The sequence below is a fragment of the Leifsonia lichenia genome (assembly GCF_054780215.1).
Window position 1 is genome coordinate 167326 of record NZ_BAAGWT010000009.1, and the last position, 57671, is coordinate 224996.

At 67.8% G+C, this 57671-nt stretch carries 48 protein-coding genes, 2 tRNA genes and 1 other RNA gene (2 of these 51 only partly in view); 35 read left to right on the top strand and 16 right to left on the bottom strand.

Going from position 1 to position 57671, the window contains the following annotated elements; genetic code table 11:
- The 3 genes from ACYVGI_RS15880 to ACYVGI_RS15890 all read right to left on the bottom strand — a co-directional run.
- Window positions 1-442, bottom strand: the 5' portion of a protein-coding gene (locus ACYVGI_RS15880; protein WP_460633567.1) for a TetR/AcrR family transcriptional regulator. Its footprint begins 146 nt before the window's first position; 442 of the gene's 588 nt are visible here — the first part of the coding sequence; the start codon lies at window positions 440-442; its stop codon lies beyond the left edge, outside the window.
- 61 nt (window positions 443-503) lie between these two features.
- Window positions 504-1403: an SDR family NAD(P)-dependent oxidoreductase gene (locus ACYVGI_RS15885; RefSeq protein ID WP_460633568.1), complete on the bottom strand. Its 900-nt coding sequence runs from the start codon at window positions 1401-1403 to the stop codon at window positions 504-506.
- A gap of 220 nt (window positions 1404-1623) precedes the next feature.
- Window positions 1624-2955, bottom strand: a complete 1332-nt coding sequence (locus ACYVGI_RS15890) for an MFS transporter (protein ID WP_460633569.1) — start codon at window positions 2953-2955, stop codon at window positions 1624-1626.
- A gap of 160 nt (window positions 2956-3115) precedes the next feature.
- Here ACYVGI_RS15890 and ACYVGI_RS15895 point away from each other — a divergent pair, with 160 nt between their 5' ends.
- A complete protein-coding gene (locus ACYVGI_RS15895; protein ID WP_460633570.1) occupies window positions 3116-3589 on the top strand; it encodes a transposase in 474 nt (157 codons plus the stop codon).
- Between the two features lie 130 nt (window positions 3590-3719).
- Here ACYVGI_RS15895 and ACYVGI_RS15900 read toward each other — a convergent pair whose 3' ends face one another.
- Window positions 3720-4319, bottom strand: coding sequence for a cation transporter (locus ACYVGI_RS15900; RefSeq protein ID WP_460633571.1), 600 nt, complete (start codon window positions 4317-4319; stop codon window positions 3720-3722).
- A gap of 50 nt (window positions 4320-4369) precedes the next feature.
- On the opposite strand from ACYVGI_RS15900, the gene ACYVGI_RS15905 reads away from it, so the two are divergent.
- Complete coding sequence (locus ACYVGI_RS15905; RefSeq protein ID WP_460633572.1) at window positions 4370-5047, top strand: cation diffusion facilitator family transporter; 678 nt, start codon at window positions 4370-4372, stop codon at window positions 5045-5047.
- A 447-nt stretch (window positions 5048-5494) separates the two neighbouring features.
- Here the strand turns inward: ACYVGI_RS15905 and ACYVGI_RS15910 are convergent, their stop codons facing one another.
- Both ACYVGI_RS15910 and ACYVGI_RS15915 read right to left on the bottom strand, forming a co-directional pair.
- Window positions 5495-7060, bottom strand: coding sequence for a hypothetical protein (locus ACYVGI_RS15910; protein ID WP_460633573.1), 1566 nt, complete (start codon window positions 7058-7060; stop codon window positions 5495-5497).
- Window positions 7029-7655 (bottom strand): hypothetical protein, encoded by a 627-nt coding sequence (locus tag ACYVGI_RS15915; protein WP_460633574.1) that lies wholly within the window; start codon window positions 7653-7655, stop codon window positions 7029-7031. Before ACYVGI_RS15915 ends, ACYVGI_RS15910 begins: the two co-directional genes overlap by 32 nt.
- 171 nt (window positions 7656-7826) lie before the next feature.
- On the opposite strand from ACYVGI_RS15915, the gene ACYVGI_RS15920 reads away from it, so the two are divergent.
- Window positions 7827-9014 (top strand): site-specific integrase, encoded by a 1188-nt coding sequence (locus ACYVGI_RS15920; RefSeq protein WP_460633575.1) that lies wholly within the window; start codon window positions 7827-7829, stop codon window positions 9012-9014.
- A 68-nt stretch (window positions 9015-9082) separates the two neighbouring features.
- Here ACYVGI_RS15920 and ACYVGI_RS15925 read toward each other — a convergent pair.
- A tRNA-Ser gene (locus ACYVGI_RS15925) sits at window positions 9083-9170 on the bottom strand.
- Between the two features lie 104 nt (window positions 9171-9274).
- Between ACYVGI_RS15925 and ffs the strand changes: the two genes are divergently transcribed.
- The 29 genes from ffs (at window position 9275) to msuE (ending at window position 45751) form a co-directional block, all read left to right on the top strand.
- An RNA gene (gene ffs / locus ACYVGI_RS15930) (signal recognition particle sRNA small type) lies at window positions 9275-9371 on the top strand.
- Window positions 9372-9477: 106 nt separating this feature from the next.
- Entirely contained in the window at window positions 9478-10812 is a 1335-nt protein-coding gene (locus ACYVGI_RS15935) for a DUF1254 domain-containing protein (RefSeq protein WP_460633576.1), read from the top strand.
- A 3-nt stretch (window positions 10813-10815) separates the two neighbouring features.
- Window positions 10816-12939, top strand: coding sequence for a phosphate acetyltransferase (gene pta / locus ACYVGI_RS15940; protein WP_460633577.1), 2124 nt, complete (start codon window positions 10816-10818; stop codon window positions 12937-12939).
- On the top strand, window positions 12936-14150 hold the full coding sequence (locus ACYVGI_RS15945) for an acetate/propionate family kinase (RefSeq protein WP_460633578.1): 1215 nt from the start codon (window positions 12936-12938) through the stop codon (window positions 14148-14150). Before pta ends, ACYVGI_RS15945 begins: the two co-directional genes overlap by 4 nt.
- Window positions 14151-14174: 24 nt before the next feature.
- Window positions 14175-15557, top strand: a complete 1383-nt coding sequence (locus ACYVGI_RS15950; RefSeq protein ID WP_460633579.1) for an acyl-CoA thioesterase/bile acid-CoA:amino acid N-acyltransferase family protein — start codon at window positions 14175-14177, stop codon at window positions 15555-15557.
- On the top strand, window positions 15557-16858 hold the full coding sequence (locus tag ACYVGI_RS15955; protein ID WP_460633580.1) for an acyl-CoA thioesterase/bile acid-CoA:amino acid N-acyltransferase family protein: 1302 nt from the start codon (window positions 15557-15559) through the stop codon (window positions 16856-16858). The genes ACYVGI_RS15950 and ACYVGI_RS15955 overlap by 1 nt, the downstream gene beginning before the upstream one ends.
- A complete protein-coding gene (locus ACYVGI_RS15960; RefSeq protein ID WP_460633809.1) occupies window positions 16858-18111 on the top strand; it encodes an acyl-CoA thioesterase/bile acid-CoA:amino acid N-acyltransferase family protein in 1254 nt (417 codons plus the stop codon). Before ACYVGI_RS15955 ends, ACYVGI_RS15960 begins: the two co-directional genes overlap by 1 nt.
- A gap of 70 nt (window positions 18112-18181) precedes the next feature.
- Window positions 18182-20824, top strand: a complete 2643-nt coding sequence (locus ACYVGI_RS15965; protein ID WP_460633581.1) for a DNA polymerase III subunit gamma and tau — start codon at window positions 18182-18184, stop codon at window positions 20822-20824.
- 3 nt (window positions 20825-20827) lie between these two features.
- Entirely contained in the window at window positions 20828-21424 is a 597-nt protein-coding gene (recR, locus tag ACYVGI_RS15970; protein ID WP_055890505.1) for a recombination mediator RecR, read from the top strand.
- 85 nt (window positions 21425-21509) lie between these two features.
- On the top strand, window positions 21510-22796 hold the full coding sequence (locus ACYVGI_RS15975) for an aspartate kinase (protein ID WP_055890507.1): 1287 nt from the start codon (window positions 21510-21512) through the stop codon (window positions 22794-22796).
- Window positions 22797-22890: 94 nt separating this feature from the next.
- Window positions 22891-23961 carry an aspartate-semialdehyde dehydrogenase gene (locus ACYVGI_RS15980; RefSeq protein ID WP_460633582.1) on the top strand — a complete coding sequence of 357 codons (1071 nt, stop codon included), beginning with the start codon at window positions 22891-22893 and terminating at the stop codon, window positions 23959-23961.
- A gap of 4 nt (window positions 23962-23965) precedes the next feature.
- Window positions 23966-24409: a DUF1801 domain-containing protein gene (locus tag ACYVGI_RS15985; RefSeq protein ID WP_460633583.1), complete on the top strand. Its 444-nt coding sequence runs from the start codon at window positions 23966-23968 to the stop codon at window positions 24407-24409.
- Between the two features lie 76 nt (window positions 24410-24485).
- The gene (locus ACYVGI_RS15990; protein ID WP_460633584.1) at window positions 24486-25961 is read left to right on the top strand and encodes a malate:quinone oxidoreductase; all 1476 of its coding nucleotides are present in this window, start codon (window positions 24486-24488) and stop codon (window positions 25959-25961) included.
- Window positions 25962-26252: 291 nt separating this feature from the next.
- Entirely contained in the window at window positions 26253-27956 is a 1704-nt protein-coding gene (locus tag ACYVGI_RS15995; RefSeq protein ID WP_460633585.1) for an ABC-F family ATP-binding cassette domain-containing protein, read from the top strand.
- Window positions 27957-28019: 63 nt separating this feature from the next.
- Window positions 28020-29156, top strand: coding sequence for an Rv2578c family radical SAM protein (locus ACYVGI_RS16000; protein ID WP_460633586.1), 1137 nt, complete (start codon window positions 28020-28022; stop codon window positions 29154-29156).
- A gap of 133 nt (window positions 29157-29289) precedes the next feature.
- Window positions 29290-30684 carry a sensor histidine kinase gene (locus tag ACYVGI_RS16005; protein WP_460633587.1) on the top strand — a complete coding sequence of 465 codons (1395 nt, stop codon included), beginning with the start codon at window positions 29290-29292 and terminating at the stop codon, window positions 30682-30684.
- On the top strand, window positions 30681-31895 hold the full coding sequence (locus ACYVGI_RS16010) for a hypothetical protein (RefSeq protein WP_460633588.1): 1215 nt from the start codon (window positions 30681-30683) through the stop codon (window positions 31893-31895). Before ACYVGI_RS16005 ends, ACYVGI_RS16010 begins: the two co-directional genes overlap by 4 nt.
- Complete coding sequence (locus ACYVGI_RS16015) at window positions 31892-32566, top strand: helix-turn-helix transcriptional regulator (protein ID WP_460633589.1); 675 nt, start codon at window positions 31892-31894, stop codon at window positions 32564-32566. The genes ACYVGI_RS16010 and ACYVGI_RS16015 overlap by 4 nt, the downstream gene beginning before the upstream one ends.
- 29 nt (window positions 32567-32595) lie before the next feature.
- Window positions 32596-33267 (top strand): thymidine kinase, encoded by a 672-nt coding sequence (locus ACYVGI_RS16020; RefSeq protein ID WP_055890520.1) that lies wholly within the window; start codon window positions 32596-32598, stop codon window positions 33265-33267.
- 42 nt (window positions 33268-33309) lie between these two features.
- Window positions 33310-34617, top strand: coding sequence for a UDP-glucose dehydrogenase family protein (locus ACYVGI_RS16025; protein ID WP_460633590.1), 1308 nt, complete (start codon window positions 33310-33312; stop codon window positions 34615-34617).
- Between the two features lie 77 nt (window positions 34618-34694).
- A complete protein-coding gene (locus ACYVGI_RS16030) occupies window positions 34695-36551 on the top strand; it encodes a DUF4012 domain-containing protein (protein ID WP_460633591.1) in 1857 nt (618 codons plus the stop codon).
- Window positions 36552-36607: 56 nt separating this feature from the next.
- Window positions 36608-37144 (top strand): hypothetical protein, encoded by a 537-nt coding sequence (locus tag ACYVGI_RS16035; RefSeq protein WP_460633592.1) that lies wholly within the window; start codon window positions 36608-36610, stop codon window positions 37142-37144.
- Window positions 37145-37259: 115 nt separating this feature from the next.
- Window positions 37260-38285, top strand: coding sequence for an LLM class flavin-dependent oxidoreductase (locus ACYVGI_RS16040; protein WP_460633593.1), 1026 nt, complete (start codon window positions 37260-37262; stop codon window positions 38283-38285).
- Window positions 38286-38426: 141 nt separating this feature from the next.
- Window positions 38427-40064, top strand: a complete 1638-nt coding sequence (locus ACYVGI_RS16045) for an ABC transporter substrate-binding protein (RefSeq protein ID WP_460633594.1) — start codon at window positions 38427-38429, stop codon at window positions 40062-40064.
- Window positions 40042-41082 carry an ABC transporter permease gene (locus ACYVGI_RS16050; RefSeq protein ID WP_460633595.1) on the top strand — a complete coding sequence of 347 codons (1041 nt, stop codon included), beginning with the start codon at window positions 40042-40044 and terminating at the stop codon, window positions 41080-41082. The genes ACYVGI_RS16045 and ACYVGI_RS16050 overlap by 23 nt, the downstream gene beginning before the upstream one ends.
- The gene (locus tag ACYVGI_RS16055) at window positions 41079-41960 is read left to right on the top strand and encodes an ABC transporter permease (RefSeq protein ID WP_460633596.1); all 882 of its coding nucleotides are present in this window, start codon (window positions 41079-41081) and stop codon (window positions 41958-41960) included. The genes ACYVGI_RS16050 and ACYVGI_RS16055 overlap by 4 nt, the downstream gene beginning before the upstream one ends.
- Entirely contained in the window at window positions 41960-43723 is a 1764-nt protein-coding gene (locus ACYVGI_RS16060) for a dipeptide ABC transporter ATP-binding protein (protein ID WP_460633597.1), read from the top strand. Before ACYVGI_RS16055 ends, ACYVGI_RS16060 begins: the two co-directional genes overlap by 1 nt.
- Window positions 43724-43727: 4 nt before the next feature.
- A complete protein-coding gene (locus tag ACYVGI_RS16065; protein WP_460633598.1) occupies window positions 43728-45152 on the top strand; it encodes an LLM class flavin-dependent oxidoreductase in 1425 nt (474 codons plus the stop codon).
- The gene (gene msuE, locus ACYVGI_RS16070) at window positions 45152-45751 is read left to right on the top strand and encodes an FMN reductase (protein WP_460633599.1); all 600 of its coding nucleotides are present in this window, start codon (window positions 45152-45154) and stop codon (window positions 45749-45751) included. Before ACYVGI_RS16065 ends, msuE begins: the two co-directional genes overlap by 1 nt.
- A 446-nt stretch (window positions 45752-46197) precedes the next feature.
- Here the strand turns inward: msuE and ACYVGI_RS16075 are convergent, their stop codons facing one another.
- From ACYVGI_RS16075 to ACYVGI_RS16095, 5 genes are all read right to left on the bottom strand, one after another.
- Window positions 46198-46872, bottom strand: coding sequence for a hypothetical protein (locus ACYVGI_RS16075; RefSeq protein WP_460633600.1), 675 nt, complete (start codon window positions 46870-46872; stop codon window positions 46198-46200).
- The gene (locus tag ACYVGI_RS16080) at window positions 46869-48533 is read right to left on the bottom strand and encodes a hypothetical protein (protein ID WP_460633810.1); all 1665 of its coding nucleotides are present in this window, start codon (window positions 48531-48533) and stop codon (window positions 46869-46871) included. The genes ACYVGI_RS16075 and ACYVGI_RS16080 overlap by 4 nt, the downstream gene beginning before the upstream one ends.
- The gene (locus ACYVGI_RS16085; RefSeq protein WP_460633601.1) at window positions 48533-48859 is read right to left on the bottom strand and encodes a hypothetical protein; all 327 of its coding nucleotides are present in this window, start codon (window positions 48857-48859) and stop codon (window positions 48533-48535) included. The genes ACYVGI_RS16080 and ACYVGI_RS16085 overlap by 1 nt, the downstream gene beginning before the upstream one ends.
- Entirely contained in the window at window positions 48856-49125 is a 270-nt protein-coding gene (locus ACYVGI_RS16090; RefSeq protein WP_460633602.1) for a hypothetical protein, read from the bottom strand. The genes ACYVGI_RS16085 and ACYVGI_RS16090 overlap by 4 nt, the downstream gene beginning before the upstream one ends.
- A gap of 364 nt (window positions 49126-49489) precedes the next feature.
- The gene (locus ACYVGI_RS16095; protein ID WP_460633603.1) at window positions 49490-50182 is read right to left on the bottom strand and encodes a helix-turn-helix domain-containing protein; all 693 of its coding nucleotides are present in this window, start codon (window positions 50180-50182) and stop codon (window positions 49490-49492) included.
- Window positions 50183-50323: 141 nt separating this feature from the next.
- Here ACYVGI_RS16095 and ACYVGI_RS16100 point away from each other — a divergent pair, with 141 nt between their 5' ends.
- Complete coding sequence (locus ACYVGI_RS16100) at window positions 50324-52222, top strand: FAD-dependent monooxygenase (RefSeq protein ID WP_460633604.1); 1899 nt, start codon at window positions 50324-50326, stop codon at window positions 52220-52222.
- Between the two features lie 67 nt (window positions 52223-52289).
- Here the strand turns inward: ACYVGI_RS16100 and ACYVGI_RS16105 are convergent.
- The 3 genes from ACYVGI_RS16105 to ACYVGI_RS16115 form a co-directional block, all read right to left on the bottom strand.
- Window positions 52290-52363, bottom strand: a tRNA-Pro gene (locus ACYVGI_RS16105).
- A gap of 55 nt (window positions 52364-52418) precedes the next feature.
- Window positions 52419-53402, bottom strand: a complete 984-nt coding sequence (locus ACYVGI_RS16110) for a metallophosphoesterase (protein WP_460633605.1) — start codon at window positions 53400-53402, stop codon at window positions 52419-52421.
- Window positions 53402-55948 carry a transglycosylase domain-containing protein gene (locus tag ACYVGI_RS16115; RefSeq protein WP_460633606.1) on the bottom strand — a complete coding sequence of 849 codons (2547 nt, stop codon included), beginning with the start codon at window positions 55946-55948 and terminating at the stop codon, window positions 53402-53404. Before ACYVGI_RS16115 ends, ACYVGI_RS16110 begins: the two co-directional genes overlap by 1 nt.
- Before the next feature lie 52 nt (window positions 55949-56000).
- Here ACYVGI_RS16115 and ACYVGI_RS16120 point away from each other — a divergent pair, with 52 nt between their 5' ends.
- Entirely contained in the window at window positions 56001-56168 is a 168-nt protein-coding gene (locus tag ACYVGI_RS16120) for a DUF4177 domain-containing protein (RefSeq protein ID WP_200949540.1), read from the top strand.
- On the top strand, window positions 56168-56638 hold the full coding sequence (locus tag ACYVGI_RS16125; protein ID WP_460633607.1) for a RidA family protein: 471 nt from the start codon (window positions 56168-56170) through the stop codon (window positions 56636-56638). The genes ACYVGI_RS16120 and ACYVGI_RS16125 overlap by 1 nt, the downstream gene beginning before the upstream one ends.
- Before the next feature lie 85 nt (window positions 56639-56723).
- Here the strand turns inward: ACYVGI_RS16125 and acs are convergent, their stop codons facing one another.
- Window positions 56724-57671: the final stretch of an acetate--CoA ligase gene (gene acs, locus ACYVGI_RS16130; RefSeq protein WP_460633608.1), read on the bottom strand. The gene runs 1002 nt beyond the window's last position; only the last 948 of its 1950 coding nucleotides appear in the window; the start codon falls outside the window, past its right edge; its stop codon occupies window positions 56724-56726.

The window sequence follows — 57671 nt, forward strand, 5'->3', positions numbered from 1 at the left end:
CTCGCACCTGCCCCGCATCTTCGGCTCGATTCAGGCGCTCGGCGAGAGCCTCTCGCGCGAGCGTGTTGAGCTGCTGCTGGAAGCCGCGGGCGATATCGCGGTCTTCGGAGGCAGCTGCTCCCGCCGCACGGATCAAGGCGACGGCCTGGGGATCCTTGGTGATCGTCACGAACTTTTGCACCCATGTGGTGAGGTCGTCGCGGATGTCGCCACTGTCATTCACTTCGAGGGCGGGCGTGAGCACGTATCCCTCAAGAAGGCAGTGGGCGACGAGGGCGCTCTTGGAGGCGTACCTGCGGTAGATGGTCGGTTTCGATACGCCGGCGGATGCGGCGATGCGGTCGATCGAGAGCTTGTCGTAGCCGTGCTGCGTCAACTCGGCGCGGGTCGCGTCGAGGATCGCGCGCTGCGCGGCTTCGCTGCGGGGGCGTCCTGCGGGCATGGTGTGAGTATGTCGGCGGGAGGCGTCGACCGGAAATCGGCGCGCCTCCCGCCAGCCGTTTCTACTTGAGGACCGTTCCCGGAACGAGCACGTCGAGCTCGTCGAGCGTGTACGGGTCGTTCTCGTAGGGGTCGCCCTTGCTGATCGTGTTGAGGTCTTGGTACTCGGACCAGACGCTGACCTTGCCGCCACCGGAGTGGAAGACCTTTCCGGAGACGTTCGCGGCCGCGTCCGTGGTGAGCCACGTGACGATCGGCGGGACATGCTCGACCGGCCCCGGACCGCGCTTTGCGGCAGCGAACATCTCTTCGGAGAGCCGGCCCTCGGCGTGCGCCTTCTCCAGCTCGGGGAGCATCAGTTCGTAGGTGCGAGTGGACGCCCCGGGGGCGAAGGTGTTCGCGGTGACACCCGTGCCGGCGAGCTCGGTAGCAAGGCCCTTCATCATGGAGACCGTGCCACCCATCGCTGCGGCGAACACCGGGTTCCCGACGCCGCCACGCGCGCCCTCTGATGCGACCGAGATGAAGCGGCCGTAGCCGCGCTCGACCATGCCGGGAACGGTGGCGCGCGCCAACCAGAACTTCTGGCCGAGGAACAGGTCGAGCAGCTTGTAGTACTGCTCATCGCTGATGTCGATCTGTCCGTTCATGACGGCGCCCGCGATGGCCAGAACGATGTCCGCCGGCCCGAACGCGTCTTCAGCGGTCTTCACCAGGTTCGCGACGCCCTTCGGGTCGGCCACCGAGTCGTAGTTCGCGACCGCTTCGCCGCCTGCTGCGATGATCTCGGCGACGGTCGCGTCGGCCGCAGCCGAGCTCATGCCTGTGCCCGCAGCACTCGTGCCGAGGTCATTGACGACGACGCGCGCACCTTCCGCGGCCAGGGACAACGCGCACGCCTTGCCGACGCCGTTTCCGGCACCGGTCACGATCGCGACCTTGCCCTTCAGTCGGTCACCCATTTTCGGATCTCCTTCGTGTTGGCCGACTTCGTCCGTGCGACATGATGCGTTGGCGGGGAATCGGCGATTCCAATTACGTAACAAACAGTGTCGTAATTAAGCGGGCTGCGCAAGTGTTTCTTTCCCGAACGGGAAACATTCAAGGAAATGCTCAGGAACGGGACGGGGCCGGCTAGGCGCACTGCGCCCCGCCGACCCCGCGAGCCGATTTATGTGCAGCTCAGCGGACGCTCCGGATGAAGATGACACACCCGCTCGCCAGCGCGCCGGCGACGATCACGAGCAGGAACACCAGGCCGTACCCAGTTGATGCGACCAGGGCGCCGGCGAGTACGGGTGCGGCGATGCTGCCCACCGACCCCGAGACATTGAGGAGTCCGAGGTCACGACCTGCATTGGTCTTGTTCGGGATGACGCGGGTCATCAGCACGCCATCAACCGAAATGTACGAGCCGAAGGCGAGGCCGACGATCGTGAAGCCGATGAAGGCGCCCGGAAGCGTCGGGACCAGGGCGAGGATGAGTGCCCCGGGGATGAAGAGCAGCGATGATCCGATCACGAACGGCTTGATTCGTCCGAACTTGTCGACGAGGAACCCGCCGGCAAGGGCTGCGATGGCAAGGGCGAGCGTGCTGAAGATCGTGATCTGCGGGAGGACCAGGCTGGCCGCAGCTGTCGTGTGGTCGCCGACCTTGAAGTAGTCGCGTAGGGCGTAGAGCTGGAGCCCCGTTGCGAGCCCGAATGCCATGAACGCCAGGCCGCGCGCGACGAACGTCAGCCAGTAGTCGGGGTGGCTCTTCGGCGTCGGGAACTTCGGCTTCACCATGCCGGCGGCCTGCTCCTTGGTCATCAGCTCCGACACCGGCACGTCGCGCGTGAAGAAGGCGAAGATCGCGCAAAAGACCACGAGCTGTACGGCGAGGATCACGAAACCGATGAAGATCGTGGGAGCAAGAGCGGCCGCAGCAATTCCCAGCCCGGAGCCGATGAGCCCCATCATGCCGTTCAGGCTCGAGATGCGACCACGTGAGCGAAGTGGGACGCGCTCAGGAACGACGGCGCCGGACGCAGCAAGGATCACACTGATCGGGATCGTGGCCACCGACGCAAGCACGATCAGCATCGGGACCGTATTCGACGTGCCGAGTGCGACCAGCGAGATCGCTCCGGCAATGGCACCGATAAGCACCCACAGGTTGCGCCGCCCGAGGAAGCGGGTGCGGGTCTTGTCGGAGAGGATGCCGCCGATGGGACCGGCCAGGAGATAGGTGAGGCCCGAGAGTGAGAGGGCGAGGCCGAGCGTGGCCGCAGCCCCAACCTCTTCGCCACCAGGGAAGCTCGCGATGAGCTTGGCGAGCAGCGCACTGTTCACACCGCCCGAGACCGCAGAAGCGCCGAGCGCGACCAGCGGGAACAGGAACCAGAGGCGACGCTGCATCGTCTCGGGCTCAGTTGAAAGAGAGAACGATCCTGTCGGATCGGCCACAGTCACGGACTGGGCAACGCCGATCAGCGTTGGTTCGTTGATGGGCAGGTTCTTTTCCTGGGGCATCGGAGGTCCTTCGTCGTTGAGAGGCGGTTTCCCGACGGGGAAACGAGTTTCCCGTGCGGGAAACACTAGGACACTGTCCGTTCAGAGTCAAGCGGACTCTATCGAGGGCGCCAGTCGTCAGCGGACATGTCACACTGCGGAGCGGAACGCGCTGACCGCATTGCTGCGCAGCTTCGACCTCGGCATCGACGTCCGCAAGCCGCTCACCGACACTCAGGTGAAGGAGATCACGGGCTGGCGGCAGCGCGCGAACGACGACGCCGCAACGGCAACGATCCGGCAGGAGGCCCGCCGGCTGGCGGTCTCGGTTCAGGCCCTCTCCGCGCAGCTTGTTGAGAACCAGGCAGCCCTCGCCGCTCATGTTCACGAACTCGCGCCCGGGCTGCAACAATTGCTCGGAGTCGGTGCTGTCCCTGGGGCGATCCTTATGGCGGGCTACTCGCATCAAGGACGGCTTCGTAGCGAGGCCGCGTTCGCGGCCCTGGCCAGACCGTCACCGCTGGAAGCGTCGAGCGGGAACACGGCCAGGCATCGGCTGAACCGGCATGGCGACCGGCAGCTGAACGGGGCCTTGGACGCGATCACCCGCGTCCGATTGAGCTGCGATCCGCCCACCCGCGAGCATCTGTCTTGACGGCTGGCGGAGGGCAAGAGCAAACGCGAGGTTCGGCGCAGCTTGAAGCGCAATATCGCCCGGCAACTGTTCCGGCACCTGAGCACGATGATGGCCTGAGGGCTCACCGCGAATGTGAGCGGCAGGTTGGTCAAGCTTCGGGCGTGGGTTCTTCGCGGAAGATGTGGATGGCTTCGCGGGCGGCGTAGAAGACGATGACGAGGCCGGCGACGGGGTCGGCCCACCACCAGCCGAGTGTGTAGTCGAGCACGATCCCGAGCAGGACGCTCGTGGCGAGGATTCCGTCGATGAGGGTGACGCGTCCCTCGGTGAGCAGGACCGGAGTGTCCAAGCGTTTCCCGACGACCCATTTGCCCCAGGCGAGGGCGAACATGACCAACGCGGTGAGGGCGGTCCAGCCGATCCCGCCGATCAGTGGGGTGGCGTGGTGGCGCAGGATCAGCGCGACGGCGGCTTGGATGAGGAGGTAGGCGGCGATGAGGATGAATGCCCACCCGATTAGGCGCAGCGCGACGTGTTGCCGCGCCTGGTTGGTGTCGGTGAGTTCCCAGATCACGACGATGCTGGCGCCAATCTCGATCAGGCTATCCAACCCGAAGCCGAGCAAGGCGACGGACGCGGATTGGTAGGCGAGGATCGCCAGGACCACGACGCCGACGACGTTCCAGGCGAGGGTGATGACTTCCAGTCCAATTCCGGATCGGCGCAGTCTCGGGGAGAGGTCGGTCACCTGATGACGGTACTCGATGACCCGTCAGGACGGGATGAAACAATGCTCGGGTGTCCGACGAGACGAATCCTTCCCTGCCCAACTCGACGGTGGGTGCACCGAGGTGGAGTCAGCATCGTCGGATACTGATCGTCCTCGGGCTGAACCTTGCGCTGATCATCGGGCTGGTCATCGCGGGCCTGCTCGCGCATTCAGTCAGTGTGCTCGCCGCTGCCGGCGATACCGTCGCCGACTGTTTCGCCCTTGTACTCGGTCTGATCGCGATCACGCTGCGCGACCGGGATCCCGACCATCCGCACGCGCAACGACCGATTGCGATCGCCGCGTTGGTGAACGCGACCCTGCTGCTGGCTATCACGGTGATCGTGGCGATCGAGGCCATCTCCCGGCTGCGGGAGGGATCGCCATCGGTCGAGGGGCTGCCGATGGTGATCGTCAGCCTGATCACGATGATCGTGATGCTCGCCGGGGCGTTCGTCCTCGGCCGTTCCGCAGCGGGGGAAGACCTGCACATGCGGTCGGTCCTCATCGACGCACTCGCCGATGCGGCAGCGGCCGCGGCGATCGCGGTCGCCGGAGCGATCATCCTGGTCACCGACGGGCTCTATTGGCTCGACCCGGTCCTCGCGTTGGGAGTCTCCGCCCTCATCGCCATCGCCGCGATCCAGCTCATCGTCAAAGCGATCGCAGCTGTGCGCGGCAAGGACGTCGACTTCGACGACGACTGATCCCTTCGGAGTCGGCCCTCCGATACGCGCGTCAAGACGCATGAGGCCGGTGGCGCTGGCGCGGGCAAGCGACACGCGGATGCTTAGTGGAGCCCACGGAGGCGGCGCTGCTTCTGTTGCATGGAGCGCCTTCGGCGTGTGTCCCGTCGGGCGGTCGGCGTGACAACACTTTGACAACACTTGGGCGAAGCCAGAGAGTGTCGAGCGAGGTCAAGGAGCGTCAAGGACCAGCCAGATTCTGCGGTTTTGCTCGTAGCCCCTGACGTCACAAGACCCTTGGCTAGAGTTCGAATCCCACGCCCTCCCAGGTGCTGATGAGCCGCAATACATGGCAAGCATGTCTTCGACAGCAGGCGACTCTGCGGTGTAGGGACCGAAGTGCAAGGGGCCGCTCGGACGGGTTCCGAGGCGATGACACGGTAAGCGTGGTTGCGACAGAGCAGCCGATTAGGCGCTCGTGGTGGCGCCGAGAACCGGTGGTGGGTTGGCTAGCCAGGCCCGAAGTATTGATGGGTAGTGCCGGCTCCGACAGGAGGCGGTTAGGAGCATAGCGTCGCAAGCCGTCGCGTCGACGGTCCATTGATGATGGGGCGGAAGCGGTGAGCCCCAAGCCTGGTAAGTCACCACAGGATGTGGGTGCACCCCGTCTCCGCCTCGCCGCCAATGAGCCTTGTTCTCATTAGCGGCTTCCATCTCAGGAGTAATTCGAAGGGCAGTCAAGTTGTCGAGCATCACGTCATAAAGGTCTCTTGCACCCAGGAGAATGCAGAGATCCATGACCACACTCACCAGGTAGCTCGAAGGCCGCCGAGTGGTTTCCGTGACGTCAAAAGCACCGCCGAGTAGTCGTTCCACTGCGACTAGCTCTGGTTCGCCAATGGAAGCGAGACCTAAACCAGCCTTGTCAGGGTCGTATCGATCAAGCAGCCAGATGGCGATCGATCGAACATATGTGATTGCTGCGGCCGGGTTCTTCGCGCCGAGCACCATCGCGACTGGTAGCAGTGACACTGCGAACTGGTCCGAGACGGGGCGAGCCGCTCCCGGGTGCTTGGCAAGAAGGTGCGCGGCGTTCGCCGCGCGCTCCGCAAGGAGCTCGTCCTCGGTGGATATCGCCAATAGTGCGATCAGCTCCGCCGTCCTGCAGCAGACCACCTGATAGGCGACAATCGCCATTGGTCGAAAGGTTGCTCTGGCAAACGCTGAAGGGTCGGGCAATAGCGGTTCGATTTCGTCGAGCACTTCCGCGGCGATCCCGGCAAAAAGCCTCAGTGCGGCGTAGTAGATGCCCGATCGATTCGGGGTCTCGCTGGTATGAGCGACGGAAGCGCGAACGAGATGTAAAGCGACGAACGCGGCCAGATCGAGTCTCTTGCCGCGACGCAATGAATTAACAACTACCGCAGACTCGATCGCGGCCCGAGTCGAAACGGTTCCGTCGCCTTCGATCCAGGTTCGAGTGAACCGCTCCAGTCTTGGCTCATCCATTTCGCCGGACTCAATCGCAGCAACGAGCGTCATCAGCGCCGTGGATGTCGGGCTCCCGAGCAAACCGGTCGACGGGTCGTCGCTCATCCAATCGGCAAGAGTTTTGCGATCCCAGATTTCAAACTCCGCGACTCCGCGACTCTTGGCGCTGGCCTTGTACTCCTGAGCGTCGACAGCGGCAGCGCCCTTTAGTCGGCCAGTGGTCAGCAGGACTGCAACTCTAGGGAGTGAAGCGTCGTAATTCGGATGTGCGCGTGTGTTGTACTCGGCCTCCTCAAGCTGTGGGCGTATCTCACGCCACGACGACTGGCCAATGTCGCCTGCTTTGGACTGAATCGCGTACTGCTTCTGCCCGCCTGTAACGCTATCGCGGCGCTTGGCGATCACGTCTTTCCCGAACTCGAATGCGCCGTGAATGAAGTGGATATCCGTAAACCCTTGGGCAGACAAGAGGGCGAGAAGGGGAGCGTCGAATTCGCGTTCGGTGAGCGAATCAAGGAAGTTCTCGACGACGCCGCGAAGCATCCCACTCCTTACGCTTACGCGCGATGATGTCATCGATGCGCGCTGATTGTTCCGCCGTAGGCTGACGTCCCTGGAGCTTTTCGGCCGTGTCGGGATGCATCACAAGAGACATGTTGTGATTGCCATTTTCGTCGAAGCTGAATTCGAGCTTCTCCATCATCTCGGCGAGGGCGTCGAAGATGTCCTTATCGGATGCGTCGATCTCCTGTCCTGCCGCTTTCGCGGTGTCGCTTGCAAACGAAATGAAGCCGCTCGAAAGTTGCGATCCAAATGAGTCGGCTAGTCCGTAGACCTCGCTAAGAAAAGTGTCCAGGTCGAAATTGAGGGCGGTATCGACACTGACGATCCACTCGTATGCCACCTTGATCGGTCTGTAATTGCCTGACGTGCGATTCGTATCGGCGTCAGATTCATCGGACGCATCGTGTGGGAGCTCAGCGACGGTGACAGTTGGAACCGACGCCAGCAACGGATGAATTCGGTGGGAGAGTTTCCGGCTCGCCGACGCGAGCCACTCTCGGCCCGCGATGTCGTATTCGTCCGGCGCAATGCGTGGTGCAGCCACCGCCGGAGGTGAACCCTCCCCCTCAGTCATGAACTGATACTGGCACGGAAGTGCTGTCCAGACCGAAGGACGAGCGCGTTGAATGCAGCGATCCCGTCTGCGTCGAGCTTTGCTGCCACCTCCCAAGTGCGCCCGAGTGTTCTGGGATTTGCGCGCCGAATCAACTTCGAATCCGGAACCTGTAAGTGAGAGGGGAGCGATATGGGTACTGTCACGCCGTACGACACCAACGGTGGGCGCCGCTGGCGTGTGCGCTACAGAACGCCCGAACACCGTCAGACAGATAAACGAGGTTTCAAGACCAAGCGCGACGCCGAGCTCTACTTGGCGAACGTCGAAGTGGCCAAGGCGGCAGGTTCATTCGTCGATCCGAAGGCATCACGGATCACTGTGGGTGAACTCGCTCTCGGCTGGCTTGCGAACAAGCGGCACGCAATGAAGCCCTCAAGCTTTCACTCGATTGAGACGTCGTGGCGCGTCTATGTTGAGCCACGTTGGGCAACGACGGCTGTCGGCGCCATACGGCCAAGCGCCGTGGCGCAATGGATCCGGGAGATGGGCGAGGGGTCTGCCACGTCCAGCCCGCGAGCTGCGTGGACATCGGATGTTACGAGACCGCGCTCGGCGACCGTCGTGCTCCGCGCACTCGGCGTGCTCGCCGGCATCCTTGATGTCGCGCTGAAAGACGGTCGGATCGCTAAGAACGTCGCTCGCGGCGCGGACGGAGCCCCACAGAAACACTCGAATAAGGCGCGCAGATACCTCACACACGAAGAGGTCATCCGCTTCGCCGAGGCGGCCGAGACCGACATGCAGGCGACTCTGCTGATGACGCTTGCCTACTGCGGGCTTCGTTGGGCCGAAGCAACGGGCCTCCGGGTTCGTAATGTCGCGATGAAGCGGCGCCGGCTGGAGGTCAATCACACTGCTACGGAAGTCAATGGAAACGTGGTCGAGGGAGTGCCCAAGTCATGGGAGAGGCGTTCGGTCCCGTTCCCCGACTTCCTCACGGAACCACTCGCTCGCCTGTGCGCCGGGAAAGGCCTAGACGACCTGGTCTTCGCCGACCGCTTTGGCGGGTTCCTCCGCCGCCCCAGCGCCAGCAAGAACAAGCGGTCCTGGTTCCTGACTGCTCTCGCCGGCGCCGACCTGGAGCGACTCACGCCCCATGACCTCCGACACACCGCCGCGAGCCTGGCGGTCAGTTCCGGAGCCAACGTCAAAGCCGTCCAGCGGATGCTCGGTCACAAGTCGGCCGCGATGACCCTCGACACCTACGCCGACCTCTTCGACGACGACCTCGATGAGGTTGCGATGCGCCTCAATGAGGGTGGGCATCAGAAAAATGTGGGCAAAGTGTGGGCACGGAGAGCAAACCCGGGCGCCTGAACTAAGAACAAAAGCCCCAACTTCCGCGTAATTGCGCGGATCTCGGGGCCTTCAATGTCTTGGAAAAATGGCGGAGAATGGGGGATTCGAACCCCCGAGGGCTTGCACCCAACACGCTTTCCAAGCGTGCGCCATAGGCCACTAGGCGAATTCTCCTGAGGCGGTGTCGCTCCCGCGGGAGCAACGGCCACGAAGTATCCTACCGGGTCTTAGGGGGTGCTCTGTGCCACGGGCTCCCAGTCTGACCCGCTACACTGGTTTCCGGCTCCTCACGTGGCGCCATCCAGGCCAACTCCCCCAGGGCGGAAACGCAGCAAGGGTAACCGGGCTCTGGCGGGTGCGTGAGGGGTCTTTTTCTTTGCTGCCGGTCAGGGTGTTCCGCGTACAGTTGGGAGGAGCACAGCCGCTCTTCTACACTCTGTAGAAGGGCGGATCGAGATCCGCCGATGGAGTGAGGTGCTGGATGACCGGGCAATTGAGCGAATTGGCTTCTGAGGCGTATGTCTTCGGGTTTCCGCTCGTCTTCAATGGTGAGCAGATTCTGCGGCTCACCACGAGCGGGATCGGGTCTCTGCCTCCCGCCTCGCTCAACTCGTTCTCTCACGCTCGCGCGCTGGCGAACCCGCGCGACACCTTCGTCTCCATCAACAACGACACCGTCTACTCCATGGCGCCCGTCGACCTGAGCGTCGGTCCCGTCCTGCTGAGCGTCCCGGATGCGGGAGACCGCTACTACGTGCTGCAGTTCGTGGATGCGTGGACCAACAACTTCGCGTATGTCGGCACCAGGGCAACCGGCAACCGTCGCGGCGATTTCCTGCTCGTGCCCCCGGAGTGGGAGGGCGGCCCTGAGGCGGACGGTGTGACCGTCATCCGGTTCCCGACGCGCGTTGCGGTGATCGTCGGACGCTGGGCCTGCGACGGCGAGGAGGATCTGCCCGCCGTCGAGGAGTTGCAGAACTCGCTGACGCTGACGCCCATCCGGAAATCGCTCACGCCGCCGCAGGGCATCCCCGTGGTGGCCGGAGGGCTGAGCGAGGCGCTCGACTTCTTCGAGAGGCTGAGGGTCTGGGCGCTCGCTTTCCCGCCCGCCGAACGCGACAGGGCGGCCCTCGACTCGTACGGCGAGCTCGGGCTGACCAGCGCGTACACCGTCGCGGAGGCGCCCGCCGAGGTGCGGGAGGCGCTCGAGGTCGGATACGCGGCGGGCAAGCAGGCGCTCGAGATGGCCGTGCGCTCCGGCGACGGACCGTACGTCAACAACTGGCTGGTCAACCTGCACATCTTCGACTACAACTTGGACTTCTTCGAGGTGGGCACGCTCGACGATCCTGCCTGGAAGCACGCGGACGCGAAGACCAGGTATGCCACCAGGGCGGCGGCAGCGCTCGCCGGGCTCTGGGGCAACCACGGCTACGAGGCCGCGTACTTCTTCACCTACCTGGATGCGGCAGGGGATGCGCTCACCGGCGAGCACACGTACACCCTGCGCCTGCATCCCACGCCGCCCGTCGGCGCATTCTGGTCCATCACCATGTACGACCTCCCGAACTTCTACCTCGTCGAGAACCAGGCGGCGCGGTACTCGATCGGGGACAGGACGCGAGGGATCGTGTACGACGACGACGGAGGCTTGACCATCACCATGAGCGCGACCAGACCGGCCGACGAGAAGGCGGCGGCCAACTGGCTGCCGGCGCCGGAGGGCGAGTTCCGTCCCATCCTGCGCCTGTACGCGCCGAAGCAGGAGCTGCTCGACGGCACGTACGCGGTCCCTGCGATCGAGCGGGTCGTCTGAGTCGTGGCGAGATCTCTCTACATCACGTCCGCTGAGGGACACACCGGCAAGTCCACTGTCGCCCTCGGCGTCCTCGAAGCGCTTCGCCGCGCGGTCGGCCGGGTGGGTGTCTTCCGTCCCATCTCGCGGTCGACGTCGGAGCGCGACTACGTTCTCGAACTGCTGTTGCAGCGCGAAACGGCCGATATCGCCTACGAGGAGGCCATCGGAGTCACCTACGACGACGTGCACCTGGATGCGGATGCCGCCCTCTCCGAGATCGTGCGCCGCTTCCGGGCGGTCGAGTCCCGCTGCGACACCGTGGTCATCCTCGGCTCCGACTACACCGACGTCGGCAGCCCGACCGAGCTGCGGTTCAACGCGCGCATCGCCGCCAACCTCGGGGCTCCCGTGCTGCTCGTCCTCGGCGGCCGGGTCGGTCAGGGCCTCGGCGAGCGGCTCGGCCAGGCGGAGCCGCGCAGCGCGGAGGACATGAAACAGCTCACCGAGCTGGCCGTCGCCGAGCTGCGCGACGAGCACGTCGCTCTGCTCGGGGTCGTCGCGAACCGTGCGGACCCCGACGACCTCGACCAGGTCATCAGCGCCGTGCAGCAGGCTGTCGGGGTGTCGCCGAGTGGTGACAGGGCGCCCGTGTGGGCGATCCCGGAGGACCCGTTCCTCGTCGCCCCGAGTATGCGCTCGATCATGGAGGCCACGGGGTCCACCCTCATCGCGGGCGACGAGGCGCTGCTGGCGCGCGAGGCGCTCGGCGTCGTGGTCGCCGGCATGTCGATGAACAACGTCCTGCCTCGGCTGATCGAGGGCTCCGTCGTCGTGGTCCCCGCCGACCGCACGGAGGTGCTGCTCGCGGTGCTGCTGGCGAACGCATCCGGAACGTTTCCCTCCATCGCCGGAATCGTTCTCAACGGTGGCTTCGAGCTTCCCGAGCCGATCGAGCGGCTGCTCTCCGGCCTCCGGTCCCCGTTGCCGATCGTGGAGACCGACCTCGGCACCTACGACACCGTCGTGCGGATCACGCACGCCCGCGGCAGGCTCGCCGCCGACTCGCAGCGCAAATACGACACGGCGCAGGCGCTGTTCGAGCGCCATGTGGATGCGGATGCGCTGCTCAAGCGGCTCGACGTGAGCCCGCGGGATGTGGTTACCCCGCTGATGTTCGAATACGACCTGCTGGAGCGGGCCCGCGCCGCTGGCAAGCACATCGTGCTGCCGGAGGGGGAGGACGACCGCATCCTGCGGGCCGCGGCGACACTGCTCGCCCGCGGGGTGGCACGGCTCACGATTCTCGGCGAATCGTTCGAAGTGCGCGCCAGGGCCATCGAGCTCGGCGTCGACATCTCCGGCGCCGAGGTGCTCAGCCCGTTCGACGACGTGCTGCGGCTACGCTTCGCTCAGGAGTACGCGCGGCTCAGAGCGCACAAGGGCATCACACTGGAGCAGGCGTCCGACACGGTCACGGACCCCTCCTACTTCGGCACGATGATGGTCCATCTCGGCCTCGCGGACGGCATGGTGTCCGGTGCGGCGCACACCACCGCGCACACGATCCGCCCAGCGTTCGAGATCATCAAGACCCGGCCGGAGGTGTCTGTCGTGTCGAGCGTCTTCCTGATGGCGCTCGCCGACCGGGTGCTCGTCTACGGAGACTGCGCGGTCATCCCCGACCCGACGGCGGAGCAGTTGGCGGACATCGCGATCTCGTCGGCGGAGACGGCCGCGCAGTTCGGCATCGAGCCGCGCGTCGCCATGCTGTCGTACTCGACCGGCGAGTCGGGCACAGGCGCCGACGTCGACAAGGTGCGGGCGGCCACGGCCCTCGTGCACGAGAGGGCGCCGCAGTTGGCGGTGGACGGTCCCATCCAGTACGACGCGGCAGCGGATGCGGCGGTCGGCGCGGCGAAACTGCCGGGCTCGCAGGTGGCAGGGCGTGCCACGGTCTTCATCTTCCCCGACCTCAACACCGGCAACAACACCTACAAAGCGGTGCAGCGCAGCGCGGGCGCCGTGGCGATCGGGCCGGTGCTGCAGGGGCTGCGCAAGCCGATCAACGATCTGTCCAGAGGCGCACTCGTCGACGACATCGTCAACACCGTCGCCATCACCGCGATCCAGGCGGGTCTCGCATGAGCGCCGTCCTCGTGATCAACAGCGGATCGTCGTCGTTCAAGTACCAGCTCATCGACCTCGACACCGAGCAGCCCCTGGCGAGCGGCCTCGTGGAGCGGATCGGAGAGCGGTCGGGGCACACCACGCACCGCGGCCCGAACGGCACAAGCGAACGGAGCCTGGAGATCCCGGATCACACAGCCGGGTTCCAGGCGATGATCGAGGCGTTCGAGGCGGACGGGCCGAGTCTCACCGAGTATCCGCCCGTCGCCGTCGGCCACCGCGTGGTGCACGGAGGCAAGCGGTTCTTCGAGCCCACCATCGTGACCCCGCTGGTCGAGATCAACATCGAGGACCTCGCCGATCTGGCCCCGCTGCACAACCCGGCCAACCTGCAGGGCATCCGGGCGGCGGAGAAGGCGTTCCCCGACGTTCCGCACGTCGCGGTGTTCGACACGGCGTTCCATCAGACGCTGCCGCCTGAGGCGTACACCTACGCGATCGACGCGGAGCTCGCCGAGCGTCACCGCGTGCGCAGGTACGGGTTCCACGGCACCTCGCACAAATACGTGTCGGAGACCGCCGCCGCATTCCTCGAACGTCCGCTCGGGGAACTGAAGCAGATCGTGCTTCACCTCGGCAACGGCGCGTCCGCGTGCGCGATCGACGGCGGACGGTCGGTCGACACCTCGATGGGCATGACGCCGCTCGAAGGTCTCGTGATGGGCACCAGGTCGGGCGACCTGGACCCTGCCGTCCTCATCCACTTGGCCAGGCGGGCGAACCTCGACATCGACGGCCTCGACGAGCTTCTCAACCGCAAGAGCGGTCTGCTCGGGCTGTCGGGCACGGGCGACATGCGGGATGTGCGCCGCGCTGCCAACGACGGCGACGAGGCTGCGAAGCTCGCTCTGGCGACCACCGTGCACCGGCTGAAGCACTACATCGGCGCGTACACGGCGCTCCTCGGCGGCCTGGACGTGCTCACCTTCACGGCGGGGGTCGGCGAGAACGACGCTGCGCTGCGGGCGGATGCCCTGGCCGGGCTGGAGTCGTTCGGCATCGTTCTCGACCAGGAGCGCAATGCGAGCAGGTCGTCGGAGGCGCGGATCATCTCGACCGACGACTCGCCGGTGACGGTGCTGGTCGTGCCCACCGACGAGGAACTGGAGATCGCCCGCCAGACGGTGCAGGCGATCGGCGGAGACCCGGGGGCCTCAGCCGCCGGGTGACCGGCGACCGGCGGCGGTGATGTCATGCACGCGCGGAGCGGCACGGTGCGAGGACGGTTCGCCGCTGCGCGTGCTGCGCGCGGTGCGGGACCTGCCCGCGCTGTCCGGGCCGCTGTCGCCGTGCTCGCGCTCGCCGCTGTCGCAGCACTCTCGGGATGCACGTCGAGCGCCGTGTCGGCCGGGCCCAGGTTCGTCACGCCTCCGCTGATCCGGTACACCTCCGTGCTCTGGCCGGTTCCGCTCCAGCTCGTCGGCGCAGAGCCGGGCAGCCGGGTGCGACTGGAGGCCAGGATGAGCACGGCTCGTGGCGTCTGGAGTTCGTCGGCGACATACACGGTGCCCGCCTCAGGCACTCTCGATCTCGCCGCGGCCAAGCCGCAGCTCTCCCGCTTCTCCGAACCCGACTCTGCCGGGCTGTTCTGGTCGCTGCGCGGTCCTCAGCTCGAGGAGCAGGCGCTCGCGCAGCAGTGGATGCGCGACGTGTCGCCCGTCACCGTCACGGCCTTCGACGGCAGCCGCGCCATCGCCGCTCGCACGTTCCGCCTGCAGGGGATCGGCGCAGACGTGCGCACCAGGACGGTGTTCACCCGTGATCTGCTCGCGGCCACGGCGGCGCGGTCGGGAGGGACGGCCCCGCGCATCCCGACCCAGACGCACGAGGACGTGCGGGTCGGCACCTTCTACAGCGCGCGGTCGATCGAGCGGCCCCGTACCCCGGCCGTCGTGGTCTTCGACGACCCGGCTCCCGGCGCATCCAGTGACTTCGTCGCTCCGCTGCTGTCCCTGTTCGGGGCGTCCGTGTTCGTCGTGCCCACGACGCGCTCTGCGGACGGCGTGCGCCTCACCTCGATCGTCGACGCTGACACGATCGCCGGGGTGCTCGACTGGCTCGACGATCGGCAGGACGTCGACGGGCGGCAGGTGTTCGCATACGGGACCAGCCAGTCGGAGCAGCTTGCGCTGTGGGCTGCTGCGCGATTCCCCGACAGGCTGGCCGGAGTGTTCGCCGCCGGGGGAGCGACGGCCCTGATCTGCCTGCCGTCCAGTGCGGTGGGGCCGCTGTTCGACGGCGGCGTGCCGGAAGGCTGCATGATCGACCCGATGCTCGTGAACGATGCGGCGACGCCTCCGCTCTCCGTGCTGCGCGGATCGATCGTGATCGGCTGCTCCGTGCATGACGAGAAGCTGCCGTCGGCGTGCGGCTGGCTCGACGCCGTGATGGCCACCAGGGGCACGCGGGCGGGTGACGTCATCCTGCGGGACAGCACGGCGACCCACGCCACGATGGTGCCGCCCGGCTTGCCGATCGCCCTCCAGGACGGTCGAAGGGGCGAGAAGACCGAGCACGCGCGGATCGCGTTCTGGGACGCCGTGCTGAACGTGCTGCTGCGGGCGGGGCGGGCCTGATGCGCGCACGCGGGTGGCGGATGCCGGCGGCGGTTGCCGCAGCGCTGCTCGCCGTCGCCGTCCTCGCGGGATGCGGTGGCCCGGCGCGGTCGATCGGGCCGCGGTTCGTGGTCGACCTGCTCCACTCCGGGATGTCCGATCCTGTCATCCTCTCCGTGGTGGGGCTGCGGCCGGGCGGCGACGCTGTGCTCACGGCGACGGCGCACACCGCATCCGGGGTGTGGACGTCGAAGGCGGTCTATGCGGTGCCGCCCAACGGCGTGATCGACCTGTGGAGGGCGAAGCCGCTGCTCGCCCCGTACGACGGTGACGACCCCGCCGCCCTGCTCTGGAGCATGTCGGGACCGTCGCTCAGTCAGAGCGCGCTGGAGGAGACGTGGGCAGGCGGCGACGTGGACATCCGGCTCGCGGCGGAGCAGGACGGCCGCGAGGTCGCCTCGCAGACCCTCCACCGCACCGGCTACCGCTCAGCGAGCTCGACGCGAGACATCTTCGCGCGGGACCTGCTGAGCGGAACGGACAGGGAGGAGGACATCGGAGGAACGGTGTTCGACAGGCGCATCGGAACGTACCTGGCGCCCGACCCGCCCACTGTGCAGTCCCGCCCGGCGGTCATCGTCATCGACGGCGACGACGGAGGAGCGTCCGGTGCGTTCGTGGCGGGGCAGCTCGCCGCCAACGGGTTCCCCGCCTTCGTGCTGCCGTCCTTCGGGCCGACAGGGCAGATCCCCGGATCGTCCGCCCTCAGCGTCGAATCGTTCGACACTGCGCGCACCTGGCTCGCCGAGCAGCCGGAGGTGGATGCGTCCCGCATCTTCGTCTGGGGAACCTGGCGGGCCGCGCCGCTCGCCCTCTGGTTCGCCGCAGCCGAACCGTACGCCGTGTACGGCGCCATCGCCGCGAGCGGGCCGACAGCGCTGCTCTGCACGGCCTCTGGCGGAGCGTCCCCGCTCACCAGCGACGGCGACCCTGTGCCGTGCGAGAGCCAGGTGCGCACGATCGCGGATACGCCCTCGCTCCGCCTGGACCGCATCCCCGGCCCTGTCGTGCTGGCGTGCGGGACGAAGGACGAGATCCTGTCCAACGCGTGCGACTGGATGACGGCGGGGGAGCAGGCCAGAGGCGTCCGGGCCGACGACCAATTCCTCCGTGCTGTCGGCAGCGGGCACACGATCGGCACGCCGCCGATCGTGCCGGTGGGGCTGTCGGACCTCACGCCGGCGCTCGCGCAGGCGACGGAGCGTGCGCGGAGCGCGTTCTGGGTGGATGCCCTCTCCGCACTGCAGGGGGCGGTGGAATGATGGCGGGTGTGAGGATCGCTGCCGTCGTCGCCGTGCTGGCCGTCGTCGCCGCGCTCGCCGGGTGCGCGCAGCCGTCGGGAAGCCCGCACCAGGACGGCCCGCGATTCGTGGTGAGCCAGAACCCGAGCCCGGTCTGGCAGCCGGTGGGAATCAAACTGGCATCGCTCCCTCCCGGTCAGCGGGTGACGATCACGGCCACGGTGCGCGACGGCGCTGTCTGGTCGTCCCACGCCGACTACCTCGTGCCGGCGAACGGTGCCATCGACCTCGACAGCCAGGCGCCCATCGACGCTCCCTTCTCCGGCGTCGACGGGATGGGGCTGTTCTGGTCGCTGCACAGCGCATCCGGTGCTCCGGCGTCCTCCGCCGAGATGTGGGGTGCATCCACGCTGCGGGTGGGGCTGGCCGCGGTCGCCGGAGGTCGTCGCGTCGCCCAGACCACCGTCGTGCGGGTCGGACTCTCCTCGGCGTCGACGTCGAGCGCCGTCTTCGACGACGGCATCAGCGGCGACTACTTCCGGCCGAAGACCCAGGACGTCGCGCTCCGCCCCGCCGTGATCGTGTTCGACGGGACGGACACCGGGACGCCGACGGGCGTCATCGCCGCCTCCCAGCTCGCCGCCAACGGCTACCCGGCGCTCGCGCTCTCCACCTTCGGATCGGCGGGGCAGCTCGATCCGTCCCATACCTTCCCCGCCGAGCGCTTCCTCTCCGCGATCGCCTGGCTGCGCTCGCAGCCGGGGGTCGACCGCCAGCGGATCTTCACCTTCGGCGCCTCCAGAGGCGCGCAGCTCGCCCTGTGGACGGCGGTGGCATACCCCCAGCTCGTCTACGGCGCCATCGCGCCGGGCGGCACGACAGGGCTGATCTGCAACTCGCCCGTCCCGAACCCGGCCGTGACGGTCGGCGGGAGCTGGGTGCCGTGCGCGTCTGGCACGCGCGACACCAGCCGGCCCAACGTGCTGGACCTCTCCCGCATCCCTGGCCCGATCGTGCTCGGCTGCGCGGGGCGCGACGAGCAACTGGACAATGGATGCGCGTGGATGAGCGCCGGAATCGCCACCAGGGGCACGAGGGTCGGCGACGTGTACGTGCGCGCGGCGAACGCGACGCACCTGTTCTACGCTCCGCCGTACACCCCGCTCTTTCTCCCCGCCGCCCCGTATGCGCAGCCGACGGAGGATGCGAGGGTGCAGCTCTGGAACGGCATCCTGGAGGCGCTCTCCGAGCCGTCGAGCGTCCCCGGCCACTGAGGCGGAGATCCGCTCTGTTCCGATCCGCTCCTCACGACCGAATGTCGGCGGCGGCAAGTACCATGAGTGGGTGGTTACCGCACTGTATCGCCGCTATCGGCCAGACACCTTCGCCGAGATGATCGGGCAGTCGCAGGTGACCGAGCCGCTGATGACGGCCCTGCGCACCAACCGGGTCAATCACGCCTACCTGTTCAGCGGCCCGCGCGGCTGCGGCAAGACCACCTCGGCCCGCATCCTGGCCCGCTGCCTCAACTGCGCGGAGGGTCCGACGGACACGCCGTGCGGAAAGTGCTCGAGCTGCATCGAGCTGAGCCGCGACGGCAGCGGATCGCTCGACGTCGTCGAGATCGACGCCGCCAGCCACAACGGCGTCGACGACGCCCGCGACATCCGGGAGCGCGCCATCTTCGCGCCCGCCCGCGACCGCTACAAGATCTTCATCCTCGACGAGGCGCACATGGTCACGCCGCAGGGCTTCAACGCTCTGCTCAAGATCGTGGAGGAGCCGCCGGAGCACGTGAAGTTCATCTTCGCGACCACGGAGCCGGAGAAGGTGATCGGCACCATCCGGTCCCGTACCCACCACTACCCGTTCCGGCTCGTCCCTCCCGCCCAGATGCTCGAATACGTGCAGACGCTCTGCGACGCAGAGGGCGTGCGGGTCGCACCGGGCGTGCTCCCGCTCGTGGTGCGCGCAGGCGGAGGCTCGCCGCGCGACACGCTCTCGCTCCTCGACCAGTTGATGGCGGGCTCCGACGGCACCTCGGTCGAATACGAGCGAGCCGTCGCTCTGCTCGGCTACACGCACGCCGCCCTGCTCGACGAGGTGGTCGACGCCATCGCAGCACGGGATGCGGCAGGGGCGTTCGGCGCCGTCGACCGCGTCGTGCAGACCGGCCAGGACCCGCGGCGCTTCGTCGAAGACCTGCTCGAACGACTCCGCGACCTCATCGTCGTCTCCGCCACCAGCGCAGAAGGCGCCGCCGCGGTGCTCCGTGGCGTTCCCCAGGACGAGCTCGACCGGATGAGCGTGCAGTCGATGAAGTTCGGAGCGGCAGAGCTGTCGCGCTCGGCCGACATCGTCAACGCTGCTCTCACGGAGATGACGGGGGCCACGTCGCCCCGGCTGCACCTCGAACTGATGATCGCGCGCGTTCTCGTGCCGTCGAGCGACGCGAGCGAGCGCGGCGCCCTTGCCCGTGTGGAGCGCCTGGAACGCCGGGTCGGCGTGAGCGACGCCACGGGCGGGAGCGGCGGTGCGGGGGCTCCCGCGCCGATCGAGCCCGCTGTCGTGACTCCGCAGGCCGCGCCGCGGCCCGCTGCGGCGACGGCGCCCGCTGGTTCGGCGGCGCCCGCTGGTTCGGCGGCGCCCGCTGGTTCGGTGGCGGCTGCTGGTTCGGCGGCGGCTGCTGGTTCGGCGGCGCCTGCGGCTTCGACCGCGACGTCGGGCTCGGCGGCTGAGGCGCAGGCTGCGTCGGCGGGACTGGCCGGTTCTGCTGCGCCGGGTGGCGCACCCGTTGCGCAGGCAGAGGAGACCGCCACCGCGGCATTGCCCGCTTCGCAGGCCGCGTCCACGGCCGCAGAGCCCGCCCCTCCCGTGGCGACTCCCGCACCCGCACCGGTCGGCCCGGTGACGACGCAACAGGTCAAAGACACCTGGCCGCAGATCCTTGATGCCGTGCAGCGGGCCAAGCGCAGCGCGTGGATGGTCGTGTTCACCGCGCAGGTCCGCTCACTGAACGACGACGTCCTCACGCTGTCGTTCCCCAGCGACAACGACGTGGCCAGCTTCAAACAGCAACAGGGTTCCGACACCAAGGGCGTGAGCGAGTACCTGCGCCAGGCCATCGTCGACCTGCTCGGCATCCGTGTGAAGTTCATCGCGCGTGCGGACGGAGCACAGGGCGGAGGCGCCGGTCCCTCCGGCGGTGGTCGTCCGGGTCCCGGCGGTTCAGGGGCCGGTGGTCCTGCTGCGGGTGGTCCTGCTGCGGGTGGTGGGTCGAATCCATCAGCCGCGTCCGCTCCTGCGGCATCCACGCCGTCCGCGTCCGCTCCTGCGGCGTTCGTTTCGTCCGCGGCTCCTGCAGCGTCCGCTCCTGCGGCATCTGCGACCTCGGCCGCTCCAGCATCCCCGCCGTCCGTGCCCGCCGCCCAGGCCGCACCCGCCGTCACCACGGAGTGGGCTGTCGTCAGCATCCCCGGCGGCGCGTCGAACATCGTCGAAGCATCTACCGCTGCGACGTCGCCAGCGCCAGCGCCAGCGCCAGCGGCAGTGGCAACGCCCGCATCCGCTCCGTCCGCGGTCGCGACGCTGGAGCGCGACGACTACCCGCACGACGACGTCCCTCCGCCAGAGACCGAGCCGCCGTACGAGCCGCCGCTCCCCGCGGAGCCGGAAGGCGAGTGGGCGGTCAGCGCCCCCGACGAACCACCGATGCCGGACTCGGTGCGCGAGGCATCCTCCGGGTCGGCCCAGCAGCGCGCATCCACTGGCCCGGCCTCCGGTGCTCCTGCCTCCGGTGCCCCCGCCTCCGGTGCCCCCGCATCCAGTGGCCGCGTCGAGGAGCGTCCAGCGCGCACCTCGCAGGCGGCCGGTGCGCGCACGCCGACGTTCCAGCAGCCGCAGCGGTACGGCGAAGCGGTGGTGCGCGAGATCCTCGGCGCCACCTTCATCGAAGAGCAGGCAGCCCCGCCTGCCGGGTCGAGGTAACGCGTGTACGAAGGTATCGTCCAGGAACTGATCGACGAACTCGGACGGCTTCCCGGCATCGGCCCGAAGTCGGCTCAGCGCATCGCGTTCCACATTCTGCAAACCGAGACGTTCGACGTCACCCGGCTCGCCGAGGTGCTGCTCGAAGTGCGCGACAAGGTGCGGTTCTGCGAGATCTGCGGCAACGTCTCCGAACAGGAGACCTGCACCATCTGCCGCGACCCACGCCGAAACCCCGAGCTGATCTGCGTCGTCGAAGAGGCGAAAGACGTCGTCGCGATCGAGCGCACCAGAGAGTTCCGCGGGCTGTACCACGTGCTCGGCGGTGCGATCAGCCCGATCGACGGCGTCGGGCCGGACGACCTGCGCATCCGGCAGCTCATGCAGCGCCTCGCGGACGGCACCGTGCAGGAGGTCATCATCGCCACCGACCCCAACCTCGAGGGCGAGGCCACGGCCACCTACCTCAGCAGGCTGCTGACCACGCTCGAGATCCGCGTGACCAGGCTCGCCTCCGGACTCCCCGTCGGCGGCGACCTCGAGTACGCGGACGAGGTCACTCTCGGGCGCGCGTTCGAGGGCAGACGGCTCATCTCCTGAGCTCGTCCTCACCGCGGCGTCATATGGGATTCGGCGTATGTGATCGCGGCTAGGATGGGGTTTCCGGCTTATCCCAGGAGTATCAGTGGCCCTCATCGTGCAGAAATTCGGCGGATCGTCCGTCGCAGACGCAGAGAGCATCAAGCGCGTCGCGAAGCGCATCGTCGAGACCCGCAAAGGCGGGAACGAGGTGGTCGTCGCCGTCTCGGCGATGGGCGACACCACAGACGAGCTGCTCGACCTCGCCCACGACGTCACCCCCATCCCCGCCCCGCGCGAGCTGGACATGCTGCTCACCGCCGGTGAACGCATCTCGATGGCGCTGCTCGCCATGGCGATCCGCAGCATGGGATACGACGCGCGCTCCTTCACCGGCAGCCAGGCGGGCATGATCACCGACGCGCAGCACGGCGCCGCCCGCATCGTCGACGTGACGCCCGGCCGCATCCGGGATGCGCTCGACGAGGGTGCCATCGCAATCGTCGCCGGCTTCCAGGGCTTCAACCGCGACACCAAAGACATCACCACGCTCGGCCGCGGCGGCTCGGACACCACCGCCGTCGCCCTCGCCGCCGCGCTCGGCGCTGAGGTCTGTGAGATCTACACCGACGTCGACGGCGTGTTCACCTCCGACCCGCGCGTCGTGCCGAACGCGCGCAAGATCGACCGCATCACCAGCGAAGAGATGCTCGAACTGGCCGCGGCCGGTGCGAAAGTCCTCTATATTCGCGCCGTGGAATATGCCCGTCGCCACAACGTGACCCTGCACGTGCGCTCATCGTTCAACAACAACGACGGAACGCTCGTGCTCAACGAAGCAGCGGTCGAGGCCGCGAAAAAGAAGGACGGAACCGTGGAAGAGCCGATCATCGCCGGAATCGCCACCGACCTGAGCGAAGCCAAGATCACCGTCGTCGGAGTGCCGGACGTGCCAGGCAAGGCGGCGCAGATCTTCAAGATCGTCGCGAAGACCGAAGCCAACGTCGACATGATCGTCCAGAACGTGTCCGCTGCGGCCACCGGCCTCACCGACATCTCCTTCACCCTGCCGAAGTCGGAGGGCCAGCGCGTGCTCACCGCTCTCAAGGCGGAGCAGCCGGAGGTCGGCTTCCAGTCGCTCCAGTACGACGACCAGATCGGCAAGCTCGCGCTCGTCGGTGCCGGGATGCGCACGAACACCGGCGTCTCCGCTCAGCTCTTCGCCGCCCTCTTCGACGCCGGCATCAACATCGAGATGATCTCCACCAGCGAGATCCGCATCTCGGTCGTCACCCGCGCGGACACGGTCAACGAGGCTGCGCGCGTCGTCCACAAGGCGTTCGGCCTCGACGGCGACGACAAGGCGATCGTCTACGCGGGCACGGGACGCTGACACCGCATCCGCGAGCCGGATTCATCTCTGGCGGGAATGCGCGCAGCGCGACCGCCGTTCGACCTCACAACACGAGACCCGAAGGGGCCACACCATGAGCGAGACAAAAGAACTCACCGTCGCCGTCGTCGGAGCGACCGGGCAGGTCGGCAGCGTGATGCGCCGCCTGCTTGAGGAGCGCGACTTCCCGGTGGGACGCATCCGCTTCTTCGCCTCCGCCCGTTCGGCGGGCACTACCCTGCCGTTCAAGGGTGAGGACATCGTGGTCGAGGACGCGGCGACCGCCGATGTCTCCGGCATCGACATCGCCCTGTTCTCCGCGGGAGCCACCGGCTCCAAGGCGCAGGCTCCCCGGTTCGCCGAGGCCGGCGCCATCGTGATCGACAACTCCAGCGGCTGGCGCATGGACCCGGATGTCCCGCTCGTCGTCAGCGAGGTCAATCCCGAGGCCATCGCGGATGCGCGCAAGGGCATCATCGCCAACCCCAATTGCACCACCATGGCCGCGATGCCCGTGCTCAAGGTCCTGCACGAGGAGGCGGGCCTCGAACGCCTGATCGTCAGCACATACCAGGCCGTCTCCGGCTCGGGGCTCGCGGGAGCCGAGGAACTGGCAGGCCAGATCCGCACCGCCGTCGCGGACGAGAACCTGCTGCAGCTCGTTCACGACGGTTCCGCCGTGGCGATGCCGGAGCCGGTCAAGTACGTCCGTCCGATCGCGTTCGACGTGATCCCGCTCGCCGGTTCCATCGTCGACGACGGCGAGAACGAGACGGACGAGGAGAAGAAGCTGCGCAACGAGAGCCGCAAGATCCTCGGCCTGCCGGAGCTGCTGGTCAGCGGCACCTGCGTGCGCGTCCCCGTCTTCACCGGCCACTCTCTCTCGATCAACGCCGAGTTCGCGAAGCCGATCAGCCCGGAGCGTGCGGAGGAACTCCTCGCGAAGGCCCCCGGCGTCGTCCTCACCGACGTGCCGACCCCGCTGGAAGCCGCAGGAAAAGACCCGAGCTTCGTCGGACGCATCCGCCGGGACGAGGGTGCGCCCGCGGGTCGCGGACTCGCGCTGTTCATCAGCAACGACAACCTCCGCAAGGGCGCAGCGCTCAACGCCGTGCAGATCGCGGAGATCGTCGCCGAACGCCTCGCAACGCCCGTCACCGCCTGACACCATGGCGTCGGCGTCGATCCCGGCCGAGGTCGCGGCTTACTTCGACGGGCTCGATGCCGCGAAGCGCGCGGTCGTCGAGCCCGTCTTCGAGACCGTGGCCGCTGCGATGCCGGACGGCTACAGCCTCGGGATGCACTGGCGTATGCCCGGCTGGGTCGTCCCGCTGGAGACGTTCCCCGTCACATACAACAAGCAGCCGCTCGCGTACGTCAGCATCGCAGCGCAGAAGAACTACAACTCGCTCTACCTGATGGCGCTCTACAGCGAGTCGGACGAGGACGCTGCCTTCCGCACGGCGTGGGAGGCAAGCGGCAGGACGCTGAACATGGGCAAGAGCTGCCTGCGTTTCCGCACGCTGGACGATGTCGACCTCCCTCTCATCGCGGAGACGGTCGCGGCGTTCCCGGTCGAGCGGTTCATCGACCTGTACCAGCGGGTGCGCTGATCCGGGAGGTGGACGCATCCACCCGCATCAGGTCCGTACGGACAAAGCGACGCGCCGGGCACCGTAGGATTGACGGGTGAGTAATTCTCCCATCGACGTCGTCCTCATCGGCGGTGGCATCATGAGTGCCACGCTCGGAGCCCTCATCCAGAGGGTGCAGCCGGACTGGACCATCCGGCTGTACGAGAACCTGGGCGAGGTGGCGCAGGAGAGTTCCAACCCCTGGAACAATGCGGGCACGGGCCACGCGGCCCTCTGCGAGCTCAACTACATGCCCGAGGCGTCCGACGGCTCTGTCGACCCCGCGAAGGCCATCGCGATCAACGAGCAGTTCCAGCTCAGCCGTCAGTTCTGGGCGAGCCTGGTGACCTCCGGCGACCTCCCTGAGCCGTCCACCTTCATCAATTCAACGCCGCACATGACGTTCGTGCACGGTCGCGACAACGTCAGCTACCTGCGCAAGCGCTACGAGGCGCTCAAAGACCAGCCGCTGTTCGCCGGCATGGAGTACACGGAGGACCCGGCTGTGCTCGCCGAGTGGACCCCGCTGCTCACGAAGAAGCGCAACCCCAAGCAGCGCGTCGCCGCGACCAGGGTGCCGGCCGGAACGGACGTCGACTTCGGCGCGCTCACGAAGGCTCTCGTGGACGACCTGCAGCGCCGCGGCGCCGACGTCGCCCTCAACCACAAGGTGCGCAGCATCAAGCGCACCAAGGACGGCCTCTGGAAGCTCAAGGTGCGCCATCAGGTCGGTCACACCCCGCACGAGGTGACGGCGCGTTTCGTGTTCGTCGGCGCGGGCGGAGGTGCCCTGCACCTGCTGCAGAAGTCGGGCATCCCCGAGATCAACGGCTTCGGCGGGTTCCCGATCTCCGGTCAGTTCCTGCGCACGAGCGACCCGAAGATCGTCGCCCAGCACCAGGCCAAGGTCTACGGCAAGGCCGCCGTCGGCGCTCCGCCGATGTCCGTGCCGCACCTCGACACGCGCGTGGTGGACGGACAGGCGTCCCTGCTGTTCGGCCCGTACGCCGGATTCAGCCCCAAGTTCCTGAAGACCGGCACGTGGTGGGACCTGCCCGGTTCGGTTCGTCCTGGCAACCTCATCCCGATGCTCGCGGTCGCGAAAGACAACTTCGACCTCATCAAGTACCTCGTCGGCGAGCTCCTCGCCAACCGGGCCAAGAAGATGAAGGCGCTGCAGGAGTTCATGCCCACCGCCAAGAGCGAGGACTGGGAGCTCATCACCGCCGGACAGCGCGTCCAGGTGATGAAGAAGGACCAGAAGAAGGGCGGCGTGCTGCAGTTCGGCACGGAGGTCATCGCGTCGGCGGACGGCTCGATCGCCGGTCTCCTCGGGGCTTCGCCTGGCGCATCCACTGCTGTGCCGATCATGCTCGACCTGCTCAAGCGCTGCTTCCCCGACCGCTACGACGCCTGGTTGCCGACGCTCACCGAGCTCGTCCCCACCATCGGGACGACCCTGAACGACCGTCCAGCCGAGGCAGAGCGGGTCACCGCCCAGACAGCCGACATCCTCCACATCTCGCGCTGATCGCGGCGCACGATTCGTGCGAAAGGTGCGGTCGGCTTTGGTCCGACCGCACCTTCGGCACGAACTGTTGCTGGACAAATCGCGCGCGACGTTGGTAGAGTCGTCGGCGCTATGAAGTAGGAATCTCCTTTCGTCCCGCGCCTGAGGCTTTCGCCCACGCGATGCTGTGCATCGTGGCGCCGTCGACATAGCCGGGTGACATCGTCATCGTTATTCAGCGCTCCGGCGCGGCTGTCGGCGGGAACACCCGGCGGGAATCAGCTCCACGGAGCGCTCGAAAAGGCGGATTCCATGCCAGCAAACCTTCCAACGACGATTCCCACCGCATCCACTGCCTCCCCGACGGCGGTGGCTCTCGGGGCTGCCGGGGCTTTCGCCGCGGTCGCCGATCACCTCAAGGCGGACGGCGTCTCGCAGAGCTACGGCGATCACCGCGTGCTCACCGATGTCTCGCTCACCGTCGCGCCCGGCGCGCGTCTCGGACTGATCGGCGAGAACGGCGTCGGCAAGTCGACGCTGTTGCGCATCCTGGGCGGCGCAGAGTCACCGGACGGCGGAACGCTCGCGCGTCCCGCCCGCACCGGCATCCTCTGGCAGGAGGTCCGCTTCGCGCCGGAGGAAACGCTCGCCGCCCTCGTCGAGAGCTCGCTGGCAGAGGTGCGCGCCATCGAGCGGGAGCTCGAGGCGTCAGCGTCGAGCCTCGGCGGCGGTCCTGAGGCGGACGCGCGCTACGCCCGCGCCCTGGACGCGGCGGAGAACGCCGCCGTGTGGAGCGTGGATGCGCGCCGCGACGAACTCCTCGACGGCCTCGGCGTCGGGTCCATCCCGCTGCACAGGCGGCTGTCGGAGGTGTCCGGTGGCCAGCGCAGCCGGTTCGCCCTCGCCGCGCTCCTGCTGTCCAGGCCGGACGCGCTCCTCCTCGACGAGCCGACCAACCACCTCGACGACGACGCTGCCCGCTTCCTCGAACGGCAGCTCAGCGCCTGGCGGGGTCCGGTGGTGTTCGCCAGCCACGACCGCGCCTTCCTGGATGCGGTCGCGACGGGCCTGCTCGACCTGGACCCTTCTCGCTCCGGCACGACCGTGTTCGGCGGCAACTACTCGGCGTACCTCGCCGCGAAAGCGGACGAGCGGGAGCGCTGGGAGAAGCAGTTCGCCGACGAGCAGGACGAGTTGAAGGCGCTCAAGTTCGCGGTGGACGTGACCGCTCGCGGCATCGCCTGGTCCGGCAAGGTGCGGGACAACGACAAGTTCGCCAAGTCGTTCAAGGGTGGGGCGCTGGACAAGCAGATCAGCCGCCGCATCAAGAACGCGTCGGGCAGGCTCGACGAACTCACGGAGGCCCAGGTGCGAAAGCCCCCGGCGATCCTGAGCTTCTCGGGCATCCCCACCGGTTCGCAGGCGCTGAACGAGGAGGCCGGCACGCTGGTGCAGGTGTCGGATGCGCGCATCCCCGACCGGCTCGACATCGCCTCGTTCCGGGTGGAGCCGCAGTCGCGCATCCTGATCACGGGCCACAACGGCGCCGGCAAGTCGACCCTCCTGTCGGCGCTGGCCGGGCTGCAGCCGGTGGACTCGGGTGCGGTGACGAGGAGGAAAGGGCTGCGCGTCGGCCTCCTCGAACAGGATGTGCGCTTCGCCGATCCAGCGGCCAGTCCGCGCCGGATCTACGAGGAACGTCTCGGGGAGCGGCGGGCGGAGGCTGTCCCATTGACCGGTCTCGGCCTCGTCGCGCCGCGCGACGTCGACCGCCCTGTCGGCGCCCTCTCGATCGGTCAGCAGCGCAGGCTCGCGCTCGCGCTGATCCTCGCGAAACCGCCGCACGTGTTCCTGCTCGACGAGCCGACCAACCACCTCTCGCTGTCGCTCGCGACCGAGCTGGAGGAGGCGCTCGGGGCGTATCCGGGGGCCGTGGTGGTGGCGAGCCACGACCGCTGGCTGCGCTCGGCGTGGAGGGGGGAGCGGGTGGAGATGGCGGGCGGCAGGATCGTGTGACAGGCGGGCAGCTCGCGCGTTGAGGCGCTTGCTTAACCTTCGAACATATGTTCGAATGAATCCATGAGATGGAGCGGGCAAGAACTCACGGCGGAAGAGCCGTCGACGCTGCCGGGGTTGGCGCGGCTCAACAACCTGGTGCGGTCGGTGCGCACGCCCGACTTCGCGGGCATCACGTTTCACGAGGTGCTCGCGAAGTCGGCGCTCAACAAGATCCCTGGCGGGGGAGGGCCGATGCCGTTCGGCTGGACCATCAACCCGTACAGGGGATGCTCGCACGCGTGCGTCTACTGCTTCGCCCGGCCGACGCACTCCTACCTCGAGCTCGACTCCGGCAAAGACTTCGACCAGGAGATCATCGTCAAGGTCAACGTGGCCGAGGTGCTGCGCAAAGAGCTGAGCAAGCCGAGCTGGGGGCGCCACCCGGTGGCGCTCGGCACCAACACCGACCCGTACCAGCGGGCGGAGGGGCGGTATGCGCTGATGCCCGGCATCATCGATGCGCTCGCCGACACCGGCACGCCGTTCAGCATCCTCACCAAAGGGTCGTTGCTCCGGCGCGACCTGGACCACCTGGCGGACGCGGCTCGGCGCGTTCCCGTCGACCTGGCGATGTCGATCGCGGTGTACGACGACGAACTGCAGCAGTCCGTCGAGCCCGGCACGCCCAGCACCAAGGCCCGGCTGGCGACGGTCACGGCCGTGCGAGAGCACGGGCTCGACTGCGGGGTGTTCCTGATGCCGATCCTGCCGTACCTGACCGACACCAGGGCGCACCTGGACGAGGCGCTGCGGCAAGCCAAGGAGGCGGGAGCGACCTCGGTGCTCTACACGGCTCTCCATCTCAAGCCGGGGGTGAAGGAGTGGTACTACCTGTGGCTCGGGCGCGAGCATCCCGACCTGCTTCCGCAGTACCGGCGCATGTACGGGGGAGGTGCGCACGCGCCGAAGGAGTACCGGAAATGGCTGGCGGCCAAGATCAAGCCGCTGATCGCTGCGCACGGGCTGACGCGCGGGGAGGAAGATCCGGTCACCGGGGGTGTTCGGTCGACCGCACTCGGGATGCTGCGCGACGGCGAAGGCGAGCGGCAGGTGGCGTCCGCCGCTGCCGGGGCGCGCCGCACCCGCGTCATACCGGAGGAGGTGGATGCGGAAGCGAACGGGCTGACGGTGCTGGGGGTGCAGCCGACGCTGTTCTGAGAGGGTTCGGTGGCTCTCGGGGAGGGTGAGGAGCCGGTCGGGGTACACACGGCGACGATTGGGGTACGCAGGGAGGGAGAGAGATGGCATAATCCATCTGAGGCGCACAGGCGCCGCACACGAGGGGGTGGCGATGTCGCTCGGGCTGCCGAGTCATCTGTCGCGAGTCGCCAACTCGCGGGCGCTGGCTGCCGCAGCGCGATGGGCGGCGCTGGTGTGCCTGGGGTCCGCGTTCGTCAACGTGGCGGTCGCCGGGTTCGGGTCGGCGGGGGCGTACTCCTGGATCGGACTGCTGGTGCTGCTGCCGATGGTCGGGCTGCTGGTGCTGCTGTCGCGGGGGCGCACGGTGATTCTGACGGTGGCATACCTCGTGGTCGGTGCGTTCTCGACGTACTTCTACGTGCTGATCCTTCTCGATTCCAACCCCGGGTACGCAGACACCAACCTGTTCGTCATCGCACTGCCGGTCGTCGCGATGACGCTGGTCGGCGGTGCGGGGACAGGGTCGCTGTACGGCATTCTCTGGTCGACGCTCGGGTTCGCGCTCGCCGAGGCGGCGGTCGTGCTGGCCGCGCTCACGGCGGGGCGGGTGTTCCGGCAGGATGCGATCTCGCTCGGCGCCTACCTCCTGCTCGTCGGGATCTTCGCGTTCGACGGACTGACCCGCGGCTCCCGCAGCCGACCGCAGTCGGCGATCCACCGATCGGTTCGGGATACGCGCCTCATCGACCTGCGCCGCGACGTGATCGCGGAGTACGCCGCCGACCTCCACGACACGGTGCTCAGCGACCTGCTCGCCCTCGCCGCCGCGCGGCCAGGGCCGCTCGCGCCGAAACTGCGAGAGCGCATCGAGGCGGACCTGCTGACCCTCGGCGCCTCGGTGGCGGGTGGGCCGTCGGGTGCGGGCGATGTCCGTGGGGCTGGTGGCGTTGGCGGACTCGGTGGTGCTGGAGGTTCGCCCGGGGCTGGTGGAGCTGGTGGGGCTGGTGGGGCTGGCGGACTCGGTGACCCCGACGATGCCGCGGATGGAGCACGTCGCACTCACGACAGCGGGTGGCCGCCGTCTGGCTCCGCGCGGTCGGGGCTGCCGCATCCACTGGGCGACGACGGGCCAGGGGACGCGTGGTTCGGCAGCGAACTCCACCAGGCCGTCGAGCAGGCCCGCGACGAGGGGCTGGCGGTCAGCGTGTCCGGCGACCGGGATGTGCTCGGCACGCTCTCCCTGGACAGGCGGCGGGCCGTCGGGCTCGCTGTGCGGCAGTGCCTCGTCAACGTGGTCCGGCACTCCGGGAGCGCGACGGCGGAGGTCACGCTGTCGTCGTCGGGGGGTTCCGTCTCCGTCATGGTGGTGGACGAGGGGCGCGGGTTCGTGCCGTCCGCGGCGGCGAGCGACCGGCTCGGATTGCGGCAGTCGGTGCACGACAGGATCGAGCGCGTCGGCGGGGTCGTGACCGTCTACTCGAGCGAAGACGTCGGCACCACCGTGCTCATCGTCGTCCCGTCCTACGACGAGGAGGCGGCCGGATGAGCACGCTCGACGACGCCGCCATCGTGCGGCTGCGGTCGACGCCGTTCGAGCGCACACCGCAGCGGCTCGACCCTCTCGGCGTCCAGTCCGCGTGGCTGATCGTGCCGCTGCTGAGCCTCGTCGCCGTCGGCTACGCCGTCTACTCGACCATCCAGCACAGCGACCAGTTGCGCGACCCGGCGCTCGCGTACTCCGCCATCGTGCTGCTCCTGCTGGCGGGCATCGCGTTCTCGGCGCGCGCGCATCCCGCGCTCGCACCGTTCGGGCGAGGAGCGCACCTGTCGATCATGGCGGTGACGCTCATCGCCGCACTCGCGTTCACGGCGGCGGTGTGGGGACACAACGTGCGCATCCAGGACGACTGGGGGCAGATCGCCATCGCACTGTTCCTGGTCGCGATGCCGCTGTACCGGCCGATCTCCGAAGTCCTGGTCGTCGCCGTGGTGTCCTCCTTCGCGCTCGGCATCTCGTCTGCGCTGCAGGCTGGAACCCTGTCCATCGTCACCAGCCCCATCGTCTACTTCACCGTTTCCGCGACCCCGATCATCGCGCTCGCCTGCGGCGGCTGCGGGTACGCCTGGACGATGACAGGCGAGACGCTGGCCTGGCGCCAGGTGGCCAAGCGGGGCCAGGCGGAACTCGACGCCGAACTGCGGGAGACCGCCCGCAGGATGGTCGCCCAAGAGCAGATGTCGACCCTGAACGAAGCGACCGTGCCCTTCCTCGCCGACCTGCTGCGCCGCGGTGAGGTCACCGCGGCCGACACCGAGGCCGCTATGGACCTCGCCGTCCGCCTCCGCGACGGGACCGTCACCGCTGTCGACCGCACCTGGCTGGCCGAACGGCTCGCCCAGGCGCTCGCGCTCCGGGGGATCGACCCCAGAGCCACCCACTCGGTGCGGATGGTCGACGACCCCGACCGCCTGGATCGCGCGCTCAGCGACGAGCAGCGGGCGATCGTGGGGGCCATCATCGCGACGGCGGTGACGCTCCCCGGCCTCGACCCGAGCTCGGTGCGCATCGTCGCACGTCACCCGGAGCATCCCGAGTTCGAGCTGAGCGCGACGGTCGCGCAGGCGCCGCGCGACATCCGCCACGCGCTGTCCGCCCTGCTCAGCTCGTTGCGCTCCGTCGCGATGGACGCGACCCTGCGCATCCACGGGCAGCACATCACTATTCGATTCGCCTACCCGGAAGGGGAGAACAGGTGAACACCGCATCCACCGCGCCGCCGATCAGGCTGGCGCTCCTCGACGACCACGAGCTGCTGCTCGACAGCCTGTCGTCGTGGATCGAGAAGCACGCCCCCGACCTCGACCTCGTGGTGCGGGCGAGTAGCTGGCTCGAACTCGTCCACAGCGACCAGTTCCCCACCGATCTCGTCATCATGGACCTGCAACTGCGCGAGACCATCTCCATCGGCGCTCGCGTTCGCACCTGCCGGGCGGCAGGCGCCAAAGTCATCGTGCTCAGCGCCGTCGACACCGCAGAGGACCGGGATGCGGCGCTCGCGGCCGGCGCGGTCGCCTACCTGAGCAAGACCCAGCCGATGACCGACGTGCTCGACGCTGCGCTCGAAGCGATGGGACGGGGCAGCGGAGGGGAAGCCGCGAAGGAGCCGCAGGCGGAGCCGGCCTGGCGACCGAAGCCGAGCATCCCGGAGTCGGCCAGACCCAGGCTCAGCGACGGCGAGCGGCAGGCTCTGACCCTGTACGCGGACGGCAGGACGACCTCCGAGGTCGCCAAGGCGATGAACGTCCAGTACGAGACCGCGAAGACGTACCTGCGGAGGGTGAGGGAGAAGTACGGCAAAGCAGGACGCCCGACGAGCTCCCGCGCGGATCTGATCCGGCGCGCCGCGGAGGACGGCTACCTCACCTGACCCGCTGGCGCACCCCATAGGATCGGTGCGTGGCAAAACTGTATTTCCGCTACGGCGCGATGAACAGCGGTAAGAGCACGGCGATGCTCCAGGCGGCCTACAACTACGAGGAGCGCGGGCATCGCGTGCTGCTCGCGAAGCCGTCGATAGACACCAAGGGCGACATGGGCATCCTGTCGCGGCTCGGCGTCACCCGCGAGGTCGACTACCTGATCACGCCGGAGACCGACGCGTACGGCCGGTTCCAGCAGCACAGGGAGCGCACCGTCAAGCGGTACGACCGCGACGTCAGCGCCCTCCTCGTCGACGAGGCCCAGTTCCTCACCGAGGCCCAGATCGATGATCTGCTCAGGATCGCGCTGCTCGAGAATATCCCGGTGCTCGCGTACGGCATCCGCACCGACTTCCAGACTGTCGCGTTCCCGGGCAGCAGGCGCCTCCTCGAGATCGCGCACACGCTCGAGGAGCTGAAGACGATCTGCCGCTGCGGCAGGAAAGCGATCTTCAACGCCCGCAAGATCGACGGGATCTTCGTGTTCGACGGCGACCAGGTGGCCATCGACGGAGCGTCCGTCAGCTACGAGTCGCTGTGCGGCGCCTGCTATCTGCAGGAGAGCCAGGGCGTCCTCAACAACGGCCGCAGACACTGGCCGCTCGACGCCGCCGCGTACACTGACGAGCCCGACCCCGACTTCACCTGACCCTCGGAGCGCGTGCGCTCCCCGGAAGAATCGACGTTCAGCATGAGAATCTCCGTGATCGGCTGCGGTTATCTCGGAGCGGTGCACGCCGCATCCATGGCTCACCTCGGACACGACGTCGTCGGCATCGACGTCGACGAGCGCAAGATCGCGCTGCTGTCCTCCGGCCAGGCGCCGTTCTTCGAGCCCGGCCTTCCCGACGTGCTCGCCTCATCCATCGCCTCCGGCCGGTTGCGGTTCACCACCGACTTCGCCGCGGCGGCCGACGCGGACGTGCACTTCGTCGCGGTCGGTACGCCGCAGGTCGCCGACGGCGACGCAGCCGACATGCGCTACGTGGATGCGGCGTTCAGCACCCTCCTGCAGCACGTGAAGGCGGGGGATGTGCTGGTCGGCAAAAGCACGGTCCCGGTCGGCACGGCGGCGCGGCTCGCCGAGCAGGTCGAGTCGACCGTCGACGGCGCGACGCTGGCGTGGAACCCCGAGTTCCTGCGGGAGGGCTTCGCAGTGAAGGACACGATCAGCCCGGACCGGCTGGTCTACGGAGTTCCGGCAGGCGACGCCGGACAGCGCGCCGCCCGCATTCTGGATGAGGTCTACGCATCGGCCGTCGCGACGGGGACGCCGGTGATCGTCACGGACTACGCAACGGCAGAGCTCGTGAAGGTGTCGGCGAACGCGTTCCTCGCGACCAAGATCAGCTTCATCAACGCGATGGCGGAGATCGCGGAGGCGACCGGCGCCGACGTGACGCAGCTCGCGGATGCGATCGGCCACGACGCCAGGATCGGTCGCCGCTTCCTCAACGCGGGCGTCGGCTTCGGCGGCGGCTGCCTGCCGAAGGACATCCGGGCGTTCAGCGCTCGCGCCAGGGAACTGGGCAAGGGTGAGGCGCTGGCGTTCCTCTCCGAGGTGGACAAGATCAACCTGCGCCGCCGCGAGCGCGTCGTCGACCTGGTGCGCGAAGAGGTCGGAGAGCTCGCCGGCGCCCGCGTCGCGATGCTGGGTCTGGCGTTCAAACCGCACTCGGACGACATCAGGGACTCACCGGCGCTCGACGTCGCGATGCGGCTCGCCGAGGCGGGAGCGCGGGTGATCGCGACGGACCCGGAAGCGGTCGAGAGCGCATCCCGTCGGGCGCCGCAGCTCGAATACGCCGCGTCGGCGGAGGAAGCGGTGCGCGATGCGGACGTCGTCGTGCTGCTGACCGAGTGGCCGCAGTTCACCGGGCTCGACCCGGCCGCCGTCGGGGAGCTCGTGGCCCGCCGCAGCATCATCGACGGAAGAAACTGCCTCGACCCAGCCGCCTGGCGGGCGGCAGGGTGGACGTACCGCGGGCTCGGGCGCTGATCGCGCGCTGAAAATGCCCCCGCTTCTGGGTGGGATAAAACCCAACGTAAAAAGTGAGGAATTGTTAGATTAGTCGTATGGCGACGTCTGGCACTCCTTCCCCCACCCCACCAGGGGCGTCGGCTCGCCCTGCTCCCGACCCGGCGAGACGCCGTCTGATCCTCTGGATCGTGGCCGCCGTGGTGTTCGTCCTGCTCCTCATCGGCGCCTGGGTGGGCGTCCGTGGGCTGCTGGCGAAGAACGAGCTGGAGTCCGCCCTGCCGGCGGCGAAGCAGGTGCAGACCGCCGTGGTCGCCGGAGACCTCGCGACCGCGAAGTCGGCAGCGACGACTCTGCGGAAGCACGCCGCCGCCGCCGCGTCGCTCACGGGAGACCCCGTCTGGCGCGTCGCGGAGTTCTTCCCGCTGCTCGGCTCCAACCTCACGGCCGTGCGCGTCGCAGCGGCGTCGACCGACCAGCTCGCCTCGCAGGTGATCGACCCGCTCGTCGGCGTCGCCGGCCAGGTCGACCCTCGGGCGATCAAGCCGGTCGACAAGAAGATCGACCTCGGGCCCATCGAGGCGGCGAAGCCCGTGGTGGTGAAGGCGCAGGCCGCCTTCCACACCGCCAAGAGCAACGTCGACGGAATCGACACCGAGGGCACCCTCCCGCAGGTGACCAGCGCCGTCGAGCGTCTGCAGACCCAGCTCGGCAAGGCGGCCGGGGTGGTGGATGCGGTGGGCAACAGCGTCCGTCTCCTCCCGCCCATGCTCGGTGCGGACGGGCCGCGCACCTACCTCGTCCTCGTCCAGAACCCCGCGGAGCTCCGTGCGACGGGCGGCCTCGTCGGCGCCCTGGCCCTGATCAAGGCCGACCACGGCGCCATCACGCTCGAAGCGCAGTCCTCCGGCACGAGCATCGGCCCGTGGCCCTCGCCGGTGAGCGCCATCCCCGCGTCGACGCAGGGCCTGTACGGCCCGCTGCTCGGCCGGTTCATCCAGGACGTGAACCTCACCCCGCACTTCCCGCTCGCGGCGACCACGGCGGCCACCATGTGGAAGGAGACGCACGGCGGCACGGTCGACGGCGTCCTCACGATCGACCCCGTGGTGCTCACCGGCCTGCTCAAGGCGACAGGGCCGGTCGCGCTGCCGACGGGCGACATGCTGACCTCGGCCAACGCCATCCCGCTGCTGCTGAGCGAGAGTTACAAGAAGTTCGCCCTGCCGGAGGAGCAGGATGCGTACTTCGCGTCCGCGGCGACGGCGGTCTTCGACAGCGTGGCCTCCGGGAAGGCGGACGGTGCCGAGCTCGTCAAGGCGCTCGCCAACGCTGGAGCAGACCGGCGTCTGCTGGTCTGGAGCGCGCATCCGGAGGAGCAGAAGGTGCTCGCGCCGACCACGCTCGCCGGCGGGCTCCCCGAATCCACGCCCTCGACGGCAGGGCTCGGCGTGTACTTCAACGATGCGACCGGCGCCAAGATGGACTACTACCTCAAGGCGAAGATCGAGGCGGGGACCGCGATCTGCCGGGTGGACGGCAAGCCGACCAGCCGGGTCAGCGTCACGCTGACCAACACCGCGCCCGCGGATGCGGGTACCACGCTGCCCGACTACGTGACGGGTGCGGGGACGTACGGCGTTCCTCCCGGAAACATCCGCACCAGGGTCGCGGTCTACGGTGCGGAGGACGGTCTGCTCGTGTCGACGACGAGCGGCGGCGCTCCGTATGCGACGATCTCCGGCACGGACGCGAAGCGGCCGGTGAGCGTCTTCACCGTCGAGTTGGCGCCCGGTGAGTCGAAGACCGTCAGCGTCGATCTGCTGGATGTGAAGCAGACAGCGCCGGGAATGGATGTCTTCGTCACTCCGACCCTTCCGAAGACGACCCCCGATGTGGGGGGATCGGGAAGGGTGTCGGTCGTTGCCCTCGACTGCGGCTCGACGGTAAAGTGAGGAAAAGTCATTTAGACTAACCCGCGCACCACCGGCCTCCCCGAAAGGCTCCCCGAATGTCCAAGAAGTTTCTGGCAGCGCTGATCATCGGCGCAGCGATCGCCCTCGCGGCACCAGCCGCGGCCAACGCCGTCCCGTACACCCACGGCGGCGACTGCAGCATCAGCCCGTCCACCGTCGCAGCAGGCGGCACGAGCACGATGACCTGCGCCCCTGGCACGTTCAAGCCGTCGGAGGGCGTCCAGTACGTCGTCTCCGGCAAGGACGCATCCAAGGCCACGCTCAGCTCCGACCCCACCGCGACCAACCTCGGTGGATCGCAGCTCGAGATCACCGTCCCGCAGGACGCGAGCGGCGCATACACGGTCACCGCGACCGGTGCATCCAGCCAGGCGGCCTCGGCCGTCACGGTCACGGTGCTCCCCGCCGATGTGCCGGCGTCGACCAGCAGCAGCGGCAGCTCGACCGGCCTCGCATCCACCGGTTCGACGGTCGGCTGGTACATCGCCTGGATCGGCGGAGCCCTCGTCGTGCTCGGCCTGATCGTGCTCTCGCTCATCGCGGCGGCGCGCAGGCGGGCACACCAGTCCTGATCACCGGACAACACAGCACCCGGGGTGCGGCTCACAACGGAGTGGGCCGCACCCTTCTGCCGTTCCCGGCGGCGGGCGAGGGAATCGACGGACTGCGGCGGCGGTTGCACCTGAGGTGACCACGCAGAACGCCATCCCGCTCAACGTCCTCGACCTCGCCAGCCGTCCGTACGGCGGCACCAACGCGGATGCGGTGGCGGGGTCGGTGCGGCTGGCGCAGGCGGCGGAGGAGCTGGGCTACCAGCGGTTCTGGGTCGCGGAGCACCACGGGATGCCGGGGATCGCATCCAGCGCCCCGGCCGTGCTCATCGCAGGCATCGCCGCGGCGACCTCGCGCATCCGCGTCGGCAGCGGCGGTGTGATGCTGCCGAACCACGCCCCGCTCGTCGTCGCCGAGCAGTTCGGCACGCTGCGCGCGCTCTACGGCGACCGCATCGACCTCGGGATCGGCCGTGCGCCCGGCACGGACGGCGCGACGGCGATGGCGCTGCGCCGCAGCACGGAAGGGCTGGGCGTCGACGACTTCCCCCAGCAGCTCCTCGACCTGCTCGGCTTCTTCCACGGCGGCATGAGTGACGCGAACCCGCTGCACACCATCACCGCCGTCCCCGGTCTCGGAGACGCGCCGCAGGTGTGGCTGCTCGGGTCGAGCGGGTTCAGCGCGCAGGTGGCCGCAGCGCTCGGTCTGCCGTTCGCGTTCGCCCACCACTTCGCCGGCGACCACACCGAGGAAGCGCTCGACCTCTACCGCTCGCGATTCGAGCCGAGCGAGACGCTGCGAGAGCCGCACACGATGATCGGCGTCAACGTCGTCTCCGACGAAGACCCCGCTGTGGTCAGGGCGCTCTCGCTGCCCGGCCAGCTCTCCTTCCTGCGGATGCGGATGGGCGCGAAGCCGCAGCCGGTCAGCATCGAGGAAGCGCTGGCGTACGAGTTCACCCCGTTGGAGGAGGAGTTCATCGCCGCCAGGAACGCGAGGCAGGCCATCGGCACGCCGGACGAGGTGTCGTCCAGGCTCGAATCGCTGCTCGCATCCACGGGGGCGGACGAGCTCATGATCACCTCGGGAGCGGCGACCGTCGACGGGCGCATCCGGTCGCTCGAGATCGTGCGCGACGTGCTCGGAGTGCCCGCAGGGTAGCGTCCCCTGCGCCCCGGCGCCAGCACATGTCGACGAATGACAGAGTGTTGCGCTATCCGTCGCGCACGTTGCTGCGCATCCCGACCCTCCTCCCTAGCGTTGTCGGACACCACCCGTCCTGCATCCCCCGAGGAGACCCCCATGCGTTCGCGCACCCTCCGCACCGTCATCGCCGCCACAGCAATCGCGCTCTCGAGTGCGATGGCGCTGACCGCCTGCGCCGGATCGTCCACCGCATCGAGCGGTGAGAAGGTCACAGGCGGCACCATCGTCTACGCCCACCAGCAAGAGCCCGCCTGCGTGTTCGGCGGCTGGATCGAGCAGGCGTACCTCTCGTACCAGGTCCTCGACAACCTCACCTCGCTGGATGCGGACCACAAGGTGGTCCCGTGGCTCGCCACCGCCTGGAAGCAGTCCGACGACGGCCTCACCTGGACGTTCACGCTCAAGAAGGGCGTGAAGTTCACCGACGGCACCCCGGTGACCGCCGCGGCCGTCGCATACAACTTCGACTACTGGGTCAAGGGCGGCAACAGCACCGCCAAGGTCTGGCTCGACGGCTACTACAAGGACGCCAAGGCGATCGACGACCAGACCCTCCAGGTCGACCTGTCGAAGCCGTACCCGCGCCTGGCGGACAACCTCAGCCAGGGATACTTCGGCATCCAGTCGCAGCACGCGCTGGAGACCCGCACCAAGGAGCAGAACTGCGAGGCGCCGATCGGCTCCGGTGCGTTCATCGTGAAGAAGTGGAACCGCGGCCAGGACATCGTCCTCACCCGCAATGCGAACTACACGTCCTGGCCGGCCAACGCCAAGCACACCGGCCCCGCGTACGTCGACGAGGTCGACTGGAAGTTCGTCGCAGACCCGACCACCCGCGTCGCCGCGCTGCAGAGCGGCCAGGTGGATGCGATCTACGACGTTCCCGCCATCCAGTGGAAGACGCTGAAGGACGGCGGATACCAGCTCGAGAAGTACGTCACCCCCGGCCGCCCGCAGCAGATCTCGTTCAACACGCAGAAGGGCCCGTTCACCGACGAGAAGGTGCGTCAGGCGTTCGCGTACAGCCTCGACCGCAAGCAGATCGTCGACACCATCGGCCAGGGCGTCATCCCCGTCGAGGGCAACGGCGGCGTCAGCCAGGCGACTCCCGGCTACAGCGAGAAGGCCGCGAACTGGTACGACTACGACACGAAGAAGGCGAACGCGCTCCTGGATGCGGCCGGATGGTCGCAGAAGAACGACAAGGGCGTGCGCGAGAAGGACGGCAAGACGCTCAGCGTGATCCTGCCGTACGGCGCAGGCTCGATCATCAACTCCGACGGCGCTGCGATCCTGCAGGGCGTGAAGGAGCAGGCGTCCAAGGTTGGCTTCGACGTGCAGCTCATCCCGGTGCCGCAGAGCGAGTTCTTCGCAGGGAAGTACTCGACGCCGGACGACCACGACCTGAGCGTCGGATACTGGACAGCCGTCACCGCCGGCATCCTCTACATCAACTGGCGCCCGTCCACCGCAGACGACCCCAACTACTCCAACTCCGCGTTCTACAACGACCCGACGCTGGCGCAGTACATCCTCGACGGCAACTCCGCTCCCACCGTGGATGCGCAGAACGCGTCGTACCAGAAGGCACAGGACTACATCGCAGAGCACGCGCTCTCCATCGGCGTCTACGACCGCCTCAGCACCCTGGCGGTCTCGACGAAGCTGAAGGGCGTGTGGCAGGAGCACGCACAGGGAGGACCGACGTTCTATGACGCATACCTCACCAAGTAGCGAGACCGTCGCGGGCTCCGCGTCCGCCGCAGGCTCTGCCCCCATCGGGGCGGAGCCGCGGCGGCCGCGCCGCACCAGGCGTGTGCTGTTCACGATCGGACGCAAGATCGTCTCGGCCGTGATCGTGCTCTGGGGCGCTGCCACCGTCGCGTTCTTCGCTCAGCTCGCGCTTCCCGGCGACCGGGCCACGGCCATCCTGAACATCCGGGCCGGTCAGGCGCAGCAGCGCACCCCGGCCGAGCTCGCGCAGATCAACGAGCAGTACGGCCTGCACCGTCCCGTCATCGTGCAGTACGTCGACTACCTCCGCGGCCTCGTGGTCGGCGACTTCGGTTCGTCGTACCAGCAGTACCGCCCTGTCACCGCGATCATCGGCGAGCAGTTGGGCGCAACGGTGACGCTGTCGCTGACGGCGATCGTGTTCGCCTGGGTGCTGATGATCGTGTGGGTGACCATCACAGCCGGTCGCGGGCCGCGCGTCGGCGCCCTGGGCTCGACCGTGGATGTGGTCGCAGCTGGGCTTCCCGCGTACTGGCTGGGCATCATCCTGCTGCTCGTGTTCGGCCTCGGTCTGCGCTGGTTCCCGATCATCGGCGGGACGGGAGTGAACGGCCTGATCCTGCCCGCGCTGACGCTCGCCATCCCGCTCGCCGGGTTCATGGCGCAGAGCACGAGGGCCGAGTTCGAGCGCGCGCTGGAGCAGCCGTTCGTGCTGTCCGCCAGGATGCGCGGGATGGGCGAGTGGGGCATCCGGTTGCGGCACGTGCTCCGGCACGCGGTCATCCCGGCCATCACGCTCTCGGGGTGGGCGCTCGGCGCGACCCTCTCCGGCGCCGTGATCGTGGAGTCGATCTTCTCCAGGCCGGGCATCGGCTCCGTGCTCGTCGGCGCGGTGAACAACCAGGATCTGCCCGTCGTGGTCGGCATCGTCACGCTCGTGGCCGTCGTCTACGTGATCGCGAACCTGCTCGTCGACATCGTGTACACCATCATCGATCCCCGCTTGGACCTGTCATGACAGCACTCGGCTCTCCGTCCGTCGGCAGCGGCTCCCGCCCGTCCAGGGCAGGGACGGCGGCCGCCTCTCTCGCACGCCGCCCGTGGGGCCTCTACATCGCCGTGACGTTCGCGCTGCTCCTCGCCGTCGCCGCTTTCGCTCCGCAGGCGCTCACCGTCCACGCGCCGACGGCGATCGACTACGGCGCTGCCTTGAAGCCGCCGTCGTTCGCGCACTGGTTCGGCACCGACGAGTCCGGCCGCGATCTCTACACGCGCGTCGTCTGGGGCGCGCGGGAGTCGCTGCTGATCGGCCTCGGCGCCGCCGCCGTTGGTGTCATCACGGCCCTGATCCTCGGCTCGATCGCCGCGCTCGGCCCGAAGCCGGCCGCCGTGGTGGTCGACCGGTTCGTCGAGGTCATGTTCGCCTTCCCCGCCCTCCTGCTCGCGCTGCTCCTCATCGCCATCGCGGGACCATCGGCCGCCACCGAGATCTTCGCGGTCGGCCTCGGCACGGCGCCCGGCTATGCGCGCATGATCCGCGGTCAGATCCTCGGGGCGAAGAACTCCGGCTATGTCGAAGCGGCGACCGCGCTCGGGCACTCCCGCTGGCGGATCATCCGCGCGCACATCCTGCCGAACGCTCTGCGTCCGCTCGTCGCCGTCTTCGCGCTCTCCGTCGGCCAGTCGATCGTCTGGGCGTCCAGCCTGTCGTTCCTCGGGCTCGGCGTCGCCCCTCCATCGTCGGAGTGGGGCGCCCTGCTCGACGCGGGGCGCGCGTACATCACCCAGGCCTGGTGGCTCGTGGTGGTGCCAGGACTGGTCATCGTCGCCGTCGCCCTCGCGGCGACCACGATCGGCCGTCACCTGCAGATCCGCCTCGAGAAGGGAGAGCGCTGATGAGCGTCACCCAGGAGAGCCAGACGGCGACCGAGAGCGTCGTCGACGAGCTGGACTGGCCGGCCACCCGGCTGCGCGTCCAGAACCTCCGCACGGCGTTCCGCGTCGACGGCGCGGTGCGCGAGGTGGTGTCCGGTGTCTCGTTCGACCTGCTGCCCGGCCAGTGCGTCGCCATCGTCGGGGAGTCCGGCTCTGGGAAGAGCGTCACGGCCAGGTCCATCGTGGGCCTCGCCGGCCGCAACGCGATCGTCGAAGCGGACGTGCTGGAGATCCATCACGAGGACGTCCGCAGCTTCACCCCGCGCCAGTGGAGGCGCATCCGTGGCCGCGACCTCGGCTTCGTGCTGCAGGATGCGCTGGTCTCCCTCGACCCGCTGCGCCCGGTCGGCCGAGAGATCGCCGAGGCTCTCAAGCTGCACGGCTGGGGAGACCGAGCCGCCAGGAAGCAGCGCGTGCTCGACCTTCTGGAGCGGGTCGGTGTGCCCTTCCCCGCTCTGCGGGCGCGCCAGCGGCCCGACCAGCTCTCCGGCGGCCTGCGCCAGCGCGCACTGATCGCCTCCGCCATCGCGCTCGACCCCGATATCGTGATCGCCGACGAGCCGACGACCGCCCTCGACGTCACCGTGCAGTCGCAGGTGCTCGCCCAGCTCGAACGGATGAAGGCACGGGGCGCGTCCGTCATCCTGATCAGCCACGACCTCTCCGTGGTCGCCAGGCTGGCCGACCACATCCTGGTGATGCGCGGCGGCGAGGTGCTCGAACAGGGCAGCATCGCCTCCGTCCTCGGCGCCCCGCAGCACGAGTACACGAGGGCGCTCATCGCGGCCGTGCCGAGCGAGGCGACGCGCGGCACGCCGCTGAGTCCGTCGTCTGCTCCGTTCCCCGAGGTGCAGCCCCGGGATGCGGCTGCGGGCGCGGCACAGGGCGCGACTCCGGATGTCCCGGTGATTCAGGCCACCGACCTCGTCAAGCGCTTCCACACCGCGGACGGCACTGTCACCCGCGCCGTGGACGGCGTCTCGTTCACGCTGGCGGCGGGGGAGACCCTGGGCATCGTGGGGGAGTCCGGGTCGGGCAAGAGCACGACCGCGCGGCTCGCCCTCGGCCTCGAAAGCCTCGACGGGGGAGACGTCCGCCTGCTCGGGCACGCCTGGTCCAGCCTCTCCGAACGCAAGCGCCGATCCTTGCGCCCGCGCATCTCTGTGGTCTATCAGGACCCGCTGAGCTCGTTCGACCCGCGCTGGAACGTCGAGCGCATCCTGCTGGACGCGCTGCGCGGGGAACGCTTCGCCGACGCTTCGGCCAGGAAGGCGCGCGTCGTCGAACTGCTCGGCCAGGTCGGGCTGCCTCCGGAGGTGCTCGGCCGGTTCCCGCTCCGCCTCTCCGGCGGCCAGCGGCAGAGGGTCGCCATCGCCCGCGCGCTCGCTCCGCGCCCGGCCGTGATCGTGCTCGACGAGGCCGTCTCCGCGCTCGACGTCACCATCCAGGCCCAGATCCTCGACCTGCTCGTCGCCCTCCAGCGCGAATCCGGCGTCGCCTACCTGTTCATCTCCCACGACCTCGGAGTGATCAGCCACCTGAGCGACCGTGTGCTGGTGATGAAAGACGGCGTCGTGGTCGAGGAAGGGAAACCTGACGACATATTCCTCCGCCCACAGCACCCGTACACGCGAGACTTGATCGCAGCGATCCCCGAATTCGACCCGGCCTCGTTCGCCGGGCATCAGAACCACAGCGCGCCAGCCGCGCAGGAAGGCGCCTGAGCACATGACAGAGCGCAAACAGCTTTTCCTCAACCTGTTCGAGATGGCCTGCGTGAGTCACATCACGCACGGCCTCTGGCCGCTGCCGGGCAACAACAGGGAGCGCTTCGCCGACCTCGACTACTGGACGGAGCTCGCTCAGATCCTCGAGCACGGCGGCTTCGACGGCGTTTTCCTCGCCGACGTGATCGGCGCGTACGACGTGTTCCGCGGCGGTCCGGAGACGGCGCTCCGCGAGGGGCTGCAGAGCCCCAACATCGACCCACTGCTCGTGATCCCCGCAATGGCGGCGGTCACCAAGCGTCTCGGCTTCGGCGTCACCTTCTCCACCACCTACGAGCCGCCGTTCGCGTTCGCCAGGCGAATGTCCACCCTCGACCACCTCACCAAGGGCCGGGTCGGCTGGAACGTGGTCACCTCCTACCTGCCCAACGCCGCCCACAACTTCGGGCTCGACGGCGAGGTGCCGCACGACCTGCGCTACCAGTACGCCGACGAATACGTGGATGTGCTCTACAAGCTCTGGGAGGGCTCCTGGGACGATGACGCGGTCATCGCCGACAGGGAGCGCCGCATCTTCACCGACCCGTCCAAGGTGCGATACATCGACCACGTCGGCGACCGGTTCAAGGTCGCAGGGCCGCACATCGTGCATCCATCTCCCCAGCGCACGCCGGTCATGTTCCAAGCGACAGGGTCGCCGGCGGGAATCGAGTTCGCCGGCCGCCACGCGGAGGTCGTCTTCACCGGAGGCCGCACCAGCGAGGAGTTCCGCCGCAACGCCGACGGGATGCGCGACGCGGCAGAGCGCCACGGCCGCGGCAGGGACGCGGTGAAGTTCATCGCGATGGCCGGAGTGATCGTCGGCCGCACCGAGGAGGAGGCCGCAGACAAGTGGCGCCTCTACCAGCAGCACGCCAGCCTCGACGGCATCCTCGCCCACAGCAGCCTGCCGGTCGACCTCACCGCCTTCCCCCGGGACATCACGGTGCGCGAGGCCCTGCTGCGCGCGGAGTTCCCCGCGGAGCGCGTGCCGTTCCTCCCGCTCGACAAGACGGTGGGCCAAGCCCTCGACTTCATCGGAGGGAACAGGGACGACCGCTTCCTCGTCGTCGGAACGGCCAAGACCGTCGCAGACGAGATCGAGCGGTGGCTCGACGAAGACGGACTGGACGGCATCAACCTGCGCCAGTATCACTCGTTCGACACGGCGCGCGACTTCGCGGAGCTGGTCGTGCCGGAGCTCAGGAAGCGCGGCCGCCTGCCGGAGGAGGGCTCGCATCCGGGGACGCTGCGGGAGCGCCTGTTCGGCGCGGGCAACAACCGCCTGCCCGACGAGCACATCGGCGCCCGCTACCGCGGCGGGGCGAACCTCGACAACCCCGTCGCGCCGCTCCAGCTCGCCAAGGCGAACGTCGGATCGTTCTGATGACGGAGAACCGCAGGATCTCGGTCGTCGGCGTCAGCGGCAGCCCGACGCATCCCTCGCGCACGACGGTTCTCGTGCGCGAGGTGACGGAGGCGTTCGCTGCGGCCGTCGGCGGCACGGCCACCACGGTCGAGCTCGCGCCGCTTCTCGGCCAGCTCAGCCTCGGCCCGTTCAGAAACAGCCTGGGCCCGGATGCGGTCGCCGCCCTCGAAGCGGTCGAGGCGGCCGACATCGTGGTGGTCGGCTCGCCCGCGTACCGCGCGACGTACACCGGACTGTTCAAGCTGTTCTTCGACCACGTCGGCCAGTACGCGCTGGTGGACAAGCCGATCGTCCTCACCGCTACGGGAGGGAGCGAACGCCACGCGCTGCTGGTCGAGCACCAGATGCGGCCCCTGTTCGGCTTCTTCCAGTCGCTCACGCTGCCTCTCGGCATCTATGCGAGCGAACGGGACTTCACCGACTACCAGGTCTCGTCGGACGACCTGCGGGCCAGGATCGACACCTCGATCGGCCGCACGCTCCCGTACATCCGCACCCACATCGACCCGCAGGCGTACGATGCGCCGGTCGAGTTCGCGAGGCCCGACGCCTTCTAGGGCAGTACATCTAGGGCATGTCTTGTAATTGGTTTGGACGGTCGGCTGGGATGACTGTGTGGTGTCGCGGTTTCAGTTGCTTTCTGATGCTCGGTGGGAGCTGATCGGCTCGAGTCAGCGGGGTCGTACTGGTCGGAAGGGCCGCCCGTTCGCGGACGCCCGCACGATGGTCGAGGGCAGTGCGTGTCGATAACGGACGGGGATCGTGTGGCGGGATCTGCCGCAATCACGAGACATCACCTAGCCCTGCTATAGCCGGTTGATGATTTCGGGGACCTGTATTTGGATGTGGATGTCTTCGGTGCGTTGGGTGAAGTCGGACCCGATGATGTCTCGCACCTTGTCGGGCTGGTTGGTCACCAGGTCCTGATACACCGGCAGGGATGCGGTGGTATTGGGCAAGGCGGAGCGACGGGACTCGGGCTTGCGTGACCGACGGAGGGTGCTCAGAGTCCCGGAAGCGGTTGAAACTCGCTGCTTTTGGGGGTTACCAGAACGATGACGGTGTTGACATGTCCGGGGCCACGGTAGCGGAAGTCGTAGATCACTTCGAACCCGAGCTTGTAACCGGGATCGAGGGCAAGTTTGGAGCCGCTGTCGGGACGGTCCTTCATGGACTGGATCAGGCGTTCCACGGTGGGCTTGTCGAAGCCGTAGGCTTCGGCGCCGTCGCGGAGGATGGTGAAGAACTCTTCCGGGGTGTCCGCGGTCAGGAAGTAGGAGATTTCATCGACCCACGCGTCCTGCTCGACGGTGAAGAATCTGATGCGGTCGGTGTGGGCGGTGAGTGTGCCGTGGGAGCCGTGGAGGGTGAGGGTCATGAGGCCGTCGACGCTGAGATTAGGCACGGAGCGGGCTGTGGCGAGCAGGCCGAGGTCTTCTTTGAGCAGCTCATTGGTGGTGAGGTCGAAGGTGACCTGGCAGGTTGCGGCGATCTCTGTGAGGCCTGCCTCGTCGAATTGTGAGTTCTTGAGTTCGTTCATCGTGGTTTCCTGCTTCGTTGGGGTGTCGCATTGAGGGAGTGAGGAGTGCGAGGTGAGAGCCTGGACCACCCCGCAGCCGGACAGCGAGAGGACCAGCATGCCTGCAATCGCAGCCCCGGCTATCGTGCTGTAGTTCATGGTTTCTCCTTCCCGGTGTAGCCCTGCCATAGCCGGTCGATGATTTCGGGGACCCGGTTATGGATGCGCATGTCTTCGGTGCGCTGGGTGAAGTCGGACCCGACGATCTTCCGCACCTTGTCCGGATGGTTGGTCACCAGATCCTGATACACCAGCAGCGTGTCATGCTCGATCAGCGCCCACCTGTCGTCCTTGTCGGCGATGTTGCCCTCGGAGAAGACCTCGGGGAAGGTCTTGGCTCCCGGGATCGAAGCGGCACCGATCAGCGTGATCATCTGCGCCATCGCTTCTCCGGTGATCGGACGATTGCGCATCGCATCGTAGTTGTCGTCGATGATCTCTCTTTGTTCCCGCTCGAGCAGTACGGCATTTCCCTTGGCGATTTCTGCGGGGTCGCCGGACGCGATCTGCCCCCATGCGTTCGCGGTCTTTCGGTCGATGGCGCCGGAGGCGCGGAGGCGTTCGATTTCCTTCATGCCGCCGGCAAGGAACGCTTCGTGTTGGCGAGCCTGGTCGAGGAAGATCTCTTTCTGCATCCCCAGCAGGGTGGTTTCGAAGTATCGCAGTTCGCCGTCGCCAAACTGTTTCAGGAACGCCCACACGCCGTCGGGCATGAACGGGGGTTGTATCCCGGAATTCAGGATGCTGCGCAGCGTGGCGAGGTCGCGGAAGCCGCCAGCGAAGGAGGGTCCGATCATGTTCGCCATCCCGGCCCATTGGAGATCCGGATTCTTGAGGTAGAGGCGGCCATAGTAGTCGTAGACCTTCTTGATGATCTCCCAGTTCGCCTCCGTCCCGCGACTGATATCCCACTTCTTAGGGTCGATGCCCGCCTTGACGAGAGCCTTGTGATTCCAGTACGCCGTGAGGAAGTGCGCGTATGTGTCTGACTTGGTCTCGATCAGCCCGGAGTCGGCGGCCGCGTCCATAGCTATCTTCGCGCCTTCCCAGTGCGTGGACGCCCACTGGCGGAACTCCGGGCTGTCAAGATACGCCGACCGCTGCTCGGGCGTCATGCCCTTCAGCAGTTCCGTCAGGTATTGCGCGTCCTTCTTCAGGTCCGGCTTGATCCGGGACGGGGCGAACATGGCCACACCCTTCCCTTTGGACACTGTCGCACTGAACAGCCCCCTCGTGCCGATGTTGAACCCGTGTAACGCATCCAACCGGTCCTGGAGGTTGCGAAGGTCCTTCTCCAACTGCGTCAACACGAGCTCCAGTTGAGGACCCACCGCCCTCAACGCTTCCCCTGCCCCAGGCAGTGCCGCGTCCGCCGCCGCCGCGACAACCTCGTTCGTCTCCTTCAGGCTTTTAGTGAGGTCACGTTGCGCCTTCGTCGTGGCGAGCTGACGTTTCAGCTCGTCCTCTTTCAGTATTCCGAAACGATTGACCTTGCTGTCTTCGTGCGTGAACTTCTCGAGATCCTTCTCGATGACCGCGATCTCATCTCGTGCCGCGGCGATCTGCGGGGCGATGTCTCGAGACAGAACGAGTTGAGCGGCGGAATAGCCCCTGCCGGACAGCTCGCCACTGCTCAGAGCGCCGGTCAGGCGACGAGCCGCAGACTCCGTCGCGTCCAACACGGACACGGCCGTGGTCAGGTTCCCGGTCAGAGCCGTCTTCAGATTGGCCGAATCGGCCGCGTCATAGACCAGCCCCATCACGCACCCCCTTCCGCATCGCCCGACCGCTCCGCGTCCGCAGCCCCGTTGATCGCCCGCACCGTCTGGGTCAGTACCTCTGCCTGCTCGCTCGCGAGTCGACCGATATAGCCGTCGACCTCCCTGCGCGCCGCCACGTCCTTCTGCACGGAGTAGTTCGTCGTCCCCAAGGCAGCCGCAGCCTCCTCAAACTGGGACGTGTGATCCCTCATCGCTCGCCGATACTCGTCCCAGCGCTCCTCGTGCCGGCGTATCTGCGAGAGCGCATCCGCGACGTCCTGTTCGGACGAGACCTGTCCGTAGCCCTCCCCATCACGACCGCTCACGAGTCGGCACCCCAGATCGCCGCGTCCAGACTGTCGCGTTGCTCGATCTGCTTCGCTAGAGAATCGACGTTCCGGGCGTGGCTGATCAGAGTCGCGGACAGTGTGAAGATGCCACCCAGGGCCGTGTTGGTCACGGTCGCCGCATCCCTCATGCTGGCGATGTTGCTGGAACCGAGGTCCACGGTCTGCGCCTCGATGTCAGTCTTGATGGCGTCGATACCGGCCGTCGCATCCTGAGCCGCTGCAACGCTTGATGTCGATTTCACTACTAAAACCTCCGAGCCTTACATACCAATATAAGGCTCGCCTTGCCATCGGGTCCACCCCGGCCTCGGCAGGTGTCGGGCGGCGCCGTAGCTGACGTCGTAGAACACGTGAAACCCGAGATAGTGGCTAGGCTGCAGCGCAGCCGGGTCACTGCGGCGACTCCCCGATGATCATCCCGATGCCGGAGCGACTGCGCATCACCCGTCCGGAGGGCAGGCCGCGAAGGACGCGAACGCAGTCTGGGGCGACCAGGCCTACTCGTCCCTAGCGATCCGACAACACCTACGCGGCCGCGTGATCGGCAGCCGTCCTCAACGTCGTCATCGCCTGGATCCGCAATGACAAGACCGAACCTGCGTCTCGCTACCGGAACGCCGCGTCGATCCGCCGCGCCGCGGCGGCGAGCACATCCGCCACGTGCTCCTCATCCAGGGGATGCGGCAGGTACAGCACGGCGATGGCCGCCGCCCTACCGTGCGGAAGCGCGAGCGGGACGGCGATGGAGTACAGCCCGGGCAGCACCTCGTCGTGGCTGCGCTCGAAGCGCTGCGGCGGGTACTGCTCGGGGTGGAGCAGCGACCGGATGACCCGCCCGGGCGCTCCCTGTCCGATGGCGTGACGGCTGCCCGGGCGCTGCGCGACGGTGGTCTCCGCGTGCCGAGGTTCAGCGCTGGTCAGCGTCACGGCGACCTCGCCGTCGAAGCTGACCAGGAAGGCGGTCATCCCCAGCTCGTCTGCCACAGCGGCCAGCTCCGGCGCAGCGGCCGTCTGCAGGCTCCGTGCAGCTCCGCGCGCGAGGGAGGCGAGTCGCGCTCCGAGCTCGAGCTCGCCGGACGGCGACCGCTCGACGAATCCGTGCTGTTCGAGCGTCTTCACCAGCCGATACGCCATCGAGCGGTGGATGCCCAGGCGTCCGGCCAGCTCCGGCACGCTGAGGGATGCGCCGTCCTCGCCGATCATGGCCAGCGCGCTGAGCCCACGGGCGAGCGTCTGCGAGCCGCCCTCTGTGCGGTTCTCGGCGGTGCCTTCGGCCTGGCCGCCAGCGGTGTCCGTCATCCGGGCTTCCTTCCTCTGCGCGCATCCCACGCGGGTGTCTTGCGACCCGCGGCGGCGCCAACTAGCATCGTATCGATAGTTGAAATGATGTCGCAACTATAGATACATCGATAGTCATGAGTTCAATGAGGAGCCACTGAGATGCAGATCCACCACCGCGGTTACGTCGCCACCGATCCGCGCATCAAGCCGGCGGCGGGCTACGGGATCGACAGGGCGTCTGACATCCCGGACGAACTGGATGTGCTCATCGTCGGCACGGGCCCGGCCGCGGTAGCGGTCACGGCCCAGCTCTCCCGCTTCCCCTCCATCAACGCGCGCGCCATCGAGCAGCGGCCGGGTCGTCTCGCGGTCGGCCAGGCGGACGGCATCCAGGCGCGATCGGTGGAGACCTTCCAGGCGTTCGGCTTCGCGAACGAGGTGGTCGACGAGGCGTACCGGAACGTCGAGATGTGCTTCTGGAAGCCGGACGCCGACGATCCCTCCCGCATCGTCCGGGTGTCTCGCGCCCCGGATGACGCGACCGGGATCAGCGAATTCCCGCACATCTACGTGAACCAGGCCCGCATCCTGGACTACTTCCTGCGCGACGCCGAGCGCGCCCCCGGTCGCATCGTCCCCGACTACGGCGTCGAGTTCGTCGACCTCGCGATCGATCGCGACGCCGAGTACCCTGTCGCGGCGCGCATCCGGTACGTCGCTGGCGAGCGGACCGGTGAGGAGCGCACGGTTCGTGCGAAGTACCTCGTCGGCGGGGACGGCGCCAGGAGCTCGGTGCGCGCATCCCTCGGCCACCGGTTGCACGGGGAGGCGGCGATGCACGCCTGGGGTGTGCTCGACGTGCTGGCGAACACCGATTTCCCCGACATCCAGCTCAAGTGCTCGATCCAGTCGCACGACGCGGGCAGCATCCTCCTCATCCCGCGCGAGGGCGGCTACCTCGTGCGCATGTACGTGGACCTCGGCGAGGTCGGCGGGGCAGACGCCGGTGCGATCAGGTCCACCCCGGTGGATGCGATGATCGCCAGGGTGAACCGCATCATCGCGCCGTACTCGCTGGACGTCAGGCAGGTCGCGTGGTCGTCGGTGTACGAGGTCGCCCACCGCATCACGGACGGTTTCGACGACGTGCCGGCCGCGTTGCGCGCCGAGCGTGCTCCCCGCGCCTTCATCATGGGCGACGCCTGCCACACGCACTCCGCGAAGGCGGGCCAGGGCATGAACGTCTCCATCCAGGACGGCTTCAACCTCGGCTGGAAGCTCGCCGCCGTGCTGGAAGGTCGCGCCCCCGAATCCCTGCTGTCGACCTACGAGGACGAGCGCAAGGTGGTCGCGCAGAACCTCATCGACTTCGACAAGGAGTGGTCGGACATGCTCGCCCGTCCCGCCGACTCGTGGGAGGACCCCGGCGAGCTGGAGCGCTACTACGTCTCGACGTTCGAGTTCCCCGCCGGCTTCATGACCCAATACACCCCGTCGATGATCACGACCGCCGACGATCACCAGCCGCTCGTCCCTGGCTTCCCCATCGGCAAGCGCTTCAAGTCGGCCGAGGTGATCCGCCGTGCGGACAACCGCTGGCGTCACCTCGGCCACCTGCACGAGGCGGACGGCCGCTGGCGCGTCTACGTCTTCGCCGACGCTGCCGCGCCCGCGCTCACCGACACGCCGACCGCGGAGTTCGCCGAGTGGTGGCGCACCGACCCCGCATCCCCGTGGTGCCGCTTCACACCGGAGGGCTGCGACGACGACGCGACCTTCGACACGAAGGTGATCTACCAGCAGGACTACACGCTCGTCGAGCCCGGCGACGTGCCCGCCGCGTTCAAGCCGGTCAAGGTCCCGTTCGGCCTGATCGACCTGAACCAGGTCTTCGCCTCCGGCCACGGCCGCGACATCTTCCGCGACCGCGAACTCAGCCGCGACGGCGCGATCGTCGTGGTCCGTCCCGACCAGTACGTCGCAGGCGTGTTCCCGCTGGACGCGCACGCCGAGCTGGCCGCGTTCTTCGAGGGGAACATGCTGCCCGTCGCGCGCTAGCCCGCCGAAGCGAATACGGGCTTGAAACAGAAATGCCGGAGCATCTTCATGCTCCGGCATTTTTCTGTCGGGGTGACAGGATTTGAACCTGCGACCTCTTCGTCCCGAACGAAGCGCGCTACCAAGCTGCGCCACACCCCGATTGGCCCGTAGGCCTCAATAAGAATACACGAGCTTGAGGGGTGCTCGTGACCACTCAGGCGGAGGCGGTCAGCGTCACCAGGGTCGCCTCCGGACGGCACGCGAAGCGCACGGGCGCGTAGATCGACGTGCCGAGCCCGGCGGAGACGTTGAGGAATGCCGAGCGGAAGGCGTGACGCCAGATGCTCAGTCCCTTGACCTGGCTGCGCGGGATGTCGCAGTTCGTGACGAGTGCGCCGAAACCGGGTACGCAGACCTGACCGCCGTGCGTGTGCCCGGCGAAGATCATCGCGGCGCCGTACGTGACGAACGCATCGAGGACGCGCCGGTACGGGGAGTGGGTGACGCCGAGCGTGACCGTCGGGCGGTCGGCGCGGGGCGCATCCTGCGGCCACATCGCGTCCTCGGCGTACGGGTCGTTCTCGCGCAGCTCGTCCAGGGCACCGGGGATCGCCTCCACCCGGTCGAAGTGGATGTGCGGGTCGTTGACGCCGAAGAACTCCAGGTGGGTGCCGCGCACATCCACGGCCCCCGCCGCGTTGTTGAGGTCGAGCCAGCCCAGGCTGCGGAAGTAGGCGGTGAGCGCCGCGTTGTCGAGGCGCGGGGCGGTCGACGGCTTCTTGGTCGACGGGCCGACGAAGTACTTGAGCGGGTTCTTGAGCTGAGGGCCGAAGTAGTCGTTCGAGCCGTGCGCGAAGACGCCGGGGATGCCCTCGAAGCGTTCGAACGCGCGCTCGATGCCCGTGAGGCCGTCGGCGTGGCCGAGGTTGTCGCCGGTGTCGACGATCAGGTCGGGCTTGAGGTCGGCGAGCGACCGCACCCACTCCTGCTTGTCGTGCTGCCACGGCGCCATGTGCAGGTCGGACAGGTGCAGGACGCGGATCGACTCCGAGCCCGCGGGAAGCACGGGGACGGTGACTCTGCGGAGTGTGAACAGGCGCCGCTCGACGAGCGTGCCCCACGCGAACGCGGCCGCGCCTGCCGCGGCGAGCACACCGAGTGCTGTGCCCGCCGCGTGCAGGCCGGACCGGCGTGCCACTACTTTCCCACTCCAGCGCTCGGCGCGGACGCCGCGACCTTCAGGGTCACGGCGGAGCCGGGCTTGACCGGTGTTCCTGCGCCGGGGTCCATCGCCTCCACGACGGCGTCTTTGTTATTGCCGCCCGACACCTTCACGTCGAACTGGCTCAGCGCCTTCTGCGCATCCGACAGCTTCTGCCCGACCACGTTCGGCAGCGGCACCAGAGCGCCGTTGCTGGTGTAGATCGTCACGCCGTTGCCCTTGGTGACCGACGTCCCGGCGGCGGGATCGGTCCCAGCGACGGTTCCGGCGGGAGCGGCCGAGTCGACGGCGGTTCCGTCGATGCCGTCGAGTCCGAGCCCGTTCAGGATGGACTTGGCGTCGGCGGGGGACTTGCCCGTCAGATCCGGGATGGTGACCTGGGCGCCCTGGAGCAGCTTGGTGTCAGGGCGGGCGAACGCGTCGCCCCCGTACTTGTTGACGGCAGACGTCATCATCGCGTTCATGACACGGGTGCGCGCGCTGGCAGGAGAGATGCCGTGGGTCGGATAGATCTTGCGCATATCCGTATCGCCGACGATGTTGCCGACCCAGTACGCGCCGGCGACCTTCGTCGTGGCTGCGATCAGCCAGAGCTGCTTGTTGTCGTCCGTCGTACCCGTCTTGCCGAGCATGTCGACACCGGTCGAGTTCGTTCCCGCTGCCGTTCCGCCCTGAATCGGGCCCTTGAGAGCGTAAGCCATCGCCTTCGCGACTGCCGGATCGACCGACTGCGTGCACTTCGTTGCCGGAGGAGCGATCTCCTTGCCGTCGCCGCGGACGATCTTGTCGATCGCGACCGGGGTGCAGGTGAGGCCGTTGTTCGCGATGCCCGCGAACGCCGTCGCCATGGTGATCGGCGAGACGTTGTTCGTTCCGAGCACCGACGCCGGGTTGCTCTTCAGGGGCACGCCGGCGGCGTCATGGACTCCGAACGCCTCGGCGTCCTTCTTGATCTCGCACAGGTCGAGCTGCGCCGCCATCGCGACGAAGGCCGTGTTGATCGAGAGTGTTGTCGCGCTCTGGGCAGTCCGGTACCCCTCTTCGCCGTACGAATCGTTCGTCGGGCGCCAAGTGCCGCCGCCAACGTCCACGCACGAGTTCTTGAACTGCGACAGGTTGTAGGTGCGCACATTCGCATTCACCGACTCGTAGAGCGAGTGGCCCTGCTTCAGCCACTCCGCCAGCGTGAACACTTTGTACGTCGACCCCACCTGGAAGCCGTTCGAGCCGCCGTAGTCGAGGTCCGTGCTGTAGTTCACCGAGGTGTACTCATTGCTCGAATTGAGCACATCCGGGTCCTGGCTGTAGAGCTTGTTCTGCGCCATGTAGAGCACACGACCCGTGCCGGGCTGGACTCCGACCAAGGATCCACCGAGCTCGACGGTGCCGTACGACCGCGGCACGTAGCTCGCCATCGTCTCCTCGGCGGTCTGCTGCAGGGTCAGGTCGAGCGTGGTGTAGATCTTGTACCCGCCGCGGAGGAAGTTCGCCGCGCGGGTGTCCTCGTCTGCTCCGAACGACGGGTCGTTGGTGATGATGCGCTGCACGTAGTCGCAGAAGTACGCCGAGCCGCCAGCGGTCTGGCAGCCGCGCACCGACGGCGTGATCGCCGGGGTGACGGGCGTCTTGACGGCCTCGTCGTACTGCGCCTTGGTGAGCTTCTTGTACTGGTACATCTTCTGAAGGATGTAGTCGCGGCGCTCTTTGTTCTTCGCGTAGCCGTTCGCCGCGCCGTTTGTCTTGCTCTCGGGGCTGTCGATCTTGAGCGATGTCGGCTCGTTGACGATCGCGATGAGGCTCGCTGCCTGCGCCGGCGTGAGCGCGGCGGCTGTGGTGTTGAAGTAGTACTTCGCCGCCGCTTCGATGCCGTACACCGAGCCGCCGAAACCGGCGATGTTGAGGTACCCGGCGAGGATGTCGTCCTTCGAGTACTTCTTCTCGACGCCGATCGCGTACTTCATCTCCTTGACCTTGCGGTCGGGCGAGACGCCGGTGGAGTCGGTGACGCAGGTCTGGTACTTGTCCTTCTGCTCCTTGGTCTTGACCGGCATCGCCTCGCACTTCTGCAGCAGCACGTTCTTCACGTACTGCTGCGTGATGGAGGAGCCGCCCTGCACGTCGTGGCCGACGACAGTCGACAGCACACCGCGCATCGTTCCCTGGATGTCGACGCCGCCGTGGGAGTAGAACCTCGGGTCCTCTCCGGCGATGGCCGCGTCTTTCGCGGCCTGCGAGATCTGGCTGAAGGTGACGGGCAGACGGTTCTGGGAGTAGAAGGTCGCGAGCTGGACGTCCGCGTCGCCGTTCTTCGCGTAAATGGTGGTCGGCTGGGCGAGCTGACCGACTTCGAGGTACTCGGGAAGGCCTTCGAAGACGCCGATGCTGTCGTTGGCGGCCATCCCCGTGACCGCGATCGCGGGGGTCACGGCGGCCGTGACCAGGAGGCCTGCGACGGCACTCATGCCGACGAACGCGCCGACGGCGCCGAGCACACCTCTAGCCCGTGGTTTTGTGGCAGACATAGGATCAGAGTAGGTGATAAACCTGATAAACCCCCCGAACGCAAGGAGCACAATGCCGCGCTGGGAATACCTCACGACGCCTCTGATCGTCCACAACACCGCCGCGATCCTCAACAACTGGGGCTCGGAGGGGTGGGAGCTGGTGCAGGTCGTCACGGGTCCGGAGGGTGGCCTCGTCGCCTACCTGAAGCGCCCCGTCGTCGACGGAGAGGACGCCTGATGGCCGCCATCGAAGCTCGCCTCGCCGAGCTCGGGATCGCGCTTCCCGACGTGGTTCCGCCCGTCGCCGCATACACCCCGGCGGTCGTCGACGGCAATCACGTCTACACGTCCGGCCAGCTTCCGATGGTGTCCGGCGCGCTTCCTGCCACAGGCAAGGTGGGCGACGGCCACGGCCTCGTCCCCGCCGACGACGCCAAGGAGTACGCCCGCACCTGCGCGCTGAACGCCCTCGCCGCGGCGAAGAGCGTGATCGGGTCGCTCGACAGGGTCACCCGCATCGTCAAGGTCGTCGGGTTCGTCGCCTCCGACCCGTCGTTCACCGGTCAGCCCGGCGTCATCAACGGGGCGTCCGAGGTGCTCGGAGAGATCTTCGGCGACGCGGGCGTGCACGCGCGCTCTGCGGTCGGCGTCTCTGTGCTCCCGCTGGACTCGCCCGTCGAGGTGGAGCTCATCCTGTCGTTCGAGTGACGGAATCGCGCATCCCGCGCATCCAGAACAGCCGAAGGGCCCGCATCCACAGGGGATGCGGGCCCTTCGGCGTCAGCGGGATGCGCTAGGAGAGCTTGCTCTGGATCGAGCTCATCACCGCGGTGTCGGCGAGGGTCGTGGTGTCGCCGACCTCGCGACCCTCCGCCACATCGCGCAGCAGGCGGCGCATGATCTTGCCGGAACGCGTCTTCGGCAGCTCGTTCACAATGAAGATCTCGCGTGGGCGGGCGATCGCGCCGATCTGTTCCGTGACGTGCTTGCGCAGTTCTGCTGCCACATCCATCGCCTCGGCGTTCTCGAGCTGGTTCTGCTTGATGATGACGAACGCCACGACAGCCTGTCCTGTGGTCTCGTCTGCCGCACCGACGACGGCGGCCTCGGCCGTCAGTGGATGCGCGACCAGGGCGGACTCGATCTCCGCGGTCGAGAGGCGGTGACCGGAGACGTTCATCACGTCGTCGACGCGGCCCATCAGCCAGATCTCGCCGTCCATGTCGTAGCGTGCGCCGTCACCGGCGAAGTACTTGTCGCCGAACTTCTCCCAGTACGTCTCCTTGAACCGCTCCGGGTCGCCCCAGATGCCGCGGAGCATACTCGGCCACGGTTCGGCGACGACCAGCAGGCCGCCCTGGTCTTTGCCGACGGGAACACCGGCCTCGTCCAGGATCTCGATCGAGATGCCGGGGAGGGGCACCTGTGCGGAGCCGGGCTTCAGCGTGGTGACGCCGGGGAGCGCGGAGACCATGATGGCGCCGGTCTCGGTCTGCCACCAGGTGTCGACGATGGGCGTGGTGTTTCCGCCGATCACGTCGCGGTACCACATCCACGCTTCCGGGTTGATGGGCTCTCCGACAGACCCGAGCACGCGCAGGCTCGACAGGTCGAACTTCTGCGGGTGCTGGCGGCCGATCTTCATGAACGAGCGGATGGCGGTCGGCGCCGTGTAGAAGATGGAGACCTTGTACTTCTCGATGATCTCCCACCAGCGGCCGGGGTGCGGCGTCTCCGGCGT

Coding starts and splice junctions, on each gene's coding strand:
- ACYVGI_RS15960 (WP_460633809.1), top strand. CDS start 16,858: ATGGCGGGTGTGAGGATCGCTGCCGTCGTCGCCGTGCTGGCCGTCGTC.
- ACYVGI_RS16035 (WP_460633592.1), top strand. CDS start 36,608: ATGTCCAAGAAGTTTCTGGCAGCGCTGATCATCGGCGCAGCGATCGCC.
- ACYVGI_RS16030 (WP_460633591.1), top strand. CDS start 34,695: ATGGCGACGTCTGGCACTCCTTCCCCCACCCCACCAGGGGCGTCGGCT.
- ACYVGI_RS15945 (WP_460633578.1), top strand. CDS start 12,936: ATGAGCGCCGTCCTCGTGATCAACAGCGGATCGTCGTCGTTCAAGTAC.
- ACYVGI_RS16000 (WP_460633586.1), top strand. CDS start 28,020: ATGAGATGGAGCGGGCAAGAACTCACGGCGGAAGAGCCGTCGACGCTG.
- ACYVGI_RS16005 (WP_460633587.1), top strand. CDS start 29,290: ATGTCGCTCGGGCTGCCGAGTCATCTGTCGCGAGTCGCCAACTCGCGG.
- ACYVGI_RS15920 (WP_460633575.1), top strand. CDS start 7,827: ATGGGTACTGTCACGCCGTACGACACCAACGGTGGGCGCCGCTGGCGT.
- ACYVGI_RS16115 (WP_460633606.1), bottom strand. CDS start 55,948: ATGTCTGCCACAAAACCACGGGCTAGAGGTGTGCTCGGCGCCGTCGGC.
- ACYVGI_RS15915 (WP_460633574.1), bottom strand. CDS start 7,655: ATGACTGAGGGGGAGGGTTCACCTCCGGCGGTGGCTGCACCACGCATT.
- ACYVGI_RS16120 (WP_200949540.1), top strand. CDS start 56,001: ATGCCGCGCTGGGAATACCTCACGACGCCTCTGATCGTCCACAACACC.
- ACYVGI_RS15955 (WP_460633580.1), top strand. CDS start 15,557: ATGCGCGCACGCGGGTGGCGGATGCCGGCGGCGGTTGCCGCAGCGCTG.
- ACYVGI_RS16095 (WP_460633603.1), bottom strand. CDS start 50,182: ATGACGGACACCGCTGGCGGCCAGGCCGAAGGCACCGCCGAGAACCGC.
- msuE (WP_460633599.1), top strand. CDS start 45,152: ATGACGGAGAACCGCAGGATCTCGGTCGTCGGCGTCAGCGGCAGCCCG.
- ACYVGI_RS16010 (WP_460633588.1), top strand. CDS start 30,681: ATGAGCACGCTCGACGACGCCGCCATCGTGCGGCTGCGGTCGACGCCG.
- ACYVGI_RS16050 (WP_460633595.1), top strand. CDS start 40,042: ATGACGCATACCTCACCAAGTAGCGAGACCGTCGCGGGCTCCGCGTCC.
- ACYVGI_RS16080 (WP_460633810.1), bottom strand. CDS start 48,533: ATGGGGCTGGTCTATGACGCGGCCGATTCGGCCAATCTGAAGACGGCT.
- ACYVGI_RS16025 (WP_460633590.1), top strand. CDS start 33,310: ATGAGAATCTCCGTGATCGGCTGCGGTTATCTCGGAGCGGTGCACGCC.
- ACYVGI_RS15890 (WP_460633569.1), bottom strand. CDS start 2,955: ATGCCCCAGGAAAAGAACCTGCCCATCAACGAACCAACGCTGATCGGC.
- ACYVGI_RS16055 (WP_460633596.1), top strand. CDS start 41,079: ATGACAGCACTCGGCTCTCCGTCCGTCGGCAGCGGCTCCCGCCCGTCC.
- ACYVGI_RS15885 (WP_460633568.1), bottom strand. CDS start 1,403: ATGGGTGACCGACTGAAGGGCAAGGTCGCGATCGTGACCGGTGCCGGA.
- ACYVGI_RS16125 (WP_460633607.1), top strand. CDS start 56,168: ATGGCCGCCATCGAAGCTCGCCTCGCCGAGCTCGGGATCGCGCTTCCC.
- ACYVGI_RS15995 (WP_460633585.1), top strand. CDS start 26,253: ATGCCAGCAAACCTTCCAACGACGATTCCCACCGCATCCACTGCCTCC.
- ACYVGI_RS16065 (WP_460633598.1), top strand. CDS start 43,728: ATGACAGAGCGCAAACAGCTTTTCCTCAACCTGTTCGAGATGGCCTGC.
- ACYVGI_RS16060 (WP_460633597.1), top strand. CDS start 41,960: ATGAGCGTCACCCAGGAGAGCCAGACGGCGACCGAGAGCGTCGTCGAC.
- ACYVGI_RS15950 (WP_460633579.1), top strand. CDS start 14,175: ATGCACGCGCGGAGCGGCACGGTGCGAGGACGGTTCGCCGCTGCGCGT.
- ACYVGI_RS16045 (WP_460633594.1), top strand. CDS start 38,427: ATGCGTTCGCGCACCCTCCGCACCGTCATCGCCGCCACAGCAATCGCG.
- ACYVGI_RS15910 (WP_460633573.1), bottom strand. CDS start 7,060: ATGCTTCGCGGCGTCGTCGAGAACTTCCTTGATTCGCTCACCGAACGC.
- ACYVGI_RS16100 (WP_460633604.1), top strand. CDS start 50,324: ATGCAGATCCACCACCGCGGTTACGTCGCCACCGATCCGCGCATCAAG.
- ACYVGI_RS16075 (WP_460633600.1), bottom strand. CDS start 46,872: ATGAACTACAGCACGATAGCCGGGGCTGCGATTGCAGGCATGCTGGTC.
- ACYVGI_RS15935 (WP_460633576.1), top strand. CDS start 9,478: ATGACCGGGCAATTGAGCGAATTGGCTTCTGAGGCGTATGTCTTCGGG.
- ACYVGI_RS15980 (WP_460633582.1), top strand. CDS start 22,891: ATGAGCGAGACAAAAGAACTCACCGTCGCCGTCGTCGGAGCGACCGGG.
- ACYVGI_RS15985 (WP_460633583.1), top strand. CDS start 23,966: ATGGCGTCGGCGTCGATCCCGGCCGAGGTCGCGGCTTACTTCGACGGG.